Origin of the sequence: Lachnospira pectinoschiza (genome assembly GCF_900103815.1) — a bacterium.
GTDB classification, from domain to species: domain Bacteria; phylum Bacillota; class Clostridia; order Lachnospirales; family Lachnospiraceae; genus Lachnospira; species Lachnospira pectinoschiza_B.
On record NZ_FNHZ01000007.1, the window covers coordinates 1 to 57,671 of the forward strand.

Consider the following 57,671-nt stretch of genomic DNA (forward strand, 5'->3'; position numbering starts at 1 on the left):
CAAGTCGGGACGGGATAAACGCTGAAGGCATCTAAGCGTGAAGCCCCCCTCAAGATGAGATATCCCATACGAATGTAGTAAGACCCCTTGAAGACGACGAGGTTGATAGGCAAAAGGTGGAAGCGTGGTGACATGTGGAGCTGATTTGTACTAATAGGTCGAGGGCTTAACCAAGTAAGGTTAAGGTTTGGATAGAGAGTGAGAAATCACTGAACAATACGAGGGTTATTCTTTAAGGATAATCAAACGGATGAATATATTTAATGTGCAGTTTTGAAGGAATGAATACATTTCCTTATAGGGGTGTGGTGAAGTGGTATCATAGGGGTCTCCAAAACCTTTGGTGGGAGTTCGATTCTCTCCACCCCTGTTAAGATTTAAGGCATCGGTTTTACCGGTGCTTTTTTTGTGCTCTAAATTCGCCCATATAGCCCCTAAATCATTTTCTAAGAGAGAAACCTCTTATCTATTAAATCACCTCATATAAAGAAGATAGATGTCATATAAGCCATATAAGCTATATTTGCTAAAAAGCCATATAAAGTTATATCTGCTAAATAATCTATACAGAGCTATATAGGCTGATCTAATGCTATATAAGTTTATCTAAAGGAATATAGAAATAAATCTATTAATCCTTCTAAATTGCTCCAGCAGATAATATAGGGATATACAAATCAAGTTTGGTACCATTTTTAAACTAGTACTGTGTTAGTTTCCTAAAAATCTTTATACTTAGCATATGGTTTATATAGAATTCTTTATCTTTCTACTAAAGTTTTTTCCAAAATATTGTATACAAATTAAGTAAAAATTAGATTTGGATTAATAAAATAAAGTGGATTTTTGAAAAATTCCATATAAATAATACATAAGTTTAGATAAAAGCTGATACTATTTAAATTAACTGATAATATCAATTTATTTAGAAATTAATTCTTTGTATAAGTATGAATTTTATGTATAATATTGAAATAATTACCTAATAAAATAAAGTAAAATTTAAAAATAGGAAAAAATATAAAAAAATATGGGACATAATTTAAGGAAATTAGGCTGAAATTGCTTTACTTTTTAAGTAAATACATAAAAAATACATTACAAAATTAAGACAAAACTGTGTTAAATTTCAGACAACCCAATTTGTAAAGTGATGTAAAGGCAGATAAATACTAGGTTTCAACGAATGTTAATTTTTAAACAACTAACTTTTAGATGTCATACCAATTTTTTGTTTGCAAGAAGAATTCTATTGATTTTATCAATCTTTAATGTATAATAGGAATTAAGTTGTTTAAATTATAACAATAATAAATTAAAGAGAGGTTTTTGACTATGGCATCAATCGATTTAAGCAAGTATGGGATCACAGGCGCTACTGAAGTGATTTATAACCCATCTTATGAAGAACTTTACAAGGCTGAGACAGATCCAAGCCTTACAGGATATGATAAGGGACAGGTTACTGAATTAGGCGCAGTAAACGTTATGACAGGTATTTATACTGGACGTTCACCTAAAGATAAGTTCATCGTTATGGATGAAAAGTCTAAGGATACAGTATGGTGGACAACACCTGAATATCCTAACGATAACCATCCAGCTTCACAGGAAGCTTGGGAGGCTTGTAAAGAATTAGCAGTTAAGGAGCTTTCTGGTAAGAAACTTTATGTAGTAGATGGTTTCTGTGGAGCTAATGAAGGAACACGTCTTGCTGTTCGTTTCATCATGGAAGTAGCTTGGCAGGCACATTTTGTTAGAAACATGTTCATTAAGCCAACAGCTGAAGAAGAAGCTAACTTCGAACCAAACTTCGTTGTTTACACAGCTTCAAAGGCTAAGGTAGAAAACTATAAGGAACTTGGTCTTAACTCTGAGACAGCAGTTCTCTTCAACGTAACAAGCCGTGAGCAGGTTATCCTTAACACATGGTACGGTGGAGAAATGAAGAAGGGTATGTTCTCTATGCAGAACTACTTCTTACCACTTGGCGGAATGGCTTCAATGCACTGTTCAGCTAATACAGATATGGAAGGTAAGCACACAGCTATCTTCTTTGGTCTTTCTGGTACAGGTAAGACAACACTTTCAACAGATCCAAAGAGATTATTAATTGGTGATGATGAGCACGGTTGGGACGATAATGGTGTATTTAACCTTGAAGGTGGTTGCTACGCTAAGGTTATCGGTCTTGATAAGGAATCAGAACCAGATATTTATAACGCTATTAAGAGAAACGCTCTTTTAGAGAACGTTACAGTTGATGCTAATGGTAAGATTGATTTCACAGATAAGAGTGTTACAGAGAATACTCGTGTATCTTACCCAATCGATCATATCGATAAGATTGCTCAGAAGGTTAACAAGATTTCTTCTGGTCCAGATGCAGATAACGTAATCTTCCTTTCAGCAGATGCTTTCGGAGTACTTCCTCCAGTATCTATTCTTACACCAGAGCAGACAAAGTATTACTTCCTTTCAGGATTTACTGCTAAGCTTGCTGGTACAGAAAGAGGTATTACAGAACCTACACCTACATTCTCTGCTTGCTTCGGTCAGGCTTTCCTTGAGCTTCACCCAACAAAGTATGCTGAAGAACTTGTAAAGAAGATGGAAAAGAGCGGTGCTAAGGCTTACTTAGTTAACACAGGTTGGAATGGTACAGGTAAGAGAATTTCTATTAAGGATACTCGTGGAATCATTGATGCAATCCTTTCAGGTGATGTATTAAAGGCTCCTACAAAGAAGATTCCTTACTTCGATTTCGAAGTACCTACAGAACTTCCAGGTGTTGATCCTGCAATTCTTGATCCAAGAGATACATATGCAGATGCAACTGAATGGGAAGCAAAGGCTAAGGATCTTTCTGAGAGATTCATTAAGAACTTCAAGAAGTACGAGACAAACGAAGCTGGTAAGGCTTTAGTTGCAGCTGGTCCTCAGTTATAATTTGATTTATTATTGAAAGATATATAGTTGTGAATTTTGCTCCACTAGGATATTTCCTAGTGGAGTTTTTTTTATGCGTAAAATGTGTATTTCATTTCACAAAAAGTTCACTTTACAATATATTAGTACTAATGTACTATAAATATAACAAGAGGCTAATTAATAGGCAGAAAAACATTTTTAAAGAAGGATTATAAATTGGAGGTATCTTATGAGTGGAGTATCAAGTGTAACTAGTTCAAGTAACTATTACAGCTCTATTGCATCAGGTGTTTCATTACAGTCAGCAGCAGATGGCGCAGCGGAATTAGCTATATCAGAGGCCGCTGAGGCACAAGTTAATTCCTATGATGTAGGAAGTTCTAACGTAGAATCAGCAGTATCGGTGCTTAATATTGAAGATGCTGCCCTAGAAAGTATTACAGACTATTTACAGCAAATTAGGGAGCTATCAATTCAAGCTTCAAACGATACCCTTTCTTCAACAGAAAAGGCTGCTATTCAAGAAGAGATTAATCAATTAAAAGAAGGTATTACAGACATTGCAGATACAACTAACTACAATGGCATTTCACTCCTTGATGGAAGCGAAGACGATTTAAATGTGGCTACAGATGGGAATGGTTCTACAGCTACAGTTTCAACATATAATTCGACTCTAGAAGCCTTAGGAATTGCTGATTATGACGTAACAGGAGACTTTGATATATCAGACATTGATGCTGCCTTAGAGACAGTTTCTAGTATGCGTTCAGAAACAGGTGCAACAACTAATAGTATGTCCCATATTACAGCCTATAACAGCATGGCTTCATATAACCAGTCAAGGGTTTTAAGCCAGTTGCAGGATACAGATTATTCTGAGGCAGTAAGTGAGATGAAAAAGCAGGCTGTTTTAGACACCTATAAGCTTATGATGCAAAAGAAGCAGCAAGAAGACGAGAAGGAAAAGGCTAATATAGTCTTTCAGTAACATTTTATAAAAACTTTATTTACTATTTGTTCATAAAATGTTATCCTAGCCAAGTAAGAAATTTTCTGAAAGGTAGAGAATATGGTAGACAGTCGTAATTTTAAGAATTTAAATTCAACTAACAGAAGCGGTAAGGGTTCATCAAGCTTAAAGAAGAATCAGTGGGTTCCTTTTGTAATTATCGTAATTTTAGCAGTTGCATTAATTGCGCTAAATTATCTTATGATGGACATTTTACAGTGGGCTAATGACTCAGCTGCAAGCCAGACTGAGGAGACAACAGCCGCTCTACAAATGATAACTAACAACTTTATTTTTAAATTTTTCTAGATGAATTTTAGCTAACATAGATAAAGCAAGTAAATTTAAAGACCTGATTTTATTTTTATCCATTGATAAAGTAAAGTCGGGTCTTTTTATTTTTGCTTTGTGAAGCGATTAAATTAGGATAGAATTTAGGGATATATTTTTAAATAAAATTGAACGCAGTGTAAGCAATCCCCCGCTTCAAAAGCGTAAGCTTTAAGCGGGGGTATAAAGCTTACTAGTGTCAGAAGGGGTTAAAGCCCCTTCTGACAGGTGGCACAAAGTGCCACTGCGTTCATGAGGAAGTAGCGAAGCGGATTCCGAATGTCCGCTTTACTATGAGAAAAGCTAGTAAATAGCTTATTTTCCTTGCGAAGGCAGGGGCTTTATTTTATAATTAAATTAATCTTTTTTTAACTTTGGAGGTTTAAATATGGAGAATAGAAGAATTGTAGTAGCACTAGGAAGAAATGCGTTTGGTACAACATTTAATGAACAGAAAATAAATGTATCTAAAGCAGCTAAGGCAATTGCTGATTTAGTTGAGGACAAATATCAGGTTGTTGTAACTCATAGTAATGGACCACAGGTTGGTATGATTCAGACAGCTATGACTGAATATGCTAGACTTGAGCCAGAAGATAGAACTGTAGCTCCTATGTCAGTTTGTGGCGCTATGAGCGAGGGTTACATTGGTTACGATTTACAGAATGCTATTAGAGAGGAACTTCTTAACAGAGGTATTTATAAGACAGTTTCAACTGTAATTACTCAGGTAAGAGTTGATCCTTTTGATGAAGCATTTTCAAATCCAACAAAGATTATCGGCCGCTATATGACAAAGGAAGAGGCTGAAGCTGAGGAAGAGAAGGGTAATCACGTAGTTGAGGAGGAACCAGGAAAGTTTAGAAGAATTATTGCAGCTCCAATGCCTATTGATATTTATGAAATTGATGCAATCAAGGCTTTACTTGATGCAGGTCAGGTAGTTATTGCTGCTGGCGGTGGCGGAATTCCTGTTTTACAGCAGGGTACACACCTTAAGGGCGCTTCAGCTATCATTGAAAAGGATTATACAGCAGCTAAGCTTGCTGAATTTACAGGCGCTAAGACACTTTTATTCTTAACAGCTGCAGATAAGCTTACAATCGGACTTGGAACAGACAAGGAAGAGGAAGTTGATGACATTAAGGTTGAGGCACTTGTTAAGCATATTAACGAGGGCGACTTCCCAGCAATTACAACACTTCCTAAGGTTGATGCATCAGTTAGATTTGTTTCAGCTATTGAAGGCTCAAGAGCAGTAATTGCAAATCTTGAAAAGGCTAAAGATGCTCTTAATGGAAAAACTGGTACAACAATTACAGCTTAGTTTTTAAAATTGGGTTGTTTTTTTGGAAACAGAGAAGTAATTTTTTGTGGAAAATTTATTAAGAACTTTAATAGCTAATATTTTCTAATTGTTAATAGATTCTTATAAAAGATTTTTAAAAATGAATTTAAACCGGCAAATATAAGATTTCGTAAAAGAAATTAAACTTACAGTTTAATTGGCGAAAAGCTTGTATTTGCTGGTTATTTTTATATTAACTAGTTTTTTATTAGGAAAATGTTGTCGCTATTTTTCAAAAGAGAATTTATTTAAAAAACAAATTAAAGGAAAAAACATACAAAATGCAATTTTTCAAATTCGAAAAAAATTTATATGCTAGAAATATAGAAAAAATCTTTATTGGAGACATATGGACAGAAATGTTTTAGCAAAAATATAAAAAAAGTACTTTACAAATAAAAAATCCTTTGATAATATTTTGTCGTTGCAAAAACACAAACTAATTCATAAATAGTCAAACACAGATAAAAGGGGGGATTTACTGTATAAAAAAATGTAAATACCCGCTTATTTTTTTGACTATTATGTAAACGATTACACTAGTCGTATTTGAAAGTTTAAATTTGGCGATTTAGTTTCTGATTCGATTGGATTAATCAAGAAAAAACTAAAGAAAAAGTAAAAAAACAAAAAACTAACAGAGAAAGAATCAATTGATTAATATTATGCTAAAAGATGAGAGAAAAAGCCACAAGAAGATAAAGGAAGAAGTCACAAAAAGATCGAAGTAAAAGATAAAAGTAAAAGATAGAAGAAGATACAAAAAGATGGGTTTTAGTTAACCATAAATGTACTGCAAAGATAAAGACATCCCAGGGCTTAAATTAAGAAATGGGATGGTTTTGAGAATATTTTATACATATTTTAAGGCAACTTAAATTGAGACCAATTAAATTAAACACTATACAATTATTTAAAAAATGTATAGCCAAAAGAAAACAAACAGAGAATGTTAGAAAATGAACTATAAGAAAAAATTAGTGTAGGAGGAAATTATGCTATATTTAGGATCTAATGATTCAAAAATTTCGAATTTTAATTTAACAAAGATGTTTGAGGATTATTTTTATAATATCTTTAAAATTAATAGTATGTGCGAGAAGATCACAAATGAGGAAATTGAGAATATGATAGTGGGACATAAAATGATTGTGGTTTCTTTAGATGAGACGGTGTTACAGACAGAACATGGAGACTTCTTATTAAATATGATAAAGAAGCTGCTTAAGAGAAAGGCTATTTATGTGAGATTTTTGATGTACGATTATGAGGATTTGCCAGCTAGCTTTTCATGGATTGTTGAGAAATATAACAAGTATATTCAACCCCTAAGCTATAATGACGATCCCTTTGATGTATTTTTTAAATATACATTTCCTAATATAGAAGTGAAATAGATTTCTTTCATAATTATAAGAAGGAAATATAATAAGAAGATTTATGATAAGATGATAAATAACACCCCAGTTTTATGGCATACATGAAGCAGGGGTGTTATTTTTATTTTAAAATGTGTAAATTAGTTTTACTTGCATTTAGGCTTTATAACCTCTATAATTATTATGTTTGTGCTTTAATGGCACGTTGTTTGTAATTTTAGATTAGACTGAAATACTTTGTATTTCTATTTGGAGGTTATATTTAGATGATTAGTGCTAATAATGTAACATTGAGAATCGGTAAGAAAGCTCTTTTTGAAGATGTTAATATTAAGTTTACAGAAGGTAACTGTTATGGTCTTATTGGTGCCAACGGTGCAGGTAAGTCAACATTCCTTAAGATTTTAACAGGCCAGATCGAGCCAAGTAAGGGTGATGTTTCAATCACACCTGGTCAGAGATTATCTTTCTTAGAGCAGGATCACTTTAAGTATGATGAATATACTGTTTTAGATACTGTAATTATGGGTAATGCTCGTCTTTATGAGATTATGAAGGAGAAGGAAGCAATTTATGCTAAGGAAGACTTTACTGAAGAAGATGGTAATAAGGCTTCTGAATTAGAGGCAGAATTTGCTGATATGAACGGTTGGGAATCAGAGTCAGACGCTGCTCAGCTTCTTAATGGCTTAGGTGTTGAAACAGAGAATCACTATAAATTAATGAGCGAACTTGATGGTTCACTTAAGGTTAAGGTATTACTTGCTAAGGCTTTATTTGGTAACCCTGATATCTTACTTCTTGATGAGCCTACTAACCACTTAGATTTAGATGCCATTGCTTGGTTAGAAGAGTTCTTAATTAACTTTGATAATACAGTTATTGTTGTTTCCCATGATAGATATTTCCTTAATAAGGTATGTACTCATATCGCTGATATCGATTATGCTAAGATTCAGTTATATGCTGGTAACTACGACTTCTGGTATGAATCAAGCCAGTTACTTATTAAGCAGATGAAGGAAGCTAATAAGAAGAAGGAAGAAAAGATTAAGGAATTACAGGACTTCATCCAGAGATTCTCTGCTAATGCTTCTAAGTCTAAGCAGGCTACATCTAGAAAGAGAGCCTTAGAGAAGATCGAACTTGATGAAATCAGACCATCTTCAAGAAAGTATCCTTATATCGACTTTAGACCACAGAGAGAAATCGGTAATGAAGTATTACAGGTTGAAGGAATTTCTAAGACAATTGATGGTGTTAAGGTATTAGATAACGTTTCATTTATTGTAAATCATGATGATAAGATTGCATTTGTAGGTTCTAACGAGCTTGCAACTACAACACTTTTCAATATTATTACAGGTCAGATGGAACCTGATGAAGGTAGCTACAAGTGGGGTGTTACAACATCTCAGGGTTACTTCCCTAAGGATTCAGCTGCAGAGTTTAATAGAGAAGATACAATTGTTGAATGGTTAACACAGTATTCACCAGATCCAGATCCTACATATGTAAGAGGATTCCTTGGAAGAATGTTATTTGCTGGTGATGATGGCGTTAAGAAGGTTAAGGTATTATCCGGTGGCGAGAAGGTTAGATGTTTACTTTCTAAGATGATGATTATGGGTTGTAACTGTTTAGTATTTGATGACCCTACAAACCACTTAGACATGGAATCAATTACTGCCCTTAATAATGCTTTAATTAAGTTTAATGGTGTGACAATCTTTACTTCACACGATCATCAGTTCATTCAGACAACAGCTAATAGAATCATGGAGATCGTTCCATCAGGTCAGTTAATCGATAAGATTACAACTTATGATGAGTATCTTGAAAGTGATGAAATGGCTAGAAAGCGTCAGGGTTTTGCTGATGCTGCATCAGATGATGAAGACTAACTTAAGAATTGCTTGATTTAAGGATTAGATTCATTTTTAAAAATGTTTTAAAAGTTTGGACATATACAAACAAATATAATATGTGAAATTAGGAAGTGATTTGCTTAATTGCATTTCGCTTCCTTGTTTTACTTTTGGCTTATATGGTATAATAAATAAGTTTAAAGAATGCTTTGGGACGGGAGGAAATCATAAATGGCTTTAGCTAGTAAAAATAATAAAAGGCCAGTAAAAACAGTAAGTAGGGCAAATAGTAAGTCTAGCAGTGATGCTAAGACTAGTTCAAATAAAAAGACTAAGGGCGAAGAGGCAAAAAAGACTGAGGAAGCTCAGGAAGAATACGGTCTAAAGGAAGAAATAGTGGTATTGATTGCATTTGCATGCGCTGCTATTTTAGTCCTATCAAATTTCGAATTAGCAGGTTCTGTAGGTAGAGCAATTAAGTGGCTCATGTTTGGTTTTATTGGGGTAATGGAATATTTCTTCCCATTTGTTGTGGCAGGAACTATTATCTTTATTTCTGTAAACAAGAGCTTTATTAAGATTGCGCGAATCAAGGCTATTGCAGTATACGGCCTTATGGTAGACCTAGCTGCAATGTGGCAGAGAATTACAAATGTACCTAGAGTTGAAGGTAACATTTTCTCCTTCTTTACAGTGTGTGCTAATGACAAAATCGGCGGCGGCTTTTTTGGCGGCCTTCTTTGTAAGATTTTATATCCTCTTGGAACAGTTGGATCGTTTGTGATTATGCTTGCTTTAATGATTATTTGCATCGTGGTAATCACTGAGAAATCCTTTATTAAGGGCATGAAGAATGCTAAGACTAAGAGTAAGGAATTTATCGAAGTAGCTAAGAAGGATTATTTTGAATATAAGGAACAAAATGACCTTGCAGATTATGAAGATGATGAAGACGAAGAACTTGAAAGAAATGGACATTTTTCTAAAAATGCTAACAAAAACGCTATTGAAGAAAATGGACAAATAGATTCAACTAAAAAGAAGAAAAAGAGCCCAGCAAGAAGAATGGGACGAAAAGTTTTAGGCGTTACATCTGATACTTTAATTGAAAGAAACGGACAAGGAGATGGGGATATTAATATAGAAAATGTTGAGGCAATTTCTAATCCCGAGGATGAGTATTCAAAGGATATTTATGAACCAGATTCTAACAATCAGGTCTTTAATGGCTTTAACAACGTAATGACAGATGAAGACTATGATGATGCTTATAATGATAATCAAGGCGATAATCACAATGATAGTTACAGTGATAATCAAGGTGATAGCTATAAGGAAAGCCATAACGAGGCAGCACAGGAAGCTTCTAATGCATTAGATGAGGATTTAAGAGCAGATGTTGCATCTGATAATGATTTTGTATCGGCTTATAATGCAGGTTCTAATGCTTATGCAAGCCCTAATGCACATGCTAGTTCTAATACTTATGAAAACCCTAATGCACATGCTAGTTCAGGTGCTAGAGATAGCTTAACTGAAAGTTATGGTCAGGCAGCAGCTAAGGAGACTCCATTTGAAAAGGGCAATCAAAAGAAATATCACAAGCCTGATATTAACTGCCTTAAGCGTAGTAAAAAAACTGCATTTCTTGGTGCATCCACAGGCAAGAATGATGAGACTGCAAGAGTACTAAAACAGACACTACTTAACTTTGGTGTAGCTGTAGATGTAGTTGGAATTAGCTATGGCCCATCGGTTACAAGATATGAAATTCAGCCTGAACAAGGAGTTAAGGTTAGTAAAATCGTTTCCCTTGCAGATGATATTAAGTTAAGCCTTGCGGCAGCAGATATTAGAATTGAGGCACCAATTCCTGGTAAGTCAGCCATTGGTATTGAAGTGCCTAATAAGGAAGCAACAACAGTTGGACTTAGAGAGTTAATTGAATCTAAGGAATTTAAGAATGCTAAGTCAAAGCTTGTATTTGCTACAGGTAGAGATATTGCTGGTAAGGTAATTTTAGCGGATATTGCTAAGATGCCTCATATGCTTATTGCTGGTGCTACAGGTTCTGGTAAGTCAGTTTGTATTAATACAATTATTACAAGTATTTTATATAATGCATCTCCTGAAGATGTAAGAATGATTTTGGTAGATCCAAAGGTGGTTGAACTTAGTGTTTATAATGGCATTCCACATCTAGCTGAAAAAGTTGTAACAGATCCTAAGGAAGCTGCTAAGGCGCTTAACTGGGCAGTTATTGAAATGGATAGACGATATAAGGATTTTGCTAAATACGGTGTTAGAAACCTTGAAGGTTATAATGAGAAGGTTGTTAAGGGCGAAATTATTGATGATCAGGGCGAAGTTGTTAAGGATAAGAAACCACAGATTCTTATTATTATTGATGAGTTAGCTGATCTTATGATGGTTTCTGCAAATGAAGTTGAAGATGCAATCTGTAGACTTGCTCAGCTTGCAAGAGCTGCAGGAATTCACATGGTTATTGCAACACAAAGACCTTCAGTTAATGTTGTAACTGGACTTATTAAGGCAAATGTACCGTCAAGAATTGCATTTGCAGTATCCTCAGGTGTGGATTCAAGAACTATCCTTGATATGAATGGTGCTGAAAAACTACTTGGAAAGGGCGATATGCTCTACTTCCCTTCAAATTTACCAAAGCCTTTAAGAGTGCAGGGCGCCTTTATTTCTGATGAAGAAGTGGCAGACATGGTAGAGGATGTAAAAAGAAAGAATCCACCAGTAGTATATGATGAGAGCATTTCAAAGACTGAAATTGGGGCAGCCTTAGTTGGCCAGTCACAAAGTCAGGATGAAAGAGATCCTTTATTTGCTGAGGCAGGACGCTTCGTTATTGAAAACGAAAAGGGTTCCATTGGTATGCTTCAAAGACATTTTAAAATTGGATTTAACAGAGCCGGCAGAATCATGGACCAGCTCTTTGATGCAGGGGTTGTTGGCCAGGAAATGGGAACAAAACCTAGAAAAGTTGAGATGTCCCTTGAGGATTTCAACAATAATCTTGCAAATGGTTAATTAAGATAAGTCTTTTATGGAAAGATAGCTAGAATAGTAAATGTGTTTAAATAGCAATTGTGAGAGAACTAACAATATGGTACAATCTACATGCGTTTACAAAACGTATCTTTTATTTTTGGAGGATTTGTATGGCAGTGAAAAGTGATATTGAAATCGCACAGGAAGCAACAATGAAACACATCAAGGAAGTGGCTAAGTTAGTAGACATTTCTGAGGACGATTTAGAGATGTATGGCAAGTATAAGGCTAAGATCTCCGATGAGGCTATTGAGCGTGTTTCAAAAAATGAGGATGGTAAGTTGATTCTAGTTACAGCAATTAACCCAACACCAGCAGGTGAGGGTAAGACTACAATTAGTATTGGACTTACAGAGGCACTTAATAAGTTAGGAAAGAAGACTGTAGCAGCACTAAGAGAACCTTCTCTTGGACCATGTTTTGGTATTAAGGGTGGTGCAGCTGGTGGCGGATACGCTCAGGTAGTTCCTATGGAGGACCTTAATCTACACTTTACTGGAGATTTTCATGCAATAACTTCTGCTAACAACCTATTAGCAGCTATGCTTGATAATCATATTCATCATGGTAACGAGCTTGACATCGATGTTAATAGAGTTGTTTGGAAGCGTTGCCTTGATATGAATGATAGAGCATTACGTAATATTGTAGTTGGACTTGGCGAGAAGACTGATGGTGTTCCAAGACAGGATCATTTCATAATTACAGTAGCATCTGAGATTATGGCTATCCTATGTCTTTGTGAAGATATGCAGGATTTAAAGAGAAGATTAGACAATATTATCGTTGCATATAATAGAGCTGGAGAGCCTGTAACAGCTAAAGATTTAAAGGCAACAGGTGCAATGGCAGCCTTACTTAAGGATGCAATTAAGCCTAATATGATTCAGACATTAGAGAATACACCAGTACTTGTACATGGTGGCCCATTTGCTAATATTGCACATGGATGTAACTCAGTAAGAGCAACAAAGCTTGCACTTAAGCTTGCTGATTATACAGTTACAGAGGCAGGATTTGGCGCAGATCTTGGTGCTGAGAAGTTCCTTGATATTAAGTGTCGTATGGCAGGCCTTAAGCCAGATGCTGTAGTAATTGTAGCAACAGTTAGAGCCTTAAAGTACAATGGTGGCGTTGCAAAGCAGGATTTAAACGAGGAGAACTTAGAAGCTCTCAAAAAAGGTATCGTAAATCTTGATAAGCATATCGAGAATATGCACAAATACGGTGTTCCAGTAGTAGTAACACTTAATTCATTTATTTCAGATACACAGGCTGAATATGAATTCATTAAGGAACATTGTGAAAGCCTTGGCTGTGAATTTGCATTGGCAAATGTATGGGCTAAGGGCGGCGAAGGTGGAATCGAGCTTGCTAACAAGGTATTAGAGACAATTGAGAAGAAGGAAAGCAATTTCGCTCCAATTTATTCACTTGATTTAAGCCTTGAAGATAAGATCAACACAATCACTAAGGAAATTTATGGCGCAAGTCATGTAACATTTGATTCAAAGGCAAAGAAGGAATTAGCTAGATTAGAAGAACTTGGCTTTGCTAAGCTTCCTATTTGTATGGCTAAGACTCAGTATTCTTTATCAGATGATGCAAGCTTACTTGGCAGACCAGAGAATTTCGATGTTAATGTAAGAGAAGTTTATGTAAATGCAGGCGCAGGCTTTGTAGTTGTGCTTACAGGTAAAATTCTTACAATGCCAGGACTTCCAAAGAAGCCAGCCGCAGTTGGAATTGACTTTGATGAAGAAAATAATAAAATAACAGGTTTATTCTAAAATATATTTACACATTTACTTAAAAGACTTTCACACATTTACTTATAATTTGCTTATAATAAAGCAAAAGATTAATGGGAGGACAAGTTATTATACTTGTTAGGTAAAAATTATGTTATTATCAGAGATTTTAAAAAATTGTATAGAAAATGAATGTACAGATTTCAGCTATGAAATCCTACAGGGTAAAGAAGATATTTATGTAACAAATGTAAGTTCTGACTCTAGAAAAGTAGATAAGGACGGCGTTTTTGTTGCAATTAAAGGAGCGGTAGTAGACGGACACAAGTTTATCCCTAATGTGATTGATAGAGCTAGTGCTATTGTAGTTGAATCTACTGCTAATTTAGCTGATATTCCAGAAGGAATCACAGTTATTAAGACAGATAACACAAGACTTGCTCTTGCCTTAATGTCAGCTAGCATCTATAAGAATCCAGATAAGGAAATTTTTACTATTGGTATTACTGGTACAAAGGGAAAGACAACTACAACATATATGATTAAGAATGTATTAGAGGCATGTGGTATTAAGACAGGTCTTATTGGTACAATCGAGACAATCATTGGTGATGAGCACATTCCATCAGAGAATACTACTCCTGAATCAAGCCAGATTCATGAAAGCTTTAGAAAGATGGTTAATGCTGGTTGTAAGGCTGTTGTTATGGAAGTTTCAAGTCAGGGACTAAAGCTTGATAGAACAGCAGGTATTATGTTTAATATTGGTGTATTTACAAACCTTGAGCCAGATCACATCGGACCTAATGAACATGAAAGCTTTGAGGATTACTTAGAATGTAAGTCAAAGTTGTTTAGACAGTGCTCAACAGGTATTTTTAATGCAGATGATGAGCATGTTGAAAAGATGATTAAGAATGCAACTTGTAAAATAGAGACATATGCTATTGATAAGGACGCAGACCTTAAGGCAAGCGATATTAAGCTTTTCCACGAAGGTGGTAATATTGGATTAAACTATAAGTTAGTTTCAAAGGATGATAGTAAGGACTTAGAAGTTAAATTAAATCTTCCAGGTCGCTTCTCAGTTTATAACTCTTTATCAGCTATTGCGGTTACAAAACATTTTGATGTGCCAGAGGCAACTCTTTTAAAGACACTTCAGGAGGTTAAGGTAAAGGGTAGAATTGAACTTGTAAAGGTATCTGATAACTTTAGTTTAATGATAGATTATGCACATAATGCTATGTCCCTTGAGAGTTTACTTACAACTTTAAGAGAATACAATCCACATAGAATTGTAACTTTATTTGGTTGTGGCGGTAACAGATCAAGAGATAGAAGATTTGAAATGGGTGAAGTATCTGGAAAATTATCAGATTTAACAATTATTACATCTGATAATCCAAGAGATGAAGAGCCTGAAGCAATTATTAAGGATATTATAACTGGAATATCTAAAACTGATGGTAAGCACGTGGATATAATAGACCGTAAGGAAGCTATTAAGTACGCAATTGCTCATGGTGAGCCAGGAGATATCATTGTTCTTGCAGGTAAGGGACATGAGGACTACCAGATCATTAAGGGCGTAAAGCATCACATGGATGAAAGAGAGCTTATTGCTGAGGTTTTAGAGGAACTTAAGAGGTAAAAATGTTTGCTGATATAATAATAGATATATCTCATGAACAATTAGATAAGACTTTTCAATACAATATCCCGGATGAACTCCGGGATATTGTTAAGATTGGAAGTTTGGTTAACATACCCTTTGGTAGAGCTAACAAGATGATTCAGGGCTATGTAATTAATATGGGGGAAGAGGCAAAGTACCCTGTGGAGAAGATTAAGTACATAGACAGCTTAGTTACAGATAAAGTGGGCCTTGCAGGGGAAATGATTGAGCTTGCTTACTGGATTAAGAAAAACTATGGTTCAACTATGAATCAAGCTCTAAAGACAGTTATTCCTGTAAAAGATAAGGTTAGCCAAAAAGAAAAGAAGTCCGTGTGTCTTAATGTGCCGGTGGATGAGGCAAAGGCAATGCTTGATACATTTTTAAAAAAGAATGCAAAGGCAAAATATAGATTAGTAGAGGCTTTGATAGAAGAAGAAATAATTGATATGAGTATTATAAAATCTAAGCTTAATATCTCAGCATCAACTATTAAATCACTTGAAGATGACGAAATTATAAAGATTAACTCAGAAGAATATTATCGAAATCCTGTGCCAAGAAGGAATATGTTTGGTAAGAATGTAGAATTAAACCCAGAGCAGAGACAGGCAGCAGATTTGATAAAAAAAGACATAGATGAAAATGTATATAGAACTTATCTTCTACACGGAATTACAGGTAGTGGAAAGACGGAAGTTTACCTGGATGTAATTGAGAAGGTTATTGAATCTGGAAAGCAAGTAATTATGCTTATTCCAGAGATTGCGCTAACTTTACAGACAGTGCAGAGATTCTACTATAGATTTGGAGATAAGGTTTCTATCTTAAATTCTAAGATGTCAAAGGGCGAGCGATACGACCAATTTTTAAGAAGCATGCGTGGGGAAATCAGTGTAATTATTGGACCTAGGTCTGCGCTGTTCACACCATTTCCTAATTTAGGTCTTATAGTTATTGATGAAGAGCATGAGGGAGCTTATAAATCCGATAAGACTCCAAGATATCATGCTAGACCCGTTGCAATTCATATAGCAAAGAAGAAACAAATTCCAGTAATACTAGGCTCGGCTACCCCAAGCGTGGATAGTTATGAAAGAGCCCTAAATGGAGAATATAAGCTAATTACTTTGACTAAGAGAGCGGGAGATGCCAAGTTACCAAAGGTCTATGTAGAAGATATGAGAGACGAGCTAAGAGCTGGCAATAGGTCTGTTTTTAGTAGAAGGTTAAAGACACTAATTAGTGATAGACTTGAAAAGAAGGAGCAGATAATGCTCTTTTTAAATAAAAGAGGCTATGCAGGATTTATATCTTGTAGAAGCTGCGGGCATGTAATGAAGTGCCCTCATTGTGACGTTTCCTTAACGGCCCATAATAACGGGAAACTTATCTGCCACTATTGTGGTTATGAGCAGGAAAATGTTACAACTTGCCCAGAATGTGGTTCGAAATATATAGCTGGATTTAGGGCAGGAACCCAAGCATTAGAAAAATTACTTAAAAGAGAGTATCCTAATGCTAGAGTCCTTCGTATGGACACAGATACAACAAAGAATAAGGGTGGACATGAAAGAATCCTTGAATGCTTTGCAAATCATGAGGCAGACATTTTAGTAGGTACTCAGATGATTGTAAAGGGACACGATTTTCCAGATGTTACTTTAGTTGGCATTGTGGCAGCAGATATGTCACTTTATGCTAGTGATTACAAGGCCCCTGAAAAGACCTTCCAGTTGCTTACTCAAAGTGCTGGTAGAGCTGGTAGAGGTAAAAGTCTTGGAGAGGTGGTAATTCAAAGCTATACACCAGACCACTATAGTATTCAAACTGCGGCACATCAGGATTTTAGAGGATTTTTTGATCAAGAAATAAGCTATAGAAAATTACTGGGCTATCCTCCAATATTAAATATGTTAAAAGTTACCTTATCAAGCCCTAATGAAGAGGCTCTAGATAGGGCTAGTACAAGCTTAAAGGAGAGAGCGGACAAGGTAAATAATTCAATAGTTTTAGGTCCAACTAAAGCTAATATTTATAAAATTAATGATATTTTTAGCAAAGTTATATATATTCGCAATAAAGAATATGGTAAACTAAGCAGTGTATATGAGAACTTGGACAATTTTGTTATTGGAAACCCATTGTTTAAAAATGTTTTAGTCAATTATGACTTTAATGAATAGTATTATAAAGATAGGAGAATAATAATATGGCAATCAGAAATATTAGAGAAATTGGTGATGATATATTAAGAGCAGAATGCAAAGAAATAAAAGAAATGACACCAAGAATTAAGGAACTTATCGAGGATATGTTTGAAACAATGTATGAGGCTAACGGTGTTGGTCTTGCAGCTCCTCAGGTAGGTATAAGAAAGAGATTAGTAGTAATTGATTGTGGCGATGATCCAATCGTATTAATTAATCCAGTTGTTTTAGAGACAAGCGGAAGCCAGACAGGACAGGAGGGTTGCCTTTCAGTTCCAGGTAAGGTAGGTATTGTTACAAGACCTAACTATGCTAAGGTTAAGGCTTTAAATGAAGATATGGAAGAAATTATTGTAGAAGGCGAAGAATTACTTGCTAGATGTATGCTTCATGAAATCGACCATTTAAATGGCGTAATGTATGTTGATAAGATTGAAGGCGAGTTAATGGAAGTTGACTACGACGAAGAATAATCCATAAATATAGAAGATAAATTCATAAATATAGAAAAGAGGCAAATTAGTGAGAGTAATTTTTATGGGAACACCGGATTTTTCGGTGGGTACATTAGAAGCTATTATAAAGGCAGGACATGAAGTTTGCGCAGTAGTTACACAGCCTGATAAGCCAAAGGGAAGAAGTAAACAATTACAATTCTCTCCTGTAAAGGAGGCGGCTCTTGCCCATAATTTAGAAGTCCTACAGCCAGAGAAAGCTAGAGACCCTGAATTTGTAGAAGAATTAAGAAGATATAATGCTGATGTTTTCGTAGTTGTAGCATTTGGCCAGATTCTACCAAAGGAAATTATTGAGATGCCAAAGTATGGTTGTGTTAACGTCCATGCATCTTTACTTCCTAAGTATAGAGGTGCTGCACCTATTCAGTACGCAGTTATTGATGGTTGCGAATATTCAGGCGTTACAACAATGCAGATGAATGAAGGCCTTGATACAGGCGACATTCTTATGGTAGAAAAGTTAAAGCTTGATCCTAAGGAAACAGGTGGTTCTTTATTTGATAAATTAGCAGTTGTAGGCGCTAACTTACTTGTTAAGACTTTAGAAGGCCTTAAAGAGGGAAGTATAAGTCCAATTCCTCAAAAGGAAGAGGATTCTAAATATGTTAAGATGATAAAGAAGTCCATGGGAGAGATAGATTTTAATAAGTCTGCAGTAGTTATTGAAAGACTTATTAGAGGTCTTAATCCATGGCCATCAGCTTTCACACATTTACAAGGAAAGACTTTTAAGATTTGGGAAGCTAATTGCCTTGATGATGTTACTGATGCAAAAGTCGATTTAAGCACAGCTAAGAACGGCGAAATCGTAGCTCTAAGAAAGAATTCCCTTGTAATTAAAACAGGAGAGGGTTACTTAGAGGCTCTTGAAGTTCAGTTAGAAGGCAAGAAGAGAATGGATGCAGGCTCCTTCCTTCGTGGCAATAACATTGAACTTGGCACAGTATTTGGTAAGGAAGAATAATCATAAAAAGAGGTGACTTATATGTACTATGGATATGGTTTAGGCTATGGATATTATTTTGATCCAACTTATATACTAATAATTATAGCAGCAGTACTAGCCTTGCTTGCACAGCTTAGAGTTCAATTTACATTTTCAAAATACTCAAAAGTAGCAAGCTCTAGAGGTCTTACAGGGGCTATGGTTGCTGAACAGATTCTTAGAAGCGAAGGAATCTATGATGTGGGTGTTGCCCATGTTTCAGGTTCTCTTACAGATCACTACGATCCAAGAACTAAGATGGTAAATTTATCAGATTCGGTATATAATATGTCTTCTATAGCAGCGGTTGCTGTAGCAGCCCATGAATGTGGACATGCAATTCAGCACAACAGAGGCTATGTGCCACTAAGCCTTAGATCTGCAATAGTACCTTTTGCCAATATTGGTTCAAAGGCATCTTGGATTTTTATTATACTTGGTGTGCTTTTAAGCTGGAATCAGACACTTATTACAGTGGGAATCTTAATGTTCTCTCTTGCAGTGCTTTTCCAGATTGTTACACTTCCAGTTGAGTTTAATGCCTCAGCTAGAGCTCTTAGAATTTTAAAATCTAACGGAATGCTTGTAGATAGAGAAAATTCTAAGGCAAGATCTGTACTAACAGCAGCAGCTCTTACTTATGTAGCAAGTGCTGCCTCAGCTATTTTACAGTTACTTAGATTAATAATTTTATTTGGAGGAAATAACCGTGACGACCGCTAATAATTCGGTTAATCTAAGAGCAGTTGTTTTAGATATGCTCTTAGAGAATGAAAAGAACGGCGAATTTTCTAACTATCTTTTAAATAATGCGCTGGCTAAATACCAATATTTGGAAAAGAGCCAGCGCTCATTTATCGCTAAGCTTTTTATTGGAAGTATTGAAAGAAAGATAGAATTAGACTATGTTTGCAATCAATTTTCAAAAACCAAAACAAAGAAAATGAAGCCCTTAATTAGGGTCTTAATTAGAATGTCAATTTACCAGCTTTTATACATGGATTCAGTGCCTGAGTCTGCAGTTTGTAATGAGGCTGTTAAGTTAGCAACTAAGCGTGGTTTTGTAAGCTTAAAGGGCTTTGTAAATGGCGTATTAAGAAATATTGCAAGAAATAAGGATTCAATAGAATATCCAGCAGAAAGTGACTACATTTTACATAATAGTATTAAATATTCAATGCCAGAATGGATTATTAAGCTTTGGCTTGAAAGCTATAGTAAAGAGGAAGTTTCTGATATTCTAGAGGGTCTCTTTAAAGAGAAAAGAACCTATATTAGAGTTAATACAAGTAAGATTAGTCCTAAGGATTTAAAGGAAAAGCTAGAATCTGAAGGGGTTAAGGTTGTTAATACTGAGATTGATTATGCACTAGAGATTTCGGATTATGATTATTTGACTAATTTAGACAGTTTTAATGAAGGACTTTTCCAGATTCAGGATTTAAGCTCAATTATTGCAGGTTACAATTCTCATTTTGAAAATGGACAGACAGTAGTGGACGTTTGCGCCGCTCCTGGTGGCAAGACAATCAATGCTAGTTTGTGGGTTGGCGATGAAGGAAGAGTTTATTCTAGAGACATTTCCTATGAAAAGCTTGATAAGATTGAGGAAAATCTTGATAGATTAGGAATTACTAATGTAGAGACAGAAGTGTTTGATGCCTCAGAACTTGATGAAAGTTTAGTGGCTAAGGCAGATGTAGTAATTGCTGACCTACCTTGTTCAGGTCTTGGTATTATAGGTAGAAAGCCAGACATTAAATACAATGCGAGTCCTGAAAAATGTGCTGAATTGATAGAAATTCAAAAAAATATTTTAACTACAGTAGTTAATTATTTGAAAGAATCTGCTATACTAGTTTATAGTACTTGTACAATCAATAAGGCAGAGAATGAAGAACAAGTGGAATTTATAAAGGGTCTAGGCTTTGAACTTTTAGACATGAAGCAGTTATTAGCTGGAAAGACAAAGGACACAGACGGATTCTTTTATGCAATTTTAAAGAAGAAGTAAGGTATTAGAATGGATATTAATTATAAGATTAAGGACGGTAGAGTGGATTTAAAGAGTCTACACTCTAGCGAACTAATTGAATATATAGAGAGCTTAGGAGAGAAGAAGTTTAGAGCTAATCAGCTTTATCAGTGGATGCACGAAAAGCTTGTAACTAACTTTGATGACTGCCTTAATATTCCTGCTAAGCTTAGAGATAGTTTAAAGGAAAATGCATATCTTATGGCACTTGAGCCAATAAGGGTGCAGACATCACAAATTGATGGAACACAAAAGTACTTATTTAAACTCTACGATGGCAATGTCATTGAAAGTGTATTAATGAAGTACCACCATGGAAATTCAGTTTGTATTTCATCCCAGGTTGGATGTAAAATGGGTTGTCGCTTCTGTGCGTCAACACTTGACGGTTGTGTAAGAAACCTCACACCTTCTGAAATGTTAGATCAGGTCTATAGAATTCAGAGCATTTCAGGAGAGCGAGTTTCTAATATAGTAATTATGGGTTCTGGCGAGCCTATGGATAATTACGACAATGTTATTAAGTTTCTAGAGTTGATTAATTCTGAAAAAGGGCTTAATATTAGTCTTCGTAATTTAACAGTTTCTACTTGTGGTTTAGTGCCAAAGATTAGAGAGTTAGCTGACCTTGAGCTACAGATAACTCTTGCGATTTCTTTACATGCACCTAATGACGAGCTTAGAAAGACTATGATGCCTATAGCTAATAAGTATTCTATAGAAGAAATAATGGATGCCTGCAGATATTATCTTGATAAGACAGGCAGAAGAATTTCCTTTGAGTACAGCTTAGTAAAGGGCGTTAATGATACTAAGGAATGTGCAAGTCAGTTAATTGATTTGGTACATGGCCTTAATTGTCATATTAACCTTATTCCGGTTAATCCGATTAAGGAAAGAGATTACGAACAATCTAATAAGGATGCTATTATGGCATTCAAAAATAAACTTGAAAAATGTGGAATTAATGTTACTATTAGAAGAGAAATGGGCCGAGATATTGACGGCGCATGTGGTCAATTAAGAAAAAGTTATATGGAGGATAGTCATGAAAGCAGTAGCAATGACTGATATTGGTAAAAAAAGAAAAACCAATCAGGATTTTGTCTATACATCTATGACACCTATAGGAATACTCCCGAATCTTTTCATTGTGGCAGATGGCATGGGGGGCCATAAAGCAGGCGACACGGCATCAAGATTTACAGTGGAAACACTAGTAAAGCTACTTAAGGAGAACCTAACTAAGGATGCTGTTAGCACAGTAGAGAAGGCGATTTTAGAGGTAAACACATTACTTCTAGAAAAGGCTAAGGAATCAGAAGATTATACAGGCATGGGGACAACACTTTGCCTAGCAAGTATTATTGATGATACACTTTTAGTTGCCAACGTAGGGGATAGTAGACTATACGTAGTTGATGAGGACATACGACAAGTTACCAGAGACCACTCATTGGTTGAGGAAATGGTTCTTGCAGGTGAGATTAACAAAGAGGAAGCAAGAAATCATGAGAGGAAAAATGTTATAACGAGGGCTATTGGCGGTACAACTACCGTAGAGCCAGATATGTTTAGAATAGACCTAAAGAAAAACGATAGGATTTTATTATGTAGTGATGGTTTAACTAACATGCTCGAGGATACAGAGATTGCTGATATCATTAAAGATGAGTCAGATATTAATAATGCCGCAAAGAAACTGATAGACAAGGCTAATAAGAATGGCGGGCTAGATAATATATCAGTTGTTATTATTAAAACTAATTAGAAAGGTATAAATTAATATGTTGAGAAAAGGACAGTTTTTAGCTGACAGATATGAAATACTAGAGCAGATCGGCGCTGGAGGAATGGCTGATGTGTATAAGGCTAAATGCCACAAACTTAATAGATTTGTTGCCATTAAGGTTATGAAAAAAGAATTTAGTGATGATAAGACTTTTGTTACTAAATTTAGAGCAGAGGCTCAGTCTGCTGCAGGTCTTACACATTCTAATGTCGTAAGCGTTTATGATGTTGGAGATGAAGATGGCATCTATTATATTGTTATGGAATTAGTTGAGGGTATTACCCTTAAGAAATATATAGAAAAAAGAGGTAGAATTCCATTTAAGGAAGCTGCTAGTATTGCTATTCAGGTAGTAAACGGCATGGAAGCTGCCCACAAGGCTGGAGTTGTTCACAGAGATATTAAACCTCAGAATATTATTATTTCAAAGGACGGTAAGGTTAAGGTTACTGACTTTGGTATTGCTAAGGTTTCATCTAATACAACAATTAACTCATCACAGACAATGGGCTCTGTTCACTACATTTCACCAGAACAGGCAAGAGGTGGATACTCAGATGCTAGAACTGATATTTACTCAATGGGTATCACAATTTTTGAGATGTTAACAGGAACTGTACCATTTGATGCAGATAATTCAGTAACAGTTGCTGTAAAGCATATACAGGATAAGATTCCACTTGCATCAACACTTGCTGAGGGAATCCCTGTAAGTATAGATAAGATTGTTGCAAAATGTACTGAGAAAAAGCCTGACAGAAGATATCAGACAGCAGAAGAATTACTTGCTGATTTAAAGAAATCTCTTGTTATGCCAGATGTAGATTTTGTTAAAATGGCACCAATAATGGAGGATGAAATGTCAAAGAAAGAAGAAAATGAAGAATTAAATGAAGATTTAGACGTTCTTGACGATGACAATGAAGAAACACTAGAAGATCTTGACGACGAAGATGGCGTTTTAGATGATGAAGACGAGGATGAAGATGATATTGATGATGAAAGTAATGAAAAGCTTGATAAGATCATGAAGTATATCGGAATCGGTATTGCAGCTATTATTCTTATTATTACAGTATTTGTAATCTTAAAGTTAGTAGGTTGTGGTTCTTCTTCAACAGAGACAGAAACAGAGACAACAACAGTTTCAGAAGATGATTCAAGCCTTGTTTCAGTACCTGATGTTACAGGTAAGTCAAAGGAAGAGGCTATTGAGGCATTAAATGAAGTAAGCCTTGGTTACTCAATTGTTACACAGAGCTCTTCAACAGTAGAAGAAGGCTATGTAATTAGTCAGGGTACAACAGCAGGCTCTAAGGTTTCTGCTAATACAAGAATCGTTCTTACAGTAAGTAAGGGAACTGAAACAGAAACAGTTTCTGTTACTAATGTAAAGGGCATGACAGAGGAAAAGGCTACTGAAACTCTTAAGGATTTAGGCTTTGAGGTTGAAGTAGAATATGCATATAGTACAACAGTTGAAGCTGGTAATGTTATTAGCTACTCACCAACAGGTAGTGCAGAAAAGGGCTCTACAATTACTATTAAGGTAAGTAGAGGTGAGGAAGAGAAGACAGTTACTATGATTGATTTAACAGGTATGTCAGAGTCATCTGCTATTTCATGGTTAACGTCTAATAGTTTAACATATACAATTCAGTATCAGACATCATCTGGTGAGTATGGATATGTAACAGCTCAGAACTATAAGGAAGGTGCATCGGTAACTACAAGTACAAGCATTGTTGTAACAGTTAGTCATAAGGAAGCTACAGTAGATATTCCTGATGTTACTGAAATGTCATCAGCAAAGGCTAAGTCGACACTCGAAGCTGCAGGATTTAATGTCTCTACTGTTACTGCAGCAAGTGATACAGTAGCTAAAGGTAATGTAATAAGTTATTCACCAACAGGATCTGCAGTAAAAGGTTCAACAATTACTATTACTGTAAGTTCAGGACCTGCAGAAATAGAATCTGGCACAAATGAAGCAGGTACTAACTAGGTAGTTCATGCAGGGTAAGATAATTAAAGGTATCGCTGGCTTCTACTATGTTTACATAGAAGAAGTCGGCGCTATATATGAGTGTAAGGCAAAAGGCGTTTTTAGAAATAAGAAGATTAAGCCTTTAGTAGGTGATAATTGCCTAGTGGATATTGTGGATGAAGAAAATCTAAAGGGTAATATTACAGAAATTCTTGAAAGAAAGAATTCTCTTATTAGACCGGCTTTTGCCAATATAGATCAAGCGATGGTTATATTTGCCGTTAAACAACCAGATATAAACTACAATCTCTTAGATAGATTTTTAGTTTATATGGACTATCAGGATGTGGATACTGTAGTGGTTTTTAACAAGGTAGATTTAGCAACAAAAGAAGAAATTGATGCATTAGAATCAATTTATAATAAATGCGGTTGTAGGTTAATATGGGTAAGTACCTATGACAAGACTGGTGTAGACGAGGTTTTAGAATGTCTAAAGGGCAAGACAACAGTGCTTGCAGGCCCTTCAGGAGTTGGAAAATCTTCCCTCACTAATTTGATTTTACCAGAGGAGGTTAATGCCACTGGTGAGGTTAGTAAAATTGGTAGAGGACGTCATACCACAAGGCATTCAGAAATTTTTAATGTAAGTCCTAATACGTATATTGCAGATACGCCGGGCTTTACATCACTTAACCCTCCTGATATAGAAAAGGAAGAGTTAAGATTTTATTTTGAAGAATTTAAAGAGCATGAGGGAAATTGCAGATTTAACGGTTGCGTACATGTAAATGAGCCGGACTGCAGTGTAAAGAAAGCTCTAGCGGATGGACAGATAAGTAAGAGACGATATCAGAGCTATATAGAAATATTTGATGAATTAAAAAATAAAAAGAAATATTAAAGTGTAAAAAGGAAGTAAGATATGAATTATTTATCACCATCAATTTTATCAGCAGATTTTAAGAATTTAGGAAGAGAATTAGAGATTATTGACGAGGCAGGAGCAGAGTACGTACACATCGATGTTATGGATGGAAGCTTTGTACCAAACATTTCCCTTGGTATTCCTGTTATTAAGTCAATTAGAAGTGCAACTAAGAAGGTTTTTGATGTACATCTTATGATTGATGAACCAATCAGATACATTGAGGAATTTGCAAATGCAGGCGCAGACATTATTACAGTGCATGTTGAAAGTTGTCAGGATGTTAAGGCTACACTTGAAAAGATTAAGTCCTTTAATTGTAAGGCAGCCATTACACTTAATCCTAAGACTCCAGCAAAGGCAGTTATTCCATACCTTTCAATGGTAGACATGGTGCTTGTTATGAGCGTTAATCCAGGATTTGGCGGTCAGAAATTCATTCCAGAATCTCTTGATAAGGTTAGAGAAATTAAGAAGGCATTAGAAGAGAAGAACTTAACTAATGTTAACATCGAAATTGATGGTGGTATTAATATTGAAAATCTTGCTAGAGTCCTTGAAGCTGGCGTAAATGTAGTAGTTGCTGGTTCAGCTATTTTTAAGGGCGATACTGCAGAAAATGTTAAGAAGTTCAAGGAAGTTATGTCATCTTGGAACTAAATAAAAACTAGCTAAGATTAGCTAAAGTTTCCTAGATGATACATTTTCAAAATAAAGAGTATAAAAATAAGGACGATATCAAATTGATATCGTCCTTTTAAGTTTACATATATCTTATACGTTAAATCTAAAGAGGATTACATCGCCATCCTTAACCACGTATTCCTTACCTTCCATACGAACAAGACCCTTTTCCTTAGCTGCGTTATAAGAACCGCAGTCAAGTAAATCCTGATAGTAAACAACTTCTGCCTTAATGAAACCTCTTTCAAAGTCAGAGTGAATCTTACCAGCAGCACCAGGAGCCTTAGTTCCCTTAGTGATTGTCCAAGCACGAGTTTCTGTCTCACCAGCTGTTAAGTAACTAATAAGACCAAGTAACTTATAGCTTGCTGCAATTAACTTATCAAGACCTGATGATTCAAGACCTAAGTCATCAAGGAATTCCTTCTTCTCATCATCATCAAGTTCTGAAATTTCCTGTTCAATCTGAGCACAAATAACAAATACTTCTGAGTTATTAGCTGCTGCATATTCCTTAACCTTAGCAACATTAGCATTATCAGCGCCATCATTTCCTAAATCATCTTCAGCTACGTTAGCAGCAAAGATAACTGGCTTAGCTGTTAAAAGGTTGTATTCTTTAATAAAGGCCTCTTCTTCTTCGCCTTCAAGTTCGAAGCTAGCTGCTAAATTGCCATCCTCTAAGTGCTTAATAAGTCTTTCGATGAATTCAACTTCACGAGCTAAATCCTTATTGTTATATGCGCCTCTCTTTTGCTTAGCAAGTCTTCTCTCTAAAACTTCAAGATCAGCAAAAATTAATTCTAAGTTGATTGTTTCAATATCTCTTACAGGATCAATTGAACCATCTACGTGAACGATATTAGAGTCTTCAAAACATCTAACAACATGTACAATAGCATCTACTTCTCTGATATTAGCAAGGAACTGGTTTCCTAAGCCTTCTCCTTTAGAAGCACCCTTTACAAGACCTGCAATATCTACGAATTCGATTACAGCAGGTGTAATCTTTGCTGAATTATAAAGTGCTGCAAGTTTATCAAGTCTGTCATCAGGTACAGTAACAACACCAACATTAGGATCGATTGTAGCAAAAGGATAGTTTGCTGCAAGTGCCCCTGCCTTAGTAAGGGAATTAAATAAAGTTGACTTACCAACATTAGGTAAACCTACGATTCCTAGTTTCATTATAACCTCCATGCCACTTTTAAGTGGATAAAAATATTTTAATTTGAAATTAATTGATTGACGTTTAATAAATCCTTGTAAACGCAAGGAATATTTTATCATAAATTCACTAATAATGGGAAATTATTTTTATAAATTTGACGTTTAATAACTATATTTATAGAAAAAAATCCCCACAAAAACACATTATGTGGGAAAATTCACCACCTTTCCCCCAATATGTGCAAAGTCCCGTAACTAGCGGAATTCTAAAGGATTTAGACTTGCTTTTTATTCCTATTAGGGTTACAATAGGGATGAAAGTGGAGGTAATGTGATAATAAGTGGTGAAATGTGGTGGATTTAAAAAATCCCACAGATTACTTAAATAACGGGCTTTAATACATTTGTTATCCCAATGCAAGTATGATTCTTAATCTAAATGGAAGGGGGAACGGTTATGTTACAAGGTGAATATACACATACAATTGATGCCAAGGGCAGACTTATCGTTCCAGCAAAACTCCGTGAAGGATTAGGAGATACATTTACAATAACAAGGGGATTCGATGGATGTATTTATGCATATTCCAACGATGAGTGGGAAGCCTTGAAAGAAAGAATTGCAAAGTTACCTCTAAATGATGCAAGAGCACGTTCACTTACTCGATTCTTTATTGGTGGAGCAAGTGAAGTGGAAGTGGACAAACAGGGACGAATTCCTATTACACAGACTTTAAGAACTCACGCAGGACTTGAAAAAGACGTGGTTTCATTAGGTGTTGGTAATAAGGTAGAAATTTGGAGTGCCAAGAAGTACAACGAAGTTAATGCCGAAAGCTTTGAGAATATCGAGAATGTTGCAGAAAGCATGTTGGAATTTGGCTTCACAATTTAGATTAAGGAGATTTCGTTATGGAATTTAAGCATTATTCAGTTTTATTAGAAGAGACAATTGAAAATTTAAATATAAAGCCAGACGGAATCTATGTAGACGGTACTTTAGGCGGCGCAGGTCATTCAAGCGTTATTGCTAGTAAGTTAGGTCCTAATGGCAGACTTATTGGAATTGACCAGGATGAAAATGCTATCGAGGCCGCAAGTAAGAGACTAGAACCTTTTAAAGATAGAGTAACTATTGTTAGAGATAATTACGTGAATTTTAAAAAGGTATTAGATGATTTAAATATTGATAAGATTGATGGAGTGGTACTTGATCTAGGAGTATCTTCATATCAATTAGATACAGTAGAAAGAGGCTTTACATATAATGTTGATACAGCCCTTGATATGAGAATGGATAACAGACAGTTAATGACAGCAAGGGATATTGTTAACGACTATAGCGAATCAGATCTTTATAGAATCATTAGAGATTATGGTGAAGATAGATTTGCTAAGAATATTGCAAAGCACATTGTTAATGCAAGACAGGAAAAGCCGATTGAGACAACATTTGAATTAAATGACATTATAAAGGCAGCAATTCCTGCAAAGGTAAGAGCTACAGGTGGTCATCCATCAAAGAGAACTTATCAGGCAATTAGAATCGAACTTAATAAGGAACTAGATGTTCTAGAAAATTCAATAGACGACCTTATTGATAGACTAAATCCAGGTGGAAGATTATGTATTATTACTTTCCATTCACTTGAGGATAGAATCGTTAAGGTTAAATTTAAAACAGCAGAGAACCCATGTACTTGCCCACCGGAATTTCCAGTGTGTGTATGTGGCAAGAAATCAAAGGGTAAGGTGATTTCAAGAAAGCCAATCTTACCTTCTGATAAGGAGTTAGAGGAGAACTCAAGATCAAAGTCGGCTAAGTTAAGAGTCTTTGAGAAGAGATAGGAGTAGGAGAAGTAAAATAAGCAAAGGAGGAGACATGGATGGCAAGAAATAGCAAAAAAAGACATTATAAAAGTGCTAAAAGAGCGACTTATGTGTCTGGTAGTGCTGCTAGGGAATTAGCGCCAAAACCACAAGAACGAGTAAGAAAGCGTCATGTGGAAACTAGCGAAGAGCGTAGAGAGCGACTAAGACGCCAGAAGAATCAAAGACAAGCCAATAAAATTAACATGATATTCATGGGAATGATGACATTGGCAGTTGCGATTAGCGTTGCTGTTTGCTATCAGCTAGTAAGTCTTCAATCAGAATATAAAGCTAATCAAACGAAGCTAGATGATTTAAAGACAGAATATCAAGAACTTAAATCTGATAATGATGAACTAGATGCTAAGTTAGATGCAAGTATTGATTATGAAGCAATTTACAATACTGCAGTTAATGAATTAGGTATGGTTTATCCAGATTCAAGTCAAGTTATTCTTTATGAGTCAGGTGAGAGCGAATACGTTAAGCAGTATAAGGATGTACCTGGTCAAGAATAGATAATAATGCTGGCTTTTATTTAAGCCAGCATTTTGTGTTAATAATTAGTATTTAGTGTTTAGTGTAATGAGAAGGAATATTCTAAAACAAAACTAGAATATGAAGGGGCAAGTGTGTATAATTATAAGGCTGATAACTAGCCTGGATGGAGTAAAAACTAATGGCTGATTACGAGAAGATCAAAGAGAGAAAATTAAAAAAGAAAAGGATGCTTCTTAAAAAAACTGGTAAGAAGATACAGGTTATGTTAGTTATTGTAGCATTACTACTTGCTGGTTTAGGTGGCAGAATTTTTTATATAATATATAACCGTGGTGATGAATATACACAAAGTGTTTTAAATGAACAGACCCAGACTAATGATACTGTGCTTGCAAAGAGAGGTCAGATCAAAACCAGTGATGGTACAATTCTTGCTTACAGTGAGAAAATGTACAACGTAATCCTAGATGTGGCACAACTACTAAGCGACGATGAGGAAAGTGAAGATAATCTAACAGATGATACAATCACAGCCCTTTGTAATAGCTTTGGTCTTGATAGAGCAGAGCTAGTTGCTAAGATTTACGATAATCAAACCAGCAGATATTTAAAGCTAGTAAAGGAAATATCAGAAGAAGATATGGAAAGCTTTAAAGCCCTTATGAGCACCACAGATTCTAAAGGCAATAAAGTTGATACAACAGTTGTGGATGTTTGGTTTGAAGAAACTTATGTAAGAAAGTATCCTAATAATAATTTAGCAGCCGATGTGGTAGGCTTTTATAGTCAGAATAACGGCGGCGAGTTAGGTCTTGAATTACAATATAACGACTATTTAACAGGTGTTAATGGCCTTTCCTATAGTTATGTTAATGACGGACTTGAGATTACTAACACAACTAAGGAAGTAACAGATGGCTATAATGTGGTAACAACTATTGATTATAATATTCAAAAAATAATTGAAGATCATATTATAGCATACAATCAAGAAAGCCCATCAAAGAATACAGCAGTTGTTGCTATGGACCCTGATACAGGAGAGATTTTAGCAATGGCAAGTTATCCAACCTTTGATTTGAATAATCCAAGAGATCTTTCTGGTGTTTACACTGAGGAAGAGTTAGCAGCTATGTCAGATGAGGATAAGACAAATGCTCTATATGAGCTTTGGACTAACTTCTGTGTTTCAGAAAGTTACGAGCCGGGTTCTGTATTTAAGCCTGTGACAGTGGCATCAGCCCTTGATGAAGGAGTTGTAAAGGATGGAGATACTTATAATTGTACTGGTGCTGAAGTAGTAAGTAACTGGACAATTAAGTGTCACTCATATTCTTCGGGTGGACATGGAGTTATTACTCTAGAACAAGCGATTATGGAATCATGTAATCCATACATGATAAATTTAGCAATTAAGTTAGGAACAACAAAATTTGCTCAGTATGTAACTATGTTTGGTTTTGGTTCTCTTACAGGAATCGACCTACCAGGTGAGACTAGCGGTATTACATATTCTGCAGATTCTATGACAGTTATAGATGCTGCGACTAACTCCTTTGGACAAAATATCAACGTTAATATGATTCAAATGATATCAGCATATTGTTCTATTATAAATGATGGAAATTATTACCAGCCTCATATTGTTAAGCAAATTGAGGATAGCTCTGGTAATATAGTAAAGTCTTTTGATCCTGTATTAGTAAAGCAGACATGTACAGTGGATACATCAAAGCTTCTAAGACAGTACTTACTTGCAACCGTTGAAGAAGGTACAGCGCAAAAAGTAGGAGTTACAGGATATTCTGTAGCAGGTAAGACAGGTACTGCCCAAAAGGTAAACAGAGATGAGAAAAAATGGCTCATTTCCTTTATTGGACACGTTCCAGCAGACGACCCAGAAATTGCAATTTATGTAATTATTGATGAGCCTGATGGTACAACAGGTAGTTCTGGTTCTTCAGCAGATGTATTGCAATTAAGTCATGATATCCTAGAGGATTTATTACCATATTTAGGAATCTATGAAGACCTTACAGCAACAGACGTGGATACATCTAATAGCGAAGATGAATTGACAGTTGATGTACCAGATACATCACAAAACTAAGATTTTTTGGGAGGAAGTTATGGAACTTAAAGGAAAGAAAGTAATGGTAGTTGGCACTGGAATTAGTGGCATTGGTGCAGTTGACCTTTTAAATAAAGTAGGCGCAGACGTAATTCTCTACGATGGCAATGAGAAGCTTAAAAAGTCTGACGTAGAGGCTAAGCTTAAGTCTAATAAGGCAGAAATCGTCATTGGCGAGTGTAGTGATGAGTTAATTAGCAAGGTGGATTTACTTGTAATTAGCCCTGGTGTGCCAATTGATAGCCCACTTGTTTTAAGATTTAAGGAAGCAGGCGTTTTAGTTTGGGGCGAAATTGAATTAGCTTATAACTACGATAAGGGAAGTGTTGTAGCAATTACAGGTACTAACGGTAAGACTACAACAACAGCCCTTGTAGGTCAGATTATAAAAGCCTATAACGAGAAGACATTTGTTGTAGGTAATATAGGAAATTCCTATACAGGAGAGGTATTTAATACTAGCAAGGATTCTGTTACAGTGGCAGAAATTAGTAGTTTCCAATTAGAGACAACTAATGAGTTCCACCCTAAGGTATCAGCAATTCTTAATATCACTCCAGATCATTTAAACAGACATCATACAATGGAATGCTATGCCGAAACTAAGGAAAGAGTGGCACTTAAGCAGACTAAAGATGATGTATGTGTACTTAATTTAGAAGATGAGTGGTTACAGGATTTTGCGAAGAAATGTAGCGCAAGCGTGGTTTACTTCTCATCTAAGAGAAAAGTTGAAGTTGGCGCTTATGTTGATGGAGATACAATCCGTTATACAGACGGCGTTAATGATAAAGAGTTCTTAAACGTTCATGATATGAAGCTTTTAGGAGTTCATAATTATGAAAATGTATGTGCAGCCATTGCTATGACAAAGGCCATGGGTATTCCTGATGAGCTAATTATCAGAGAAGTTAAGAACTTTAGAGCTGTTGAACATAGAATTGAATTTGTAGCAACTAAGTCTGGAGTTGACTACTATAATGATTCTAAGGGCACTAATCCAGATGCAGCAATTAAGGCTATTGAGGCTATGGTTAAGCCAACAATTCTTATTGCAGGAGGCTATGATAAGGGTTCAGAATTTGATGAATATATCAATGCCTTTGGTGATAAGGTAAGACTTATGGTTTTACTTGGTCAGACAAGTCAAAAGATTGCTGATACAGCTAAGAAGTTAGGATTTACAAATTACATTTTTGCAAATTCTATGGAGGAAGTTGTAGATATTTGTGCAAAGAATGCAAAGGAGGGAGAAGCAGTCTTACTATCTCCTGCGTGTGCTAGCTGGGGAATGTTTGACAACTATGAGCAAAGGGGAGAAATCTTTAAGGACTTAGTTAATAAGTTAGCTTAAAGAAATGCTTATTAATGCGTGGAGAGTTTATGGAAACCAATCAAAGAAAACAAGGGTCGACGATTAAACAAAACACACAAAACAAAAAGATAAGTAAAAGAAGTGTAAATAGAAGAGCTAAAAAGAATAAGAATGATTACATGAAAGCTCATAGAAAGAAATTTAATTTTAGAAAGAGCTTATCAAGAAGCACAGGCTTTTATCTAGATTACTCTTTAATGTTAATTATGATTATTCTAATTGGTATAGGCCTTGTAATGGTTTATAGTAGTTCGTCTACCACAACTGATTCCTTAAAAGGCGTTTTAAAAAGTCAGGTAATTTTTGCAGTGTTGGGCTTGCTTATGATGATGATAGTAGCAAGAGTTTTGGACTATCATATACTAACCAACAAGTATGTAGCTAGAGGGCTATATATATTTTCATTAATACTTGTATTATTACTTTTAACGCCACTTGGTAAAAACTATAATGGTGCCACAAGATGGATTGTAATTGGCGGATTTAATTTCATGCCAGTTGAATTTGTTAAGATAGGAATAATTGCTGCGCTTGCCTGTAGAATATCAAGTCTTAGAGAAAAGATGAAGTATTTTAGAGTGGTTGTTTGGTTGATAGCATGGTATGGAGTAGTTCCAGCGGCAATGCTGTATTTTATATCTAACAACCTAAGTAGTGCCATTATTATTTTAGGAATGGCCTTTTTAATTACATTTGTTGCTTATCCAGGTTATAAACCATATATTGCCATGTGTGCTGGTGCTATAGCCTTTATTAGCGTAGCATTTTCAGCAATTCTATCTGCAATTCAAAAAGGAGACGGCTTTAGATCAACTAGAATCTTGGCTTGGCTGCATCCAGAGGATTATGCAGATGGAGAGGCTTATCAAACGATACATGGTCTTTATGCCATAGGTTCTGGAGGACTTTTTGGTAAGGGGCTAGGTAAAAGTGTTGTTAAGCTAAAGTTACCAGAAGCCTATAATGATATGATCTTTACAATTATTTGTGAGGAGCTTGGCTTGTTTGGGGCTTTATGCGTTTTAATAGCTTTTGGCGTTTTATTATGGAGAATAGCCCATGTTGCAAGAAATGCGCCTGATATGCAAGGAGCCTTGCTTTGTGCCGGTGTATTTTCACATATTGCACTTCAAGTTTTAGTTAATATCGCTGTAGTAACAGGTACTATTCCTAATACAGGTGTTACATTGCCATTTATTAGTAAAGGTGGTACGGCGCTGCTTATCCTATTGCTTGAAATGGGTGTGGTGTTTAATGTCAGTAGCCAAATTAAGGATGAGTTAAATGAGTAAGCGAAAAAAAGAAGAGTTAGAAGGGTATGATTTTTATGATGACATCGATGAACTAGATAGAGCATCGAATGCCAAAGCTAAAGCTAATGCAAACAAGTCTAGGACAATTAGGAAGAGAAGGACTAATACGAAAAGAGTTACATTTCCATTAGCACTTTTAATTTCCTTACTAATTATCTTAATTGTAGGCTTTAGTGCTTATGTAGCTTTTAGAGTTGATGTAATTGAGTATGAAGGTAATACTCATTACAGTGATGAGGAGATGTCAGACTTCTTATTTGAAGGAAAGACACCTAATTCACTAATATATTTTTTATTTGGAAATACGAATATTGAAATTCCCTTTATCCAAAAATATGATGTTGAGATTAAATGGCCTAATAAATTTTACGTTACGGTATACGAAAAACCTATAATAGGATATGTAAAATATATGGGCAGCTATATGTATTTTGATAAAGACGGTATTGTGGTTGAAAGCTCTACTGAGTTAATTGACTCGGTACCGGAAGTTCAAGGTTTAGAGTATTCCTCAATTGTACTTAATAAGAAAATCGAAGTGGCGGACGAGTCAATATTTGATAAGATACTAGAGCTTGCCCAAGGTTTTGATAAGTATGATTTAGATGTAGATTCTATCTTCTTTGATAGTGAAGGTAATATCTATGTTTACATTGGAAGTGTTAAAGTAGCAATGGGAAATACAGACGATTATAGCGAGAGATTATTTGAATTAAAACAATTGTACTCAAAATTGAACGGAATGTCAGGAACCCTGTATTTAGACGAGTTTGATGGCAGTCAGTCCTCAATTATTTTTAAGAAAGACAACTAAAACGGTTGATATTTTAATTGAAAAACGATATTATATTTTATAGTGATTTTTAAGGGAGTAGAAGGAGGCAACAACTTTGTTAGAAATTATGACTAATGACGCAGAAGGCTCTGCAAAGATTATAGTAGTAGGAGTCGGCGGATCAGGCAACAATGCTGTTAACAGAATGATAGATGAAAATATCAGCGGGGTGGAATTTGTAGCTATCAATACAGATGGACAAGCACTTCAGTCATGTAAGGCTCCATCTGCAATCCAAATTGGAGAGAAACTTACTAAAGGTTTAGGAGCTGGTGCAGTTCCTGAAATCGGAGAAAAAGCCGCAGAAGAGAATATTGAAGATATTACTCAGCTCCTTAAGGGCGCAGACATGGTATTTGTTACATGCGGTATGGGTGGCGGAACTGGTACAGGTGCAGCCCCAGTAGTTGCTAAGGTTGCTAAGGAGATGGGTATCCTTACAGTCGGTGTAGTAACTAAGCCTTTCGCTTTTGAAGGTAGAACTCGTATGAACAATGCCAATTTAGGTATTGAAAAGCTTAAGGAGAATGTTGATACATTAATTATTGTTCCTAATGACAGACTTCTTCAGATTATTGACAGAAGAACATCAATGCCAGATGCCCTAAAGAAGGCCGATGAAGTTTTACAGCAGGCAGTACAGGGAATTACAGACCTTATTAATGTTCCAGGTCTTATTAACCTTGACTTTGCCGATGTTAGAACTGTTATGACAGATAAGGGTATTGCCCATATCGGTATTGGTACAGGAACAGGTGATGATAAGGCTATTGAAGCTGTTAAGCAGGCCGTATCAAGTCCACTTCTTGAAACAACAATTGAAGGCGCATCACATGTTATTATTAATATCTCAGGTGATGTAGGTCTTATGGAAGCTGATGAAGCTGCAAGATACGTTCAGGAACTTGCAGGTGATAATGCTAATATTATCTTTGGTGCTATGGTTGATGAAACAGCAACAGACAAGGCAACAATTACTGTTATTGCAACAGGTCTTGAAGATCGTAATGTTAACCTTGCATTAGCAGGTTTTTCAGCTAAGGCAACAACACCAGCTAAGACTGTAGTTAAGCCAACATATACTTATAACGGAGCAAGTACAGCTCCACAGCCAAGCGCTCAAGTTACTGAGACACCACTTCCTGGTCTTAAGCAGCCAGAGCCTGTTACAAGTAATGTTAAAGAAAGAGGAATTACAATTCCTACATTCTTACAGAAGAGCAAGAAGTAATTAAAGTTAGATTATTTAATCCGGACGGATTCATTCTCCGTCCGGATTTTTTTCTTCTCTATAATTGACAAAATTAAAAAAATGATAGAAAATTGAACTAGCAACTTTTACTTGAAAAAATGAATAAATTTCTATGGGTCAGGATAGGGATATTTTAATCAGATACTAATTATCGGGAGGAACATATTTTATGAAAGATCAGAAGAAAACTCAGAAGGATAATCAGAAAAGTTATCGTTATGACAAGATTTTTGGACTATTAACATTGATTTCTTTACTTGTTTTAGTTCTTATGGTTTATTTAGATTACGGCAGCAATATTTCATCTTATGCCAATGATGAGCTTAAGAATGTAACCTTTAGCTCAGGAGATGTGGCCTCAGATGAGGTTGCAACAGGAACTGAGATAACTAAAGAAGTCACTGTAGTAGTTGATCCTCAGCTTGGTGGATCATCTAATGGTGGTACTTCTCTTGATGGCACTCTTTTAAAGAATCAGAATTTAGAGATGGCCCAGCTAGTAAAGGAAAAGCTTGAAGCAAAGGGCGTTACAGTAGTACTTACAAGAGATAGTGATAAGACTGTCTCAGACTCAGATAGAGTAGCAACAGCTAATGAAAGTGACGCTGCTGTGGTTGTTTCTTTAGGAAGAAATGTTTATAATGGTAAGGCTAGTGGCGTGGAAAGCTGGATTTATTCTGGTGAGCCAATTGAAGCTATTGAATTATCAAACTCAATCCTTGAGGAAATAGCCAATGAAGGTTTTACTAGCAGAGGAATTAAGGCAGGAACAGAGAAATCTTCCGAATCAGATTATGCAATTAACAGTCAGGTTAAGAGCACAAGCTGTATCATTTTATTAGGCTTTTTAGATAGTGAAACGGATAATGAGATGTTTACTACTAAGGAAGATGCTACAGCGCAGGCAATTGCAGACGGAATCGCTTCTTACCTTATTTCACAAGGATATTAATCTAAAGGTATAATTAATAGAAAAGGAATGTAATTTTTATGGCTAGCATTAAACAGGAAAATATTAGAAACTTTTGCATAGTCGCACATATTGATCACGGTAAATCAACATTAGCAGACAGAATTATTGAGAAGACAGGACTTTTAACTAGTAGAGAAATGCAGGAACAAGTCCTTGATAATATGGATCTTGAAAGAGAAAGAGGTATTACAATTAAGGCCCAGACAGTAAGAACTGTTTATAAGGCAAAAGATGGTGAAGAATACATTTTCAACTTAATTGATACTCCAGGCCACGTAGATTTTAACTACGAGGTTTCAAGAGCACTTGCTGCTTGTGATGGTGCTATCTTAATCGTAGATGCGGCACAGGGTATTGAGGCTCAGACTTTAGCTAATGTTTACTTAGCTCTAGATCATGACCTAGATGTTTTCCCAGTAATTAACAAGATAGATTTACCAAGTGCAGAGCCACAAAGAGTAATAGATGAAATTGAAGATGTAATAGGAATTGAGGCACAGGATGCTCCTCTTATTTCGGCTAAGAACGGAATTAATATTGAAGAGGTATTAGAGCAGATTGTAACTAAGATTCCAGCTCCAACAGGAGATAGAAAGGCACCACTTCAGGCCTTGATTTTTGATTCGATTTATGATGCCTATAAGGGTGTAATTATATTTGTAAGAGTCAAGGAAGGAACTGTAAAGAAGGGCACTAAGATTAAGATGATGGCCACAGGCGCTTCAGAAGAAGTAGTTGAGGTTGGTTATTTTGGTGCAGGCCAGTTTATTCCATGTGATGAACTTTCAGCCGGCATGGTAGGTTATATTACTGCAAGCATTAAAAATGTATCTGATACCCGTGTAGGTGATACAGTAACAGATGCTAATAGACCTTGTAGTGAGCCACTTCCAGGTTATAAGAAGGTTAATCCAATGGTTTATTGTGGTCTTTATCCTGCAGATGGTTCTAAGTACCAGGATTTAAGAGATGCTCTTGAAAAGCTACAGCTAAATGATGCTTCGCTTTTCTTTGAACCAGAAACATCCATTGCCCTAGGCTTTGGTTTTAGATGTGGTTTCCTTGGTTTATTACATCTTGAAATCATTCAGGAAAGACTTGAAAGAGAATATAATCTAGACCTTGTAACTACAGCACCAGGCGTAGTTTATAAGGTACATAAAACTAATGGTGAGGTTATTGATTTAACTAACCCATCTAATATGCCAGATCCTTCAGAAATTGACTTTATGGAAGAACCATTTGTTAATGCTGAAATCATGGTAACAACAGAATTTGTTGGTCCTATTATGAAACTTTGTCAGGAGAGACGTGGTATCTATCTTGGCATGGAATATATTGAGCAGACAAGAGCTCTACTTAAGTATGAATTACCACTAAACGAAATTATTTATGATTTCTTTGATGCCTTAAAGTCTCGTTCAAGAGGTTATGCTTCTTTTGACTATGAAATGAAGGGTTATGTAAGATCTAAGCTTGTTAAGCTTGATATTCTTATTAACAAAGAAGAGGTGGATGCCCTTTCATTTATTGTATTTGCTGGCAGTGCTGAAGAGCGTGGAAGAAAGATGTGTGAAAAGCTTAAGCTTGAAATTCCAAGACAGCAATTTGAAATTCCAATTCAGGCAGCAATTGGAAGCAAAGTCATTGCAAGAGAAACTGTTAAGGCACTTCGTAAGGATGTACTTGCTAAGTGTTACGGTGGTGATATCTCAAGAAAGAAGAAATTGCTTGAAAAGCAGAAAGAAGGAAAGAAGCGAATGCGCCAGATTGGTAATGTAGACATTCCACAGAAGGCGTTTATGAGCGTTCTAAAATTAGATGAAGAATAATAATCAATTAGGGATATATATACATATCCCTTTTTGTGTGCAGAAATGTATTTATTGTGATTTTTTATCTGCACCAGCAAATGAAGAAACAAAATATAGCTATGTTCACGCACTCATTAAAGAGATTGAAAAGACTTCAAAGGATTTTAAGGATAGGGATGTCAACAGCATTTTCTTTGGAGGCGGAACTCCTTCAACCCTAGATCCAATCCTGATAGTTGAAATCATGGACGCCCTTAGAACACATTTTCAAATAAATGAATTCGCAGAGGTGAGTCTAGAGTGCAATCCAGGAACCCTTGATGAAGATAAGGCTTATATTTATAGAAATGCTGGAATTAATAGAATAAGCTTTGGCTTGCAGTCGGTAAACAACGACGAGCTTAAGATGCTTGGTAGAATACATAGCTTTGAAGAGTTTAGAGATAGCTTTAGACTCGCTAGAAACTACGGTTTTAACAATATCAATATCGATATTATGACAGGCCTTCCAGGGCAGACTAAAGAGAGCCTAGAAAAGACCTTAAAGACTGTGCTTGCCTTTAAACCTGAGCACATCTCCGCTTACGGACTTATCCTTGAAGAGGGTACTAAGCTTTTTGAAAATATAAACAATTACCCAAGTATCCCATCTGACGAGGATGATAGAGACATGTACGAGCTTGGCAGAGCCCAGATAACTAAGGCAAAGCTTAGACAGTACGAGATTTCAAATTACGCAAAGAAGGGCTATGAGTGCATTCACAATCTAAAGTACTGGAATAGAGAAGAGTATTTAGGTTTTGGTATTGGCGCTGCAAGCTTTGTAAATGAAACAAGATATTTAAATACTAGAGATATAAATGCTTACATGGACGCTTTGAATAAAAAGGACATGAAGCTAGAATCCATTAGAGAAAATGTGGAAAAATTGGACATCAATGATGCCAAGGAAGAATTTGTATTTTTAGGACTTAGAAAAACGGATGGCATCTCTCTAGAGGACTATAAAGAGCGCTTTGGAGAGGACATAAATAAACAATATGAAAAAGAAATTGCAAGCAACGTGGAAAAAGGTTTACTTGTGCTTGAAGGCGATAGGATGAAGCTCACAAGAACTGGGGTGGATATAAGTAATAGTGTGATGGCGGACTTTATAATAGGCTAGGTAACGCAGATGGGGCGTTGTAGTTAAAAAAGACACGATACATATCAAAAGTATCGTGTCTTTTTTTAGTATTCACTACGCCGTTAGCAAGCACCCTCGCGGTGACATTTCCCCTCCGGCCTTGGCGCCATAGTAATCTACTTTCCTTCCTTCTCCCTACAGAGAAGCTCAAAAGCTCTTGGTGTATTCTGCATCATTTTCTTAAAATCCCTATGGAAGTGAGCCTGATCAGAATAGCCGTAGCCATTTATTATCTTTCCAATTTCAAGGTTTGGATATTTAATCATTTCCTTAACAACACACTGGAAGCGAATTAATTTTGCATATTCCTTTGGTGTAAGGCCATATGTTAAGAAGAAAATTCTTGTAATATGTCTTGATGAGTAACCATATTTGTCTGCTAATGAAAGAATAGGAAGTGTTCCTTTGCTTGCGTTAATATCATCTACGATATCATTAACGATTGGCGAGATAGGAACGAAAGTCTTACTCTTTGATAAGTAATTTGTAAAGGCCTTAACTCTTTCCTTTGAAGACTGGCTAGACTTTAGGTTGTCGATTAATATTTTCTCAAAAGAATCCTTTTCTGGTGCGTAATCTGAAACTGTATCCTTAAGTAATACAGGATAAGATTCTGCATCAGCGCCCTTTCCAAAATATGCCCCCTTTTCATCGAAACGTACACCAAAGAAATGCTTGTAAGCCTTAAGCTTTATTTCTTTGTATTCTGATTGAAGACCAATGCAATAAAATGTTGCATTTTCATTATCATCATTATAACCAATAATCCAATCGATATATGGTGATGGTACAACTCTTAAATTAAGAGAGCTTGGTCTTTTAGCGTCCAGCTCGTAAATCATCATACGAGATGGTGTGTAAAGAGTAGTTGTTGTTACCTTAAATGCACTTGTGTCTAAGTCAAAATAAGGCTGAATCATGTTGCTAGTAGTGCTCATATTTCCCTCCTTTAAATATTGAACAAACTGACTTTTTTTATCATAAATATTTCTATCTATTTTAATAATAGTACAATTATTCAAAAAGTCAATAAAAAATGTCCATTTTTTTCAAGAAATACAAATTTTTGTAAAAAATGGATGGCAAATTAAATTTTTCACAATGTTTTTTTCAATGCCAAAACTATAGTTACACTAAAATATTTGTCTATTTACTATTAATATGGTTATATTATTATCAAATTACGATAAAAATTTAACTAAGTAAATTAAAAGTATACAATTTATAGGGAAAATTTATGTATTTTATTTAATTCTTGCCCTTAAATTGTTTACTTTTTTGTGCTAAAACTATAAAATATTATATAGTCGACGTTATGTAGTACTATAACGTCAAGCATCAAAAGGAGGATGAAAATATAATGGCAAGAGTTAAACATTCTATGGATGGTAACACAGCCGCAGCTCATGTAGCATATGCCTACACAGAAGTAGCTGGTATCTATCCAATTACACCATCAAGCCCAATGGCTGATGTAGTGGATCAGTGGTCTGCAGCCGGTAGAAAGAACATTTTCGGAAACACAGTTAAGGTTTCTGAGATGCAGTCAGAAGCTGGTGCAGCTGGTACTGTTCACGGTTCATTAGCTGCTGGTGCACTTACAACAACATTTACAGCTTCACAGGGTCTTTTACTTATGATTCCTAATATGTACAAGATTGCTGGTGAGCAGTTACCATGTGTATTCGACGTATCAGCTCGTACAGTAGCTACACAGTCACTTAATATCTTTGGTGATCATAGTGATGTATACGCATGTCGTCAGACAGGTTTCGCAATGCTTTGTGAAACAAACCCACAGGAAGTTATGGATCTTTCTCCAGTAGCTCACTGTGCAGCATTAGAAGGTAAGGTGCCTTTCCTTAACTTCTTCGATGGTTTTAGAACTTCTCATGAAATTCAGAAGATTGAAGAATGGGATTACGAAGATCTTAAGGATATGTGCCCAATGGATGCAGTTGAGGAATTCAGAGCTCATGCTCTTAACCCAGAACATCCAGCAATGCGTGGTTCTCATGAAAATGGTGATGTATTCTTCCAGCACAGAGAAGCATGTAATACAGCATACGATGAACTTCCAGCAGTAGTAGAGAAGTACATGGCTAAGGTTAACGAGAAGTTAGGTACTAACTACGACTTATTTAACTACTATGGTGCAGCTGATGCAGATAGAGTTATTATCGCTATGGGTTCTATCAATGACGTATGTGAAGAAGTTATTGATTATTTAACAGCTAAGGGTGAGAAGGTCGGCCTTGTTAAGGTTAGATTATATCGTCCATGGTCTTCAAAGAGCTTACTTAAGGTATTACCTAAGTCAGTTAAGAAGATTGCTGTTCTTGATAGAACAAAGGAACCAGGTTCTCTTGGTGAGCCACTTTACCTTGATGTTGCTACAACACTTCGTGAAGCAGGCTTAAATGACATCACATTAGTTGGTGGTCGTTACGGTTTAGGTTCAAAGGATACTCCTCCTTCATCAGTATTTGCTGTATATAAGGAATTAGAGAATGACCAGCCTAAGCACAGATTTACAATCGGTATCGTGGATGATGTTACTAACCTTTCACTTCCAGAAGTTAAGCCAGCTCCTATTACAGCTGCTAAGGGTACTGTTGAATGTAAGTTCTGGGGTCTTGGTGGTGATGGTACAGTAGGTGCTAACAAGAACTCTACTAAGATCATCGGTGACCATACAGATAAGTATATTCAGGCTTACTTCCAGTATGATTCAAAGAAGACAGGTGGTATCACAATTTCTCACTTAAGATTTGGTGATAACCCAATTAAGTCTCCTTACTATATTAACCAGGCTGACTTCGTTGCATGTCATAACCCATCTTATGTAATCAAGGGTTACAAGATGGTTCAGGACGTTAAGCCAGGCGGAATCTTCATGATTAACTGCCAGTGGTCAGACGAAGAATTAAATGAACATATGCCTGCAGAAGCTAAGCAGTATATTGCTAAGAATAACATTCAGTTATATACAATCAACGCTATTGATAAGGCTATCGAAATTGGTATGGGTAAGAGAACTAACACAATCTTACAGTCAGCATTCTTCAAGCTTGCTAACGTAATGCCTATCGATGATGCAGTTACTTTCATGAAGGAAGCTGCTAAGAAGTCTTACTCTAAGAAGGGTGACGCAGTAGTTGAAATGAACTACAAGGCTATTGATGCTGGTGTTGACGCTCTTCATAAGGTAGAAGTTCCAGCTGATTGGGCTAATGCTACAGCTGAGAAGAAGGTAGTAGATCGTAAGGGCCGTCCAGCTACAGTTAAGATGGTTAACGAATTACTTGATCCTATCGGATTAATGGATGGTGATAGCCTTCCAGTATCTGCATTTAAGGATTGTGCAGATGGTCAGTTTGAGACAGGTGCTTCTCAGTACGAGAAGAGAGGTACAGCTGTTATGGTTCCTGAATGGGATCCAACAACTTGTGTTCAGTGTAATAGCTGTGCATTTGTTTGTTCACATGCTACAATCAGACCATTTATCTTAGATGCAGCAGAAGTTGCAGCAGCTCCTGATAACATTAAGTTAGCAGACTCTAAGCATGCAGTTGATACATCAATGAAGTTTACAATGTCTGTATCTCCACTTGATTGTATGGGTTGTGGCGAGTGTGTTACTGTTTGTCCTGCAGCAGCTAAGGGTGCTCTAAAGATGGTTCCACAGGAATCACAGGCAGCAGAGCAGCCAGTATTCAATTACTTAGTTGAAAATGTTGGCAAGAAGGAAATCAAGCCAGTATTTACAGATACAACACCTATCGGTTCTCAGTATAACCAGCCATTACTTGAATTCTCAGGTTCATGTGCAGGTTGTGCAGAAACATCTTATGCTAGATTAATTACACAGTTATTTGGTGAGCATATGTACATCTCTAACGCAACAGGTTGTTCTTCAATCTGGGGTGGTCCAGCTGCTACATCACCATATACAGTTAATAAGGATTCATTAAAGGGACCAGCTTGGGCTAACTCATTATTTGAAGATAACGCTGAGCACGGTTTCGGTATGTACTTAGGTCAGAAGGTATTAAGAGATCAGGCTATTGCTAAGATCGAAGAGATGGCAGCATCTGATAAGGCTTCTGCTGAATTTAAGGCAGCAGCTAAGAACTTCCTTGACACTAAGGAAGATACAAAGAAGAACTCTGATACAGTTGCTCCATTAGTAGCTGAATTAGAGAAGGCAGCAGCTAACGGTTGCGAAATCGCTCCAGAAATCCTTGCTAAGAAGGATTACCTTGCTAAGAAGTCTGTATGGATCTTCGGTGGTGATGGTTGGGCTTACGATATCGGTTTCGGTGGTCTTGATCATGTACTTGCATCTGGCGAGAACGTTAACGTTATGGTATTCGATACAGAAATGTACTCTAATACAGGTGGACAGGCATCTAAGGCTTCTAACATCGGTGAAGTTTGTCAGTTCGCTGCAGCAGGTAAGGAAATTGGTAAGAAGTCATTAGCTGAAATCGCTATGAGCTATGGTTACGTTTACGTAGCACAGATCGCTCTTGGTGCTAACCCAGCTCAGGCTGTTAAGGCAATTGCTGAGGCTGAGGCTTATCCAGGTCCATCACTTATCATTGGTTATGCTCCTTGCGAACTTCACGGTATCGCTAAGGGTGGTATGAACCACTGCCAGGATGAGATGAAGTTAGCTGTTAAGTCAGGTTACTGGAACTTATTCTCATTCAACCCTGCTAACAAGGCTGAAGGTAAGAACCCATTCACACTTACATCTAAGGAAGGTGACGGTTCATACCAGAACTTCTTAAATAACGAAGCTCGTTACACAAGACTTGTTAAGCCATTCCCAGAAAGAGCTGAGAAGCTCTTCGCTGATTCAGAAAAGGCAGCTAATGATAGATTTAAGCATCTTCAGAAGCTTGTTGCTCTTTACGGACAGGAAGACTAATAAGGTTTTAAATTAAAGATATAACTAGGGATTAGTTATTAATATAGTTGGTACGCAAGGGCCTAAGGGACAGTTTATCTGTCTCTTAGGTCCTTTTTTTATCATTAAAAATCTGGTTTAATGCGGTTAAGTTATGGTATACTTAGCTTAGTGAATAGATGTTTAGGAAGTGGATATATGTCAAAATGTGGTTGCGGTTGGGAGTTTTCCTCAGACCTTATGATTAAATACCATAATGAGAAATGGTGTAAGATAGAAAAAGACGAAGATGAACTCTTTGCTATGTTGGTTTTAGAGACAATGCAGGCAGGTCTTAGCTGGTCTTGTGTTATAAATAAGGAAGAGGCCATTAGAAAGACCTTTAAAGGCTTAGCTCCAAGAAAAGTTCTTTCTATGCCTAGGGAAGAAATAGAAGCGGCGTATGAGAATAAGGATATTATTAGAAATAAACGAAAGATCGACGCTATATTTTCAAACGCTAAAGCCTTTATAAATATAGAAGAAGAGTTCGGGTCTTTTTACAACTATATATGGAAATTTACAGAGGGCAAGGTTATTGATCATAAGCTAGAAAGCCTAGATAAGATGCCAGCTAATAATGAGCTGTCAGATTTAGTTAGTAAGGACCTTAAGAAACGAGGTTTTAAGTTTGTAGGTTCAACTATAATTTATTCTTATCTACAGGCCATTGGTGTGATTAATGACCATTTGATAAGCTGTAGTTATAGATAGGATTTAGCATGTAAAGTCAAGACTCGCTCGCGAGTCTTGCGCGCCGGATTCGGGTCTGCTTCAGCAGACAAATTCCTGTCTGAATCCGTGCGCATCCTCGCGGAGCGTTTAACTCAGTCGGAGCTTGTACTCCGACTGAGTTAAATACAGAAACTAATTTATGAATTTATTAGACGAAAGGAGTAACGTTATGGATAATACAGATTTTTTTGAGGACATGAGTTGTTGCGGACACAATGGTATGGAGGTTAAGTGGTCTGACACTTGCGGAATTTGTGGTAAGAAGCTTGTGGGAACTGACAGAGTGGTAGATTATATTGTTTTTCCAGAAGATGGCGGTTCTAAATCTATTGACAATCAGTTTTACATTTGCAGAGATTGTAAATATAAAAGACAGGATAAGGGAACAAAGGTTAAGAAGTAGTTATGTCATCATATTTTGAAAAGGCCTTATCAAATTTCCTTTCGGAATTTACCACCACAGGTTCTATAAAGCATTTGGTAGATAGGGGCATGACCTTAGATCAAATCATAGAGAATATGGACTATCCAGCCTCAAGAGAGAAGGTTTCTAGGCAAATGTATGAATACATGCTAGAGGCCAAAATTTTGGTTGAAGATTTGGATATGAGTAAATATAATATAGTGGAATATAAAAGCAGGAACGAGTTGTCTCACATTGTATCTAAATATGGCAAAGAGAGGCTTTATTTTATGTGCCCTTTTGGATATTTAGTAAAGAATAATAAAGAGGAATTGTTAAGACTAACTAGTTGCCTGACAAAGCGTGAAGCTGACTATATTTTAGGCATACCATGGATTTTGAATAAGACGTATCACTGCGCGGATTTAAGAATGCTTGAAATCGCCTCTGAGCTTATGGATAAAAGAGATTTAAAGCTAGAACTCTATCTTAATAGGGAGCTTTTCTAAAAGTGATATGTAAATTTGGGAGGATATATGGATAAGTTGACAGATTCAATTATAGAAGCAGTATTTTCTAACTATATTGAAATCTACGAGATTGATTTGGAAAATGATTACATAAAACTTGTATATTTACAAGATAAGGCACTTAGCTTAGGCCTTGATAAAGAAGGGGTTTATAGCGAGTTTAATAGAAAATATTCAAGAGAAAGAGTAGAGAAGGAATACGCAAGAGAGCGTGAAAGACGTGGAGCCCTTGAGAATTTACGAAAGGAGCTAGGGGAGAAGGAAAGCTTCGAATTTAGCTATACAGTTAATTCTGACAAGGTTAGAACAGTAGAATTTAAGCGCCTTTTAATGGATGATAACGGAAAGCCTATTAAGGCTTTAATGGGCTATAAAAGAATTCTAGATGATAGAGCTGAGGTTTTTAAGCTTAAATTAGAGAGAAAAAAGCACAGAGATCTTTTAGAGGAAAAGCTTAATGAAGCGAAAGCTGCAAGCCTTGAAAAGTTGAGATTTCTATCAAACATGTCCCATGATATAAGAACACCTATTAGTTCAATGATGGGCTATATTAACTTATCTAAAACTCACATCGACAATAAGGATTTGGTTTTAACTTATCTTGATAAGATGGAGAGTAACTCAGAGCAGCTAATCTCCCTTATTAATGATGTTCTTGATATTTCAAGGATTGAGAGCGGCAGGGCAAGCATTGAAGAATATCAGCAAAGTCTTTATTCAATTATTGAGGAAGTTAAGGACTTGATTGATCCTATAGCCCAGTCAAGAGAGCAAAACTTTAATGTAAATATAGAAGTGGAAAATGAAGAAATTCTAGCAGATAAGTTAAGACTAGTTAAGATTTTATCTAACATCCTTACAAATGCTGTGAAATACACACATAGATGTGGGACTATAGATTTTACAATTAAAGAGGATTTAGAGAGGAAAGAAGAGGGCTATGTAGCTTATCTTTTTGAAATAAAGGATAATGGTGTGGGTATTAGCGAAGAGTTTTTACCACATATTTTTGATCCCTTTGAAAGAGAAAATGATAGAGAAATCGCAGCCATACAAGGAACCGGCCTTGGCCTTTCTATAGCAAGGGAATTAACTAAGATGTTATCTGGTGAACTTGAGGTGGAAAGTGAGAAATATAAGGGCACAAAGGTAACAATAGCCATGAAGTTTAAGCTCTTTAGACAGGATATCCTTGCTAATAAGCCTAATTTAATTCACGAGTCTAACTTTAGAAGAGCCGAGGATTTGGCTAATCAGAGAACTTTTGAAAGAAAGAGATTTTTGATTGTGGATGATAATGAGGCAAACCTAGAGATTTTGTCTACATTTTTACAAGACCTAGGAGCTAGTACAGATACTGCAACTAACGGTTTTGACGCCCTAAATAAGTTTAAGAAGAGCAGAATCTATCAGTATAATGCGGTGCTTATGGACATTAAGATGCCTATTATGAATGGAAACGATACAACAAGGGAAATTAGAAAGCTTTCCAATAGAACCCTTGCTGCCGTTCCTATTGTGGGTATTAGTGCAAATGTATATCCTCAGGATAGATTAGATTCCCTTGATGCAGGAATGGACGCCTATTTAGTAAAGCCTGTTAATACCACAGAACTTATTAGAGTTTTAAAGGAAGTAATGCTCTAAATTTTGTAAATAAAAGACATATTAGAGTTGAATAAAAAAGACATAAAAAATGCTATGTAACCAAAAAGGGGTTGTTACATAGCATTTATTTTTTGACCGTATTTATTCTATTTATACAAGACTATTTAGCTCTGTTGCAAGATTATCAAGATTAGATGCGATATTGCTATCTAGCTTATCTATCTTTGTCTTTGCAAGGGCACGTTTTAAGTCGTTTATGGAACGCTTAACTTCCTTTTTCTTTTGCCTATCCCAAATCTTTTTATTTGCTTCTAAGAGATTTACAGCATTGTTATAAGCCTTAGTTGCTTCATTATAGCTATCAATATAGCCCTGGTAGGCTTCATCCTTTTTACCATAGATTTCAGCTTCCCACTTTGCCTTTGCAATTTCTTCCTCTGTCATGTTGTCATTAGAAGTGATGGTAATGGATTGCTCATTTCCTGTACCTAAATCCTTAGCAGATACATTTACAATACCATTGGCATCAATATCAAAGGTAACTTCAATCTGTGGGATACCAGCGGCAGCCCTCTTAATTCCTGAAAGCCTGAAATTTCCAAGTAACTTATTGTCTCTTGTAAATTTACGCTCGCCCTGGAAAACCTTAATATCAACGGAAGTCTGGAAGTTTCCAGCAGTTGTAAAAATCTGGCTGTGTCTAGTTGGAATAGTTGTATTTCTCTCAATTAATCTACTTGAAATACCACCTACTGTCTCAATAGATAGAGAAAGTGGTGTTACATCCATAAGTAAAATCTCAGAAGCTTTAGAACCAGGAACTAACTGGTTTCCTAGCTTACCGCCCTGAATTGCAGCACCTAATGCTACACATTCATCTGGATTAATATTTCTTGTAGGTTCCTGTCCCATGATTTGACGAACCATGTTTACTACAGCAGGGATTCTTGTAGAACCACCAACTAAAACTACCGAATTAATATCATTTTTATTAAGACCTGCATCCCTTAGGGCATTCTCCACTGGTGGGATGGTTCGCTCTACTAGGTCCTGACATAGTTCTTCAAACTTAGCTCTTGTAATATTAGATTCTAAGTGATATGTCTGGCCCTTTTGTTGTGTAATAAAGGGAAGATTAATATTAGCGGTTGTGGCGCAGGAAAGGACCTTTTTAGCATTTTCCGCTTCTTCATATAAACGTCTCTTTGCAGCGTCATCCTTTGCAAGATTAATTCCATTGGCCTCTTTAAATTCCTCTATTAAATATTCTACAATTCGCTCATCAAAGTCATCGCCACCTAGGTGATTGTCGCCGGATGTGGCTAAAACTTCAATAGTGTTGTCATCAATTTCAATTACTGATACATCAAATGTACCACCGCCTAGGTCATAGACCAAAATCTTTTGAGATTGTCCATTATCAAGTCCATAAGCTAGGGCAGCAGAAGTTGGCTCATTAATTATTCGAAGAACGTTTAGACCTGCAATCTTACCAGCGTCTTTAGTGGCTGTTCTTTGAGCATCGTTAAAGTAAGCGGGAACAGTAATAACAGCATCTGTAACTTCTTCTCCTAAATAATTTGAGGCATCTTCTTTAAGTTTCATAAGGATATATGCTGATATTTCTTGAGGGGTATATACTTTTTGGTCGATCTTTTTAGTGAAGCTTGAACCCATATGTCTCTTTATTGAGAAAAATGTTCTGTCAGGATTAATAGCTGCCTGTCTTTTGGCTAAATCTCCCACTAATCTCTCTTTATTCTTATCAAATGCAACAACTGATGGAGTTGTTCTATATCCTTCTTTATTAGTGATAACTACTGGCTTATCACCTTCAATTACAGCAACACAACTATTTGTGGTGCCTAAGTCAATTCCTATAACCTTACTCATAATCTGCCTTCCTTAGAAAATATTCATCTTTATTTAACTCTATTGTAGCATGTCCCAAGAAATATAAAATGGATAAAAAATGATAAATGATAAAAAAAGTATAAAGAAAATTATAGGTTTAATTTTAGCCTAAAATATGGTAACTTATTATGGTATAGAAGCAGAAGTGTTTTCTATTTTCGATATGTAATAAGTTTTGTAAGAACGTCCAAACTACTTGTTTGTGACTTTGATTGGAGGTAAATTTTGGCAGGCTCAACATTTGGCAACATTTTTAAGATATCAACTTGGGGAGAGTCCCATGGAGAGGCTCTAGGCGTCGTAATTGACGGTTGTCCCGCAGGACTTAAACTAGAGGCTAAGGATATTCAAGATTTCCTTAATAGAAGAAAACCAGGTACATCTAAGTTTACTACACCAAGAAAGGAAGACGATGAAGTTTCCATTCTTTCAGGTGTTTTTGAAGGTAAGACAACAGGATGCCCAATTTCTTTAGTAGTATTTAATAAGCAGCAAAGATCCGCTGACTATAGCGAGATTGCTAGTTTCTATAGACCAGGTCATGCAGATTATACATTTGATATGAAGTATGGTTTTAGAGACTACAGAGGAGGCGGCAGAAGTTCTGGTAGAGAGACTATTGGTAGAGTTGCAGCAGGAGCAATTGCAATTAAGATTTTAGAAAGTCTAGGAATTAAGATTGATGCTTATGCTAAGGAAATCGGTGGAATTTCTATTGATTATAACAATTTTGATTTAAAAGAAAGAGATAAGAATCCTTTTAATATGCCAGATAGCAAAGCAGCTAGTGAGGTGGAAGAGCTTGCTAGTAAGAAGAGAGCCGAAGGGGATTCTCTTGGTGGAGTCATTGAATGCCAGATAAAGGGCGTCATGCCAGGAATTGGCGAGACAGTTTTTGATAAGTTAGATGCTAGACTAGCACAGGCTATTATGTCTATCGGGGCTTGCAAGGGCTTTGAAATTGGAAAGGGCTTTGAAGTGGCTAGTATGTTTGGCTCTACTAATAATGATGCATTTTCAATAAAAGATGGCAAGATAACTAAGGAAACTAACAATGCCGGCGGAATACTAGGCGGTATGTCAGATGGTAGCGATGTTATCTTTAGAGCTGCCTTTAAGCCAACACCATCTATTTCTAAAATGCAGAACACAGTTAATAAATCTAACGAAGAAATTGAGGTTAGCATTAAAGGCCGCCATGACCCATTAGTGGTTCCAAGAGCGGTGGTTGTAGTTGAAGCAATGGCAGCCCTAAGCCTTGTAGATTTAATATTTACCAACATGACAGCAAGAATGGACAAGATTGTTGATTTTTATAAAAATTAGGAGAAAATAATATGTATAAGATTTTAGCAACTTCAGGAAATGCTAAGAGAGCTGAATTTACAACAGTTCACGGAACAGTTCAAACTCCTGTCTTTATGAATGTAGGTACAGTTGCAGCAATTAAGGGTGCTGTAGCAACAACAGACCTTCAGGAAATTGGCACACAGATTGAACTTTCTAACACATATCATCTTCATGTACGTACAGGAGATAAGCTAATTAAAGAATTAGGCGGCTTACATAAGTTTATGAATTGGGATAAGCCAATCCTTACAGATTCAGGCGGATTCCAGGTATTCTCTCTTGCAGGCTTAAGAAAGATTAAAGAAGAGGGAGTTACTTTCCAGTCTCATATTGATGGACATAAGATTTTTATGGGCCCTGAGGAGAGTATGCAGATTCAGTCAAACCTTGGTTCAACTATTGCCATGGCCTTTGATGAGTGTGCTCCTGCTAAGGCTGATAGAAACTATGTTGAGAAGTCAGTAGCAAGAACTACACGTTGGCTTGAACGTTGTAAAAAAGAAATGGATAGACTTAATTCTTTAGAGGATACAGTTAATCCACATCAGATGCTCTTTGGTATTAATCAGGGTGCGGTTTATGATGATATTAGAATTGAACATGCAAAGAGAATTACTGAGATGGATCTTGACGGTTATGCTGTTGGTGGTCTTGCAGTTGGTGAGACTCATGAGGAAATGTATCACGTACTTGATAAGGTAGTACCTTACCTTCCAAAGGAGAAGCCTACATATCTTATGGGTGTTGGTACACCAGCTAATATCTTAGAGGCTGTTGATAGAGGTATTGATTTCTTTGATTGCGTTTATCCATCAAGAAATGGTAGACATGGTCATGTTTATACTAAGTTTGGTAAGATTAACCTCTTTAATGCTAAGTATGAAAAGGATTTAGCACCAATTGAAGAGGGCTGTAATTGTCCTGCTTGTCGCAATTATTCAAGAGCCTATATAAGACACTTACTTAAGGCTAAGGAAATGCTTGGTATGAGACTTTGCGTTTTACATAATCTCTATTTCTACAATCATTTAATGACAGATATTAGAGGCGCTATTGAAGCTGGTAATTATAAGAGCTTTAAGGATGAGAGATTATATTTACTTAAGACTTATGACAAGGATAAGAAATAAATTTCTTTGAATTTATCAATATTTAATAGACATAGAAGTTAATTTGGTTTATTATTTTTAAAGTGATGTTAGAGTTAAACTAACGTTTAATGAAGAAAAACTAGGAGGTTATTTATGAGTTCAGGTATAGTTATGGTCATTTATATTGTTGCTATCATCGCTATGATGTATTTCTTGGCAATCAGACCACAGAAGAAGCAGCAGAAGGAACAGCAGATTCTTATGGAATCAATGGAGGTAGGAGATGTAGTTCTTACTACTAGTGGTTTCTACGGAGTGATCATTAGTCTTTCTGAAGATGATGTTATTGTAGAATTTGGTAACAACAAGAACTGCCGTATTCCAATGCAGAAGAAGGCAATTGCTCAGGTTGAGAAGGCTACAACATCAGAAGATAACTAATTAATATATGATTTTTTAAGTCGCTAGAGATTTCTAGCGACTTTTTTTAATGCAAATTTTTTATAGTCATGATATAATATATAAAAATATTGTGATACTAAATTAGTCTAAGTATTGGGGGTAAAAGTGAAATCTAAACTAGTAAAATTGCTAAAAATCAATCTTAGTTTACTTATATATACGCTTCTAGTCTTAATTGTTGTGATTACATTTTCATATGCCAAATATCTAGACAAGGCTAATGAGACCATAAATTCAACTATTGAGAGCATTCAGACTAATATTGATAAGGAGGACTTAGAAAGTCTAAATGCTTACGTTTCTAGCATTTTTTCAAGTCTTTCTGATAGAAATGTGGCAGAAGATGAGATAAATACTAAGCACACGGCAGATTTTGGCCACCTAAAGGACTATAAGGAATATGCATCTGTTGAAAATGCCCTTTCACTTGTTTTTGAGGCCAATGAAAGTATCTATGACTTGTCGCTTTTATACATAGACCTAGATAATAACAGAATGGTATATTTAGCGGATGAGGGGCCGTATGATTTAGGGGTCTTTAGGGGACTTAGCTATTCTTATTATAGTAAGATTGTTTTAAAGAAGAAGGCCAGCCTATCAAGCTTAAATAAAACCTGGATTGCTTACAGGGGCGCTAATATCTATAACGACAACAACAAGGTAATTGCCACTGTCAATGTAAGTATTAATATGGATTTGTTTAAGGAAAATGTAATTTCTATATGTATTTTATGCTTAATAATCTATCTTTGTACTTGCCTAGTAGTTTCCTTAGTTTTCTTAAAACTACCGGCAGCCTATAAAAAGGCCAGCGTATATTTAAAGGCTAATGAAATAATTGTCATATCTAAGAAGGAAAAGAAAAGAAGGGCAAAGGAAGAAAAGAAACTAAGAAAGAAGGAAGCCAAGGCAAGGGAAGAAAAAGAGTTAGAGGAAGAGTTTAAAAAAGACATCTTAGAGGAGAATAAAAGAAATTATGAAGCGAAGGCAGACGAGGAGTTTACTAGTACTAAGACACCTATAGATTCAGACGAAGTCATAGATTCAGATTCAGAGATAGATTCAGAGACAGAAGAGATAGCATCTACTGAAATGGAACCTATGTCAAAACCTAGAGAAAATAAAGAAGGGGAGGAAGAGCATCCAGTTATTGACTGGATAGTTGATCAATTATAAGCTTATTAATCCCTAATCGGTATCGATTAGGGATTTTTTAATTCAGAAAAATAAAATTAAGTTGTAATACAACTTGACTTATGCGGTTAGACAACTGTAATATATAATATAAACCAAATACAGTTGGTTTAAATTAGGATAAGAGGTATGTAGTTATGGAATGTAAGATTACTTTAATTCCTGGTGATGGAATCGGACCAGAAATTGTAGGAGAGGCAGTTAAGGTGCTAAATAAGGTGGCTGATAAGTTTGGCCATACTTTTAATTATACTAAGATTTTAATGGGAGGTTGCTCCATTGATGAGTACGGTGTTCCACTAACAGATGAGGCAGTAGAGATTTGTAAGGCATCAGATGCAGTTTTACTTGGTGCTGTAGGTGGTAATGTAGGTAATTCAAGATGGTATGATGTAGCACCTAATTTAAGACCAGAAGCTGGACTTTTAAAGATACGTAAGGATTTAGGCTTATTTGCAAATTTAAGACCAGCTTACCTATATAATGAATTAAGAAAAGCTTGTCCTTTAAAGGAAGAGATTACAAAGGATGGCTTTGATATGATTATTGTAAGAGAGCTTACAGGTGGTCTTTACTTTGGTGAAAGAGAGACTAAGACTGTTAACGGTATTTTAGAGGCTAGAGATACTCTTACATATAATGAAGAAGAAATTAGAAGAATTGCTATTAAGGCATTTGAAATTGCAAGAAAGAGAAAGAAGAAGGTAACATCTGTTGATAAGGCAAATGTACTTGATTCTTCTAGACTTTGGAGAAAGGTTGTAGAGGAAGTAGCTAAGGATTATGAGGATGTAACTTTAGAGAATATGTTAGTTGATAACTGCGCTATGCAGCTTGTTATGAACCCTGGACAGTTTGATGTTATCTTAACTGAGAACATGTTTGGTGACATTTTATCAGATGAAGCAAGTATGATTACAGGCTCTATTGGAATGTTATCATCTGCATCACTTGGTAAGACAAAGCTTGGACTTTACGAGCCAAGTCACGGTTCAGCACCAGATATTGCAGGTCTTAATAAGGCAAATCCAATTGCAACAATTCTTTCAGCAGCAATGATGCTTAGGTATAGTCTTGATCTTGATAAGGAGGCGGATGCTATTGAGGAGGCAGTAGCCAAGGTATTAAGTGATGGTTATAGAACAGTTGATATAGCTTCTAAGGAGACAAAAGAAGTTGTAGGAACTGATAGAATGGGCGATTTAATCGTCGCTAATATTTAGTTAAAGAAAGGAAGAAGGATTATGAAGAGTGATAATGTAAAAAAAGGTATGCAACAAGCACCACATCGTTCCCTATTTAATGCCTTAGGATTTACTGAGGAAGAGATGGAAAAGCCATTAGTTGGTGTAGTTAGCTCATATAATGAAATTGTTCCAGGTCATATGAACCTAGATAAGATTGTAAATGCAGTAAAGATGGGTGTAGCAGAAGCTGGCGGTGTTCCAGTTGTTATTCCAGCTATTGCTGTATGTGATGGTATTGCTATGGGTCACATCGGTATGAAGTATTCTCTTGTAACAAGAGACTTAATCGCAGACTCTACTGAGTCCCTTGCAATTGCACACCAGTTTGATGCCTTAGTTATGGTTCCAAACTGTGATAAGAACGTTCCTGGCTTACTTATGGCAGCAGCTAGAGTAAACGTTCCTACTGTATTTGTATCAGGTGGTCCTATGCTTGCAGGTAGAGTTAAGGGTCACAAGACTAGCCTTTCTTCTATGTTTGAAGCTGTTGGCGCTTACGCAGCAGGTAAGATGAGCGAAGAGGATGTAAAGGAATACGAGCATAAGGCATGTCCTACATGTGGTTCATGTTCAGGTATGTATACAGCTAATTCTATGAACTGCTTAACAGAAGTTCTTGGTATGGGTCTTAAAGGAAATGGAACAATTCCTGCAGTTTACTCAGAAAGAATTAAGCTTGCTAAGCATGCAGGTATGGCTGTTATGGAAATGTATAGAAAGAATATTCGTCCAAGAGATATCATGACAAAGGATGCTATTATGAATGCCTTAACTGTTGATATGGCCCTTGGTTGTTCAACAAATTCAATGCTTCATCTTCCAGCTATTGCTCACGAAGTAGGCTTTGATTTTGATATTAAATTTGCAAATCCAATCTCAGAAAAGACTCCAAACCTTTGTCACCTTGCACCAGCAGGTCCAACTTACATGGAAGACTTAAATGAGGCCGGTGGTGTATATGCAGTAATGAAGGAACTTGATAGTCTTGGTCTTATTAATAGAGACTGTATGACAGTTACAGGTAAGACCGTTGGTGAGAATATTGAAAATGCTAGAAATTTAGATCCAGAAGTTATTAGACCAGTTTCAAATCCATATTCTAAGACAGGTGGACTTGCAGTACTTTCAGGTAACTTAGCTCCAGACGGTTCAGTTGTTAAGCGTTCAGCTGTTGTTGATGAAATGCTTGTACATGAAGGACCAGCAAGAGTATTTGATTGTGAAGATGATGCAATTGTTGCTAT

Annotated in this window: 44 protein-coding genes, 1 tRNA gene and 1 rRNA gene (1 of these 46 running past the window's edge); 43 read left to right on the forward strand and 3 right to left on the reverse strand. The window is 36.1% G+C overall.

What is annotated here, in order from left to right:
- The 21 genes from BLQ66_RS09750 to rpe form a co-directional block, all read left to right on the forward strand.
- Positions 1-174 (forward strand): 23S ribosomal RNA (locus BLQ66_RS09750); the annotation flags it as partial.
- A 125-nt stretch (positions 175-299) separates the two neighbouring features.
- Positions 300-370 (forward strand) — tRNA-Trp (locus tag BLQ66_RS09755).
- Between the two features lie 965 nt (positions 371-1,335).
- A complete protein-coding gene (gene pckA / locus BLQ66_RS09760; RefSeq protein ID WP_074522000.1) occupies positions 1,336-2,949 on the forward strand; it encodes a phosphoenolpyruvate carboxykinase (ATP) in 1,614 nt (537 codons plus the stop codon).
- Between the two features lie 211 nt (positions 2,950-3,160).
- The gene (locus BLQ66_RS09765) at positions 3,161-3,922 is read left to right on the forward strand and encodes a flagellin (protein ID WP_074522001.1); all 762 of its coding nucleotides are present in this window, start codon (positions 3,161-3,163) and stop codon (positions 3,920-3,922) included.
- Between the two features lie 81 nt (positions 3,923-4,003).
- Complete coding sequence (locus BLQ66_RS09770; protein ID WP_027432126.1) at positions 4,004-4,252, forward strand: hypothetical protein; 249 nt, start codon at positions 4,004-4,006, stop codon at positions 4,250-4,252.
- Between the two features lie 409 nt (positions 4,253-4,661).
- Positions 4,662-5,600, forward strand: coding sequence for a carbamate kinase (gene arcC, locus BLQ66_RS09775; RefSeq protein WP_074522002.1), 939 nt, complete (start codon positions 4,662-4,664; stop codon positions 5,598-5,600).
- Between the two features lie 1,016 nt (positions 5,601-6,616).
- Positions 6,617-7,018, forward strand: coding sequence for a hypothetical protein (locus tag BLQ66_RS09780; protein WP_074522003.1), 402 nt, complete (start codon positions 6,617-6,619; stop codon positions 7,016-7,018).
- 248 nt (positions 7,019-7,266) lie between these two features.
- The gene (locus tag BLQ66_RS09785; protein ID WP_074522004.1) at positions 7,267-8,904 is read left to right on the forward strand and encodes an ABC-F family ATP-binding cassette domain-containing protein; all 1,638 of its coding nucleotides are present in this window, start codon (positions 7,267-7,269) and stop codon (positions 8,902-8,904) included.
- Positions 8,905-9,099: 195 nt separating this feature from the next.
- Complete coding sequence (locus BLQ66_RS09790; protein ID WP_074522005.1) at positions 9,100-11,928, forward strand: DNA translocase FtsK; 2,829 nt, start codon at positions 9,100-9,102, stop codon at positions 11,926-11,928.
- Positions 11,929-12,065: 137 nt separating this feature from the next.
- On the forward strand, positions 12,066-13,739 hold the full coding sequence (locus BLQ66_RS09795; protein WP_074522108.1) for a formate--tetrahydrofolate ligase: 1,674 nt from the start codon (positions 12,066-12,068) through the stop codon (positions 13,737-13,739).
- 112 nt (positions 13,740-13,851) lie between these two features.
- A complete protein-coding gene (locus BLQ66_RS09800) occupies positions 13,852-15,354 on the forward strand; it encodes a UDP-N-acetylmuramoyl-L-alanyl-D-glutamate--2,6-diaminopimelate ligase (RefSeq protein WP_074522006.1) in 1,503 nt (500 codons plus the stop codon).
- 2 nt (positions 15,355-15,356) lie between these two features.
- A complete protein-coding gene (priA, locus tag BLQ66_RS09805; RefSeq protein WP_074522007.1) occupies positions 15,357-17,564 on the forward strand; it encodes a replication restart helicase PriA in 2,208 nt (735 codons plus the stop codon).
- A gap of 26 nt (positions 17,565-17,590) precedes the next feature.
- Positions 17,591-18,061 (forward strand): peptide deformylase, encoded by a 471-nt coding sequence (gene def / locus BLQ66_RS09810; RefSeq protein ID WP_074522008.1) that lies wholly within the window; start codon positions 17,591-17,593, stop codon positions 18,059-18,061.
- Positions 18,062-18,110: 49 nt separating this feature from the next.
- Positions 18,111-19,070 carry a methionyl-tRNA formyltransferase gene (fmt, locus tag BLQ66_RS09815; RefSeq protein WP_074522009.1) on the forward strand — a complete coding sequence of 320 codons (960 nt, stop codon included), beginning with the start codon at positions 18,111-18,113 and terminating at the stop codon, positions 19,068-19,070.
- 21 nt (positions 19,071-19,091) lie between these two features.
- Complete coding sequence (locus BLQ66_RS09820; protein WP_027432117.1) at positions 19,092-19,814, forward strand: zinc metallopeptidase; 723 nt, start codon at positions 19,092-19,094, stop codon at positions 19,812-19,814.
- On the forward strand, positions 19,801-21,105 hold the full coding sequence (rsmB, locus tag BLQ66_RS09825) for a 16S rRNA (cytosine(967)-C(5))-methyltransferase RsmB (RefSeq protein WP_242869343.1): 1,305 nt from the start codon (positions 19,801-19,803) through the stop codon (positions 21,103-21,105). The genes BLQ66_RS09820 and rsmB overlap by 14 nt, the downstream gene beginning before the upstream one ends.
- 9 nt (positions 21,106-21,114) lie before the next feature.
- Entirely contained in the window at positions 21,115-22,197 is a 1,083-nt protein-coding gene (rlmN, locus tag BLQ66_RS09830) for a dual-specificity RNA methyltransferase RlmN (RefSeq protein WP_074522010.1), read from the forward strand.
- On the forward strand, positions 22,175-22,897 hold the full coding sequence (locus BLQ66_RS09835) for a Stp1/IreP family PP2C-type Ser/Thr phosphatase (protein WP_027432114.1): 723 nt from the start codon (positions 22,175-22,177) through the stop codon (positions 22,895-22,897). Before rlmN ends, BLQ66_RS09835 begins: the two co-directional genes overlap by 23 nt.
- 16 nt (positions 22,898-22,913) lie before the next feature.
- Positions 22,914-24,923: a Stk1 family PASTA domain-containing Ser/Thr kinase gene (gene pknB, locus BLQ66_RS09840; protein ID WP_074522011.1), complete on the forward strand. Its 2,010-nt coding sequence runs from the start codon at positions 22,914-22,916 to the stop codon at positions 24,921-24,923.
- Between the two features lie 7 nt (positions 24,924-24,930).
- A complete protein-coding gene (rsgA, locus tag BLQ66_RS09845) occupies positions 24,931-25,809 on the forward strand; it encodes a ribosome small subunit-dependent GTPase A (RefSeq protein WP_074522012.1) in 879 nt (292 codons plus the stop codon).
- 21 nt (positions 25,810-25,830) lie between these two features.
- On the forward strand, positions 25,831-26,493 hold the full coding sequence (gene rpe / locus BLQ66_RS09850) for a ribulose-phosphate 3-epimerase (RefSeq protein ID WP_027432112.1): 663 nt from the start codon (positions 25,831-25,833) through the stop codon (positions 26,491-26,493).
- Positions 26,494-26,607: 114 nt separating this feature from the next.
- Here the strand turns inward: rpe and ychF are convergent, their stop codons facing one another.
- Positions 26,608-27,705, reverse strand: coding sequence for a redox-regulated ATPase YchF (gene ychF, locus BLQ66_RS09855; protein ID WP_074522013.1), 1,098 nt, complete (start codon positions 27,703-27,705; stop codon positions 26,608-26,610).
- Positions 27,706-28,144: 439 nt separating this feature from the next.
- Here ychF and mraZ point away from each other — a divergent pair, with 439 nt between their 5' ends.
- From mraZ to hemW, 11 genes are all read left to right on the forward strand, one after another.
- Entirely contained in the window at positions 28,145-28,582 is a 438-nt protein-coding gene (mraZ, locus tag BLQ66_RS09860) for a division/cell wall cluster transcriptional repressor MraZ (RefSeq protein WP_074522014.1), read from the forward strand.
- 17 nt (positions 28,583-28,599) lie between these two features.
- Complete coding sequence (gene rsmH, locus BLQ66_RS09865; RefSeq protein WP_027432109.1) at positions 28,600-29,535, forward strand: 16S rRNA (cytosine(1402)-N(4))-methyltransferase RsmH; 936 nt, start codon at positions 28,600-28,602, stop codon at positions 29,533-29,535.
- Between the two features lie 38 nt (positions 29,536-29,573).
- A complete protein-coding gene (locus BLQ66_RS09870) occupies positions 29,574-30,077 on the forward strand; it encodes a septum formation initiator family protein (RefSeq protein ID WP_074522015.1) in 504 nt (167 codons plus the stop codon).
- A 161-nt stretch (positions 30,078-30,238) separates the two neighbouring features.
- Entirely contained in the window at positions 30,239-32,170 is a 1,932-nt protein-coding gene (locus tag BLQ66_RS09875; protein ID WP_074522016.1) for a peptidoglycan D,D-transpeptidase FtsI family protein, read from the forward strand.
- 19 nt (positions 32,171-32,189) lie between these two features.
- The gene (murD, locus tag BLQ66_RS09880) at positions 32,190-33,545 is read left to right on the forward strand and encodes a UDP-N-acetylmuramoyl-L-alanine--D-glutamate ligase (protein WP_074522017.1); all 1,356 of its coding nucleotides are present in this window, start codon (positions 32,190-32,192) and stop codon (positions 33,543-33,545) included.
- 29 nt (positions 33,546-33,574) lie between these two features.
- Positions 33,575-34,858: an FtsW/RodA/SpoVE family cell cycle protein gene (locus BLQ66_RS09885; protein ID WP_242869344.1), complete on the forward strand. Its 1,284-nt coding sequence runs from the start codon at positions 33,575-33,577 to the stop codon at positions 34,856-34,858.
- Positions 34,851-35,693 (forward strand): cell division protein FtsQ/DivIB, encoded by an 843-nt coding sequence (locus BLQ66_RS09890; RefSeq protein ID WP_074522018.1) that lies wholly within the window; start codon positions 34,851-34,853, stop codon positions 35,691-35,693. The genes BLQ66_RS09885 and BLQ66_RS09890 overlap by 8 nt, the downstream gene beginning before the upstream one ends.
- Positions 35,694-35,769: 76 nt before the next feature.
- Positions 35,770-36,945 carry a cell division protein FtsZ gene (gene ftsZ / locus BLQ66_RS09895; protein ID WP_074522019.1) on the forward strand — a complete coding sequence of 392 codons (1,176 nt, stop codon included), beginning with the start codon at positions 35,770-35,772 and terminating at the stop codon, positions 36,943-36,945.
- Positions 36,946-37,135: 190 nt separating this feature from the next.
- Entirely contained in the window at positions 37,136-37,918 is a 783-nt protein-coding gene (locus BLQ66_RS09900) for an N-acetylmuramoyl-L-alanine amidase family protein (protein WP_074522020.1), read from the forward strand.
- A 38-nt stretch (positions 37,919-37,956) separates the two neighbouring features.
- Positions 37,957-39,771 (forward strand): translation elongation factor 4, encoded by a 1,815-nt coding sequence (gene lepA, locus BLQ66_RS09905; protein ID WP_027432102.1) that lies wholly within the window; start codon positions 37,957-37,959, stop codon positions 39,769-39,771.
- Positions 39,761-40,918 (forward strand): radical SAM family heme chaperone HemW, encoded by a 1,158-nt coding sequence (gene hemW, locus BLQ66_RS09910; protein ID WP_074522021.1) that lies wholly within the window; start codon positions 39,761-39,763, stop codon positions 40,916-40,918. The genes lepA and hemW overlap by 11 nt, the downstream gene beginning before the upstream one ends.
- A 137-nt stretch (positions 40,919-41,055) precedes the next feature.
- Here hemW and BLQ66_RS09915 read toward each other — a convergent pair whose 3' ends face one another.
- Complete coding sequence (locus BLQ66_RS09915; RefSeq protein ID WP_074522022.1) at positions 41,056-41,877, reverse strand: helix-turn-helix domain-containing protein; 822 nt, start codon at positions 41,875-41,877, stop codon at positions 41,056-41,058.
- A 422-nt stretch (positions 41,878-42,299) separates the two neighbouring features.
- On the opposite strand from BLQ66_RS09915, the gene nifJ reads away from it, so the two are divergent.
- The 5 genes from nifJ to BLQ66_RS09940 all read left to right on the forward strand — a co-directional run bounded on the left by nifJ (position 42,300) and on the right by BLQ66_RS09940 (position 49,208).
- Positions 42,300-45,875: a pyruvate:ferredoxin (flavodoxin) oxidoreductase gene (nifJ, locus tag BLQ66_RS09920; protein WP_074522023.1), complete on the forward strand. Its 3,576-nt coding sequence runs from the start codon at positions 42,300-42,302 to the stop codon at positions 45,873-45,875.
- Between the two features lie 177 nt (positions 45,876-46,052).
- Positions 46,053-46,607, forward strand: a complete 555-nt coding sequence (locus tag BLQ66_RS09925; protein WP_074522024.1) for a DNA-3-methyladenine glycosylase I — start codon at positions 46,053-46,055, stop codon at positions 46,605-46,607.
- Between the two features lie 190 nt (positions 46,608-46,797).
- Positions 46,798-47,031, forward strand: a complete 234-nt coding sequence (locus BLQ66_RS09930; RefSeq protein WP_074522025.1) for an HNH endonuclease — start codon at positions 46,798-46,800, stop codon at positions 47,029-47,031.
- Between the two features lie 2 nt (positions 47,032-47,033).
- Complete coding sequence (locus BLQ66_RS09935) at positions 47,034-47,540, forward strand: hypothetical protein (protein ID WP_074522026.1); 507 nt, start codon at positions 47,034-47,036, stop codon at positions 47,538-47,540.
- Between the two features lie 27 nt (positions 47,541-47,567).
- The gene (locus tag BLQ66_RS09940; protein ID WP_074522027.1) at positions 47,568-49,208 is read left to right on the forward strand and encodes a hybrid sensor histidine kinase/response regulator; all 1,641 of its coding nucleotides are present in this window, start codon (positions 47,568-47,570) and stop codon (positions 49,206-49,208) included.
- 111 nt (positions 49,209-49,319) lie between these two features.
- Here the strand turns inward: BLQ66_RS09940 and dnaK are convergent, their stop codons facing one another.
- A complete protein-coding gene (dnaK, locus tag BLQ66_RS09945) occupies positions 49,320-51,062 on the reverse strand; it encodes a molecular chaperone DnaK (RefSeq protein ID WP_074522028.1) in 1,743 nt (580 codons plus the stop codon).
- 246 nt (positions 51,063-51,308) lie between these two features.
- Between dnaK and aroC the strand changes: the two genes are divergently transcribed.
- The 6 genes from aroC to ilvD form a co-directional block, all read left to right on the forward strand.
- On the forward strand, positions 51,309-52,409 hold the full coding sequence (aroC, locus tag BLQ66_RS09950; protein WP_074522029.1) for a chorismate synthase: 1,101 nt from the start codon (positions 51,309-51,311) through the stop codon (positions 52,407-52,409).
- A gap of 11 nt (positions 52,410-52,420) precedes the next feature.
- The gene (tgt, locus tag BLQ66_RS09955) at positions 52,421-53,563 is read left to right on the forward strand and encodes a tRNA guanosine(34) transglycosylase Tgt (protein ID WP_027431410.1); all 1,143 of its coding nucleotides are present in this window, start codon (positions 52,421-52,423) and stop codon (positions 53,561-53,563) included.
- 114 nt (positions 53,564-53,677) lie between these two features.
- Positions 53,678-53,965: a preprotein translocase subunit YajC gene (gene yajC, locus BLQ66_RS09960; RefSeq protein ID WP_074522030.1), complete on the forward strand. Its 288-nt coding sequence runs from the start codon at positions 53,678-53,680 to the stop codon at positions 53,963-53,965.
- Between the two features lie 126 nt (positions 53,966-54,091).
- A complete protein-coding gene (locus BLQ66_RS09965; RefSeq protein ID WP_074522031.1) occupies positions 54,092-55,162 on the forward strand; it encodes a cache domain-containing protein in 1,071 nt (356 codons plus the stop codon).
- Positions 55,163-55,317: 155 nt separating this feature from the next.
- Complete coding sequence (gene leuB, locus BLQ66_RS09970; protein ID WP_074522032.1) at positions 55,318-56,403, forward strand: 3-isopropylmalate dehydrogenase; 1,086 nt, start codon at positions 55,318-55,320, stop codon at positions 56,401-56,403.
- A 21-nt stretch (positions 56,404-56,424) separates the two neighbouring features.
- Positions 56,425-57,671 carry the 5' portion of a dihydroxy-acid dehydratase gene (ilvD, locus tag BLQ66_RS09975; protein WP_074522033.1) on the forward strand. The gene runs 430 nt beyond the window's last position, so only the first 1,247 of its 1,677 coding nucleotides appear in the window; it begins with the start codon at positions 56,425-56,427; the stop codon falls past the right edge of the window.

What these genes read in the sequence shown, in the direction of transcription:
- BLQ66_RS09890 (WP_074522018.1), top strand. Translation starts at nt 34,851, where the DNA reads ATGAGTAAGCGAAAAAAAGAAGAGTTAGAAGGGTATGATTTTTATGAT.
- BLQ66_RS09765 (WP_074522001.1), top strand. Translation starts at nt 3,161, where the DNA reads ATGAGTGGAGTATCAAGTGTAACTAGTTCAAGTAACTATTACAGCTCT.
- BLQ66_RS09900 (WP_074522020.1), top strand. Translation starts at nt 37,136, where the DNA reads ATGAAAGATCAGAAGAAAACTCAGAAGGATAATCAGAAAAGTTATCGT.
- dnaK (WP_074522028.1), bottom strand. Translation starts at nt 51,062, where the DNA reads ATGAGTAAGGTTATAGGAATTGACTTAGGCACCACAAATAGTTGTGTT.
- BLQ66_RS09785 (WP_074522004.1), top strand. Translation starts at nt 7,267, where the DNA reads ATGATTAGTGCTAATAATGTAACATTGAGAATCGGTAAGAAAGCTCTT.
- rsmH (WP_027432109.1), top strand. Translation starts at nt 28,600, where the DNA reads ATGGAATTTAAGCATTATTCAGTTTTATTAGAAGAGACAATTGAAAAT.
- lepA (WP_027432102.1), top strand. Translation starts at nt 37,957, where the DNA reads ATGGCTAGCATTAAACAGGAAAATATTAGAAACTTTTGCATAGTCGCA.
- def (WP_074522008.1), top strand. Translation starts at nt 17,591, where the DNA reads ATGGCAATCAGAAATATTAGAGAAATTGGTGATGATATATTAAGAGCA.
- BLQ66_RS09770 (WP_027432126.1), top strand. Translation starts at nt 4,004, where the DNA reads ATGGTAGACAGTCGTAATTTTAAGAATTTAAATTCAACTAACAGAAGC.
- rlmN (WP_074522010.1), top strand. Translation starts at nt 21,115, where the DNA reads ATGGATATTAATTATAAGATTAAGGACGGTAGAGTGGATTTAAAGAGT.
- BLQ66_RS09885 (WP_242869344.1), top strand. Translation starts at nt 33,575, where the DNA reads ATGGAAACCAATCAAAGAAAACAAGGGTCGACGATTAAACAAAACACA.
- arcC (WP_074522002.1), top strand. Translation starts at nt 4,662, where the DNA reads ATGGAGAATAGAAGAATTGTAGTAGCACTAGGAAGAAATGCGTTTGGT.
- BLQ66_RS09930 (WP_074522025.1), top strand. Translation starts at nt 46,798, where the DNA reads ATGGATAATACAGATTTTTTTGAGGACATGAGTTGTTGCGGACACAAT.
- yajC (WP_074522030.1), top strand. Translation starts at nt 53,678, where the DNA reads ATGAGTTCAGGTATAGTTATGGTCATTTATATTGTTGCTATCATCGCT.
- tgt (WP_027431410.1), top strand. Translation starts at nt 52,421, where the DNA reads ATGTATAAGATTTTAGCAACTTCAGGAAATGCTAAGAGAGCTGAATTT.
- nifJ (WP_074522023.1), top strand. Translation starts at nt 42,300, where the DNA reads ATGGCAAGAGTTAAACATTCTATGGATGGTAACACAGCCGCAGCTCAT.
- pckA (WP_074522000.1), top strand. Translation starts at nt 1,336, where the DNA reads ATGGCATCAATCGATTTAAGCAAGTATGGGATCACAGGCGCTACTGAA.
- BLQ66_RS09915 (WP_074522022.1), bottom strand. Translation starts at nt 41,877, where the DNA reads ATGAGCACTACTAGCAACATGATTCAGCCTTATTTTGACTTAGACACA.
- rpe (WP_027432112.1), top strand. Translation starts at nt 25,831, where the DNA reads ATGAATTATTTATCACCATCAATTTTATCAGCAGATTTTAAGAATTTA.
- mraZ (WP_074522014.1), top strand. Translation starts at nt 28,145, where the DNA reads ATGTTACAAGGTGAATATACACATACAATTGATGCCAAGGGCAGACTT.
- leuB (WP_074522032.1), top strand. Translation starts at nt 55,318, where the DNA reads ATGGAATGTAAGATTACTTTAATTCCTGGTGATGGAATCGGACCAGAA.
- BLQ66_RS09835 (WP_027432114.1), top strand. Translation starts at nt 22,175, where the DNA reads ATGAAAGCAGTAGCAATGACTGATATTGGTAAAAAAAGAAAAACCAAT.
- BLQ66_RS09875 (WP_074522016.1), top strand. Translation starts at nt 30,239, where the DNA reads ATGGCTGATTACGAGAAGATCAAAGAGAGAAAATTAAAAAAGAAAAGG.
- BLQ66_RS09870 (WP_074522015.1), top strand. Translation starts at nt 29,574, where the DNA reads ATGGCAAGAAATAGCAAAAAAAGACATTATAAAAGTGCTAAAAGAGCG.
- BLQ66_RS09935 (WP_074522026.1), top strand. Translation starts at nt 47,034, where the DNA reads ATGTCATCATATTTTGAAAAGGCCTTATCAAATTTCCTTTCGGAATTT.
- priA (WP_074522007.1), top strand. Translation starts at nt 15,357, where the DNA reads ATGTTTGCTGATATAATAATAGATATATCTCATGAACAATTAGATAAG.
- murD (WP_074522017.1), top strand. Translation starts at nt 32,190, where the DNA reads ATGGAACTTAAAGGAAAGAAAGTAATGGTAGTTGGCACTGGAATTAGT.
- BLQ66_RS09800 (WP_074522006.1), top strand. Translation starts at nt 13,852, where the DNA reads ATGTTATTATCAGAGATTTTAAAAAATTGTATAGAAAATGAATGTACA.
- BLQ66_RS09940 (WP_074522027.1), top strand. Translation starts at nt 47,568, where the DNA reads ATGGATAAGTTGACAGATTCAATTATAGAAGCAGTATTTTCTAACTAT.
- ychF (WP_074522013.1), bottom strand. Translation starts at nt 27,705, where the DNA reads ATGAAACTAGGAATCGTAGGTTTACCTAATGTTGGTAAGTCAACTTTA.
- BLQ66_RS09780 (WP_074522003.1), top strand. Translation starts at nt 6,617, where the DNA reads ATGCTATATTTAGGATCTAATGATTCAAAAATTTCGAATTTTAATTTA.
- pknB (WP_074522011.1), top strand. Translation starts at nt 22,914, where the DNA reads ATGTTGAGAAAAGGACAGTTTTTAGCTGACAGATATGAAATACTAGAG.
- hemW (WP_074522021.1), top strand. Translation starts at nt 39,761, where the DNA reads ATGAAGAATAATAATCAATTAGGGATATATATACATATCCCTTTTTGT.
- BLQ66_RS09820 (WP_027432117.1), top strand. Translation starts at nt 19,092, where the DNA reads ATGTACTATGGATATGGTTTAGGCTATGGATATTATTTTGATCCAACT.
- rsgA (WP_074522012.1), top strand. Translation starts at nt 24,931, where the DNA reads ATGCAGGGTAAGATAATTAAAGGTATCGCTGGCTTCTACTATGTTTAC.
- BLQ66_RS09925 (WP_074522024.1), top strand. Translation starts at nt 46,053, where the DNA reads ATGTCAAAATGTGGTTGCGGTTGGGAGTTTTCCTCAGACCTTATGATT.
- BLQ66_RS09790 (WP_074522005.1), top strand. Translation starts at nt 9,100, where the DNA reads ATGGCTTTAGCTAGTAAAAATAATAAAAGGCCAGTAAAAACAGTAAGT.